The sequence below is a fragment of the Muricoccus nepalensis genome (assembly GCF_006438825.1).
GTDB lineage: Bacteria > Pseudomonadota > Alphaproteobacteria > Acetobacterales > Acetobacteraceae > Roseomonas > Roseomonas nepalensis.
In genome coordinates, this window is the sequence record NZ_RCZP01000017.1 from 1 (window position 1) to 54,498 (window position 54,498).

55 protein-coding genes and 1 pseudogene (1 of these 56 only partly in view) are annotated in these 54,498 nt (G+C 74.1%); 32 read left to right on the forward strand and 24 right to left on the reverse strand.

Annotation, left to right across the window (positions count from 1 at the left end; translation table 11 throughout):
* Nucleotides 1-360, forward strand: a pseudogene (locus EAH89_RS31320) (globin-coupled sensor protein); the annotation flags it as partial.
* 4 nt (nt 361-364) lie between these two features.
* Here EAH89_RS31320 and EAH89_RS16575 read toward each other — a convergent pair.
* Entirely contained in the window at nt 365-1,210 is an 846-nt protein-coding gene (locus EAH89_RS16575; RefSeq protein ID WP_140884832.1) for an NUDIX hydrolase, read from the reverse strand.
* Between the two features lie 233 nt (nt 1,211-1,443).
* On the opposite strand from EAH89_RS16575, the gene EAH89_RS16580 reads away from it, so the two are divergent.
* The 5 genes from EAH89_RS16580 to EAH89_RS16600 all read left to right on the forward strand — a co-directional run bounded on the left by EAH89_RS16580 (nt 1,444) and on the right by EAH89_RS16600 (nt 5,856).
* Complete coding sequence (locus EAH89_RS16580; RefSeq protein WP_408906302.1) at nt 1,444-3,408, forward strand: ABCB family ABC transporter ATP-binding protein/permease; 1,965 nt, start codon at nt 1,444-1,446, stop codon at nt 3,406-3,408.
* Between the two features lie 43 nt (nt 3,409-3,451).
* A complete protein-coding gene (locus tag EAH89_RS16585; protein WP_140884833.1) occupies nt 3,452-3,721 on the forward strand; it encodes a hypothetical protein in 270 nt (89 codons plus the stop codon).
* A 79-nt stretch (nt 3,722-3,800) separates the two neighbouring features.
* The gene (locus EAH89_RS16590; RefSeq protein WP_140884834.1) at nt 3,801-4,538 is read left to right on the forward strand and encodes a class I SAM-dependent methyltransferase; all 738 of its coding nucleotides are present in this window, start codon (nt 3,801-3,803) and stop codon (nt 4,536-4,538) included.
* A 109-nt stretch (nt 4,539-4,647) separates the two neighbouring features.
* Entirely contained in the window at nt 4,648-4,944 is a 297-nt protein-coding gene (gene rpmB / locus EAH89_RS16595) for a 50S ribosomal protein L28 (protein WP_140884835.1), read from the forward strand.
* A 144-nt stretch (nt 4,945-5,088) separates the two neighbouring features.
* Entirely contained in the window at nt 5,089-5,856 is a 768-nt protein-coding gene (locus EAH89_RS16600) for a sensor histidine kinase (RefSeq protein ID WP_140884836.1), read from the forward strand.
* Here EAH89_RS16600 and EAH89_RS31325 read toward each other — a convergent pair.
* Genes EAH89_RS31325 through EAH89_RS16625 form a run of 5 tightly spaced genes read right to left on the reverse strand, consistent with a single transcriptional unit; the run spans nt 5,841 to nt 11,037 of the window.
* Nucleotides 5,841-6,863 carry an esterase-like activity of phytase family protein gene (locus EAH89_RS31325; protein WP_161993634.1) on the reverse strand — a complete coding sequence of 341 codons (1,023 nt, stop codon included), beginning with the start codon at nt 6,861-6,863 and terminating at the stop codon, nt 5,841-5,843. The two genes, EAH89_RS16600 and EAH89_RS31325, sit on opposite strands and share 16 nt — an antisense overlap.
* Nucleotides 6,860-8,737: a cobaltochelatase subunit CobT gene (gene cobT, locus EAH89_RS16610; RefSeq protein ID WP_140884838.1), complete on the reverse strand. Its 1,878-nt coding sequence runs from the start codon at nt 8,735-8,737 to the stop codon at nt 6,860-6,862. The genes EAH89_RS31325 and cobT overlap by 4 nt, the downstream gene beginning before the upstream one ends.
* On the reverse strand, nt 8,734-9,372 hold the full coding sequence (locus EAH89_RS16615) for a glutathione S-transferase family protein (RefSeq protein ID WP_161993635.1): 639 nt from the start codon (nt 9,370-9,372) through the stop codon (nt 8,734-8,736). Before EAH89_RS16615 ends, cobT begins: the two co-directional genes overlap by 4 nt.
* A gap of 8 nt (nt 9,373-9,380) precedes the next feature.
* Nucleotides 9,381-10,397: a cobaltochelatase subunit CobS gene (gene cobS, locus EAH89_RS16620; RefSeq protein WP_140884840.1), complete on the reverse strand. Its 1,017-nt coding sequence runs from the start codon at nt 10,395-10,397 to the stop codon at nt 9,381-9,383.
* 49 nt (nt 10,398-10,446) lie between these two features.
* Complete coding sequence (locus EAH89_RS16625; protein WP_140884841.1) at nt 10,447-11,037, reverse strand: J domain-containing protein; 591 nt, start codon at nt 11,035-11,037, stop codon at nt 10,447-10,449.
* A gap of 109 nt (nt 11,038-11,146) precedes the next feature.
* On the opposite strand from EAH89_RS16625, the gene EAH89_RS16630 reads away from it, so the two are divergent.
* The gene (locus EAH89_RS16630; protein WP_140884842.1) at nt 11,147-11,434 is read left to right on the forward strand and encodes a BolA family protein; all 288 of its coding nucleotides are present in this window, start codon (nt 11,147-11,149) and stop codon (nt 11,432-11,434) included.
* 37 nt (nt 11,435-11,471) lie between these two features.
* On the opposite strand, the gene EAH89_RS16635 is transcribed toward EAH89_RS16630, so the two are convergent.
* Both EAH89_RS16635 and aroB read right to left on the reverse strand, forming a co-directional pair.
* Entirely contained in the window at nt 11,472-12,026 is a 555-nt protein-coding gene (locus tag EAH89_RS16635; protein WP_140884843.1) for a DUF2889 domain-containing protein, read from the reverse strand.
* A 45-nt stretch (nt 12,027-12,071) separates the two neighbouring features.
* Complete coding sequence (aroB, locus tag EAH89_RS16640) at nt 12,072-13,802, reverse strand: 3-dehydroquinate synthase (RefSeq protein WP_277753844.1); 1,731 nt, start codon at nt 13,800-13,802, stop codon at nt 12,072-12,074.
* Nucleotides 13,803-13,898: 96 nt separating this feature from the next.
* Between aroB and EAH89_RS31775 the strand changes: the two genes are divergently transcribed.
* Together EAH89_RS31775 and EAH89_RS16650 are read left to right on the forward strand one after the other, a co-directional pair.
* Nucleotides 13,899-14,084, forward strand: a complete 186-nt coding sequence (locus EAH89_RS31775; RefSeq protein WP_140884845.1) for a hypothetical protein — start codon at nt 13,899-13,901, stop codon at nt 14,082-14,084.
* A gap of 21 nt (nt 14,085-14,105) precedes the next feature.
* Nucleotides 14,106-14,996, forward strand: coding sequence for a tyrosine recombinase (locus tag EAH89_RS16650; protein WP_140884846.1), 891 nt, complete (start codon nt 14,106-14,108; stop codon nt 14,994-14,996).
* On the opposite strand, the gene EAH89_RS16655 is transcribed toward EAH89_RS16650, so the two are convergent.
* Together EAH89_RS16655 and EAH89_RS16660 are read right to left on the reverse strand one after the other, a co-directional pair.
* Nucleotides 14,993-15,736 (reverse strand): SDR family oxidoreductase, encoded by a 744-nt coding sequence (locus EAH89_RS16655; RefSeq protein WP_140884847.1) that lies wholly within the window; start codon nt 15,734-15,736, stop codon nt 14,993-14,995. The genes EAH89_RS16650 and EAH89_RS16655 overlap by 4 nt on opposite strands.
* 4 nt (nt 15,737-15,740) lie before the next feature.
* On the reverse strand, nt 15,741-16,742 hold the full coding sequence (locus EAH89_RS16660; protein WP_140884848.1) for a Bug family tripartite tricarboxylate transporter substrate binding protein: 1,002 nt from the start codon (nt 16,740-16,742) through the stop codon (nt 15,741-15,743).
* A 191-nt stretch (nt 16,743-16,933) separates the two neighbouring features.
* Here EAH89_RS16660 and EAH89_RS16665 point away from each other — a divergent pair, with 191 nt between their 5' ends.
* Nucleotides 16,934-17,890, forward strand: a complete 957-nt coding sequence (locus EAH89_RS16665) for an acetyl-CoA carboxylase carboxyltransferase subunit alpha (protein ID WP_140884849.1) — start codon at nt 16,934-16,936, stop codon at nt 17,888-17,890.
* Between the two features lie 30 nt (nt 17,891-17,920).
* On the opposite strand, the gene EAH89_RS16670 is transcribed toward EAH89_RS16665, so the two are convergent.
* The 6 genes from EAH89_RS16670 to EAH89_RS16695 form a co-directional block, all read right to left on the reverse strand.
* Nucleotides 17,921-18,301 (reverse strand): hypothetical protein, encoded by a 381-nt coding sequence (locus tag EAH89_RS16670; RefSeq protein WP_140884850.1) that lies wholly within the window; start codon nt 18,299-18,301, stop codon nt 17,921-17,923.
* Between the two features lie 101 nt (nt 18,302-18,402).
* Nucleotides 18,403-20,121 carry a hypothetical protein gene (locus EAH89_RS16675; RefSeq protein ID WP_140884851.1) on the reverse strand — a complete coding sequence of 573 codons (1,719 nt, stop codon included), beginning with the start codon at nt 20,119-20,121 and terminating at the stop codon, nt 18,403-18,405.
* A 30-nt stretch (nt 20,122-20,151) separates the two neighbouring features.
* Nucleotides 20,152-21,252: a CgeB family protein gene (locus EAH89_RS16680; RefSeq protein WP_140884852.1), complete on the reverse strand. Its 1,101-nt coding sequence runs from the start codon at nt 21,250-21,252 to the stop codon at nt 20,152-20,154.
* Complete coding sequence (locus EAH89_RS16685; RefSeq protein WP_140884853.1) at nt 21,249-22,346, reverse strand: CgeB family protein; 1,098 nt, start codon at nt 22,344-22,346, stop codon at nt 21,249-21,251. The genes EAH89_RS16680 and EAH89_RS16685 overlap by 4 nt, the downstream gene beginning before the upstream one ends.
* Nucleotides 22,343-22,942 carry a histidine phosphatase family protein gene (locus EAH89_RS16690; protein ID WP_140884854.1) on the reverse strand — a complete coding sequence of 200 codons (600 nt, stop codon included), beginning with the start codon at nt 22,940-22,942 and terminating at the stop codon, nt 22,343-22,345. Before EAH89_RS16690 ends, EAH89_RS16685 begins: the two co-directional genes overlap by 4 nt.
* A 6-nt stretch (nt 22,943-22,948) precedes the next feature.
* A complete protein-coding gene (locus EAH89_RS16695) occupies nt 22,949-24,022 on the reverse strand; it encodes an inositol-3-phosphate synthase (protein ID WP_140884855.1) in 1,074 nt (357 codons plus the stop codon).
* Between the two features lie 327 nt (nt 24,023-24,349).
* On the opposite strand from EAH89_RS16695, the gene EAH89_RS16700 reads away from it, so the two are divergent.
* The 8 genes from EAH89_RS16700 to EAH89_RS16735 are packed head-to-tail and all read left to right on the forward strand — an operon-like array spanning nt 24,350 to nt 32,483.
* A complete protein-coding gene (locus EAH89_RS16700) occupies nt 24,350-25,471 on the forward strand; it encodes an NAD-dependent epimerase/dehydratase family protein (RefSeq protein ID WP_241667059.1) in 1,122 nt (373 codons plus the stop codon).
* Complete coding sequence (locus tag EAH89_RS16705) at nt 25,468-26,571, forward strand: NAD-dependent epimerase/dehydratase family protein (protein WP_241667060.1); 1,104 nt, start codon at nt 25,468-25,470, stop codon at nt 26,569-26,571. Before EAH89_RS16700 ends, EAH89_RS16705 begins: the two co-directional genes overlap by 4 nt.
* Entirely contained in the window at nt 26,568-27,695 is a 1,128-nt protein-coding gene (locus EAH89_RS16710) for a glycosyltransferase (RefSeq protein ID WP_241667061.1), read from the forward strand. Before EAH89_RS16705 ends, EAH89_RS16710 begins: the two co-directional genes overlap by 4 nt.
* On the forward strand, nt 27,692-28,831 hold the full coding sequence (locus EAH89_RS16715; RefSeq protein ID WP_140884857.1) for a CgeB family protein: 1,140 nt from the start codon (nt 27,692-27,694) through the stop codon (nt 28,829-28,831). The genes EAH89_RS16710 and EAH89_RS16715 overlap by 4 nt, the downstream gene beginning before the upstream one ends.
* Nucleotides 28,828-29,613, forward strand: coding sequence for a TIGR04290 family methyltransferase (locus EAH89_RS16720; RefSeq protein ID WP_140884858.1), 786 nt, complete (start codon nt 28,828-28,830; stop codon nt 29,611-29,613). Before EAH89_RS16715 ends, EAH89_RS16720 begins: the two co-directional genes overlap by 4 nt.
* Nucleotides 29,610-30,518, forward strand: a complete 909-nt coding sequence (locus EAH89_RS16725; RefSeq protein WP_140884859.1) for a glycoside hydrolase 5 family protein — start codon at nt 29,610-29,612, stop codon at nt 30,516-30,518. Before EAH89_RS16720 ends, EAH89_RS16725 begins: the two co-directional genes overlap by 4 nt.
* Nucleotides 30,519-30,531: 13 nt before the next feature.
* On the forward strand, nt 30,532-31,500 hold the full coding sequence (locus EAH89_RS16730; RefSeq protein WP_241667062.1) for an MDR/zinc-dependent alcohol dehydrogenase-like family protein: 969 nt from the start codon (nt 30,532-30,534) through the stop codon (nt 31,498-31,500).
* Complete coding sequence (locus EAH89_RS16735) at nt 31,497-32,483, forward strand: Gfo/Idh/MocA family protein (protein WP_140884860.1); 987 nt, start codon at nt 31,497-31,499, stop codon at nt 32,481-32,483. The genes EAH89_RS16730 and EAH89_RS16735 overlap by 4 nt, the downstream gene beginning before the upstream one ends.
* Here the strand turns inward: EAH89_RS16735 and EAH89_RS16740 are convergent.
* Complete coding sequence (locus EAH89_RS16740; RefSeq protein ID WP_140884861.1) at nt 32,480-33,316, reverse strand: IclR family transcriptional regulator; 837 nt, start codon at nt 33,314-33,316, stop codon at nt 32,480-32,482. The two genes, EAH89_RS16735 and EAH89_RS16740, sit on opposite strands and share 4 nt — an antisense overlap.
* Before the next feature lie 159 nt (nt 33,317-33,475).
* Here EAH89_RS16740 and EAH89_RS16745 point away from each other — a divergent pair, with 159 nt between their 5' ends.
* The 5 genes from EAH89_RS16745 to EAH89_RS16765 are packed head-to-tail and all read left to right on the forward strand — an operon-like array spanning nt 33,476 to nt 39,736.
* Nucleotides 33,476-35,152, forward strand: coding sequence for an AMP-binding protein (locus EAH89_RS16745; RefSeq protein ID WP_140884862.1), 1,677 nt, complete (start codon nt 33,476-33,478; stop codon nt 35,150-35,152).
* The gene (locus EAH89_RS16750) at nt 35,149-36,327 is read left to right on the forward strand and encodes an acetyl-CoA C-acyltransferase (RefSeq protein ID WP_140884863.1); all 1,179 of its coding nucleotides are present in this window, start codon (nt 35,149-35,151) and stop codon (nt 36,325-36,327) included. Before EAH89_RS16745 ends, EAH89_RS16750 begins: the two co-directional genes overlap by 4 nt.
* 12 nt (nt 36,328-36,339) lie before the next feature.
* Nucleotides 36,340-37,542 (forward strand): acyl-CoA dehydrogenase family protein, encoded by a 1,203-nt coding sequence (locus EAH89_RS16755; RefSeq protein ID WP_140884864.1) that lies wholly within the window; start codon nt 36,340-36,342, stop codon nt 37,540-37,542.
* A gap of 27 nt (nt 37,543-37,569) precedes the next feature.
* Nucleotides 37,570-38,709 carry an acyl-CoA dehydrogenase family protein gene (locus EAH89_RS16760; RefSeq protein WP_140884865.1) on the forward strand — a complete coding sequence of 380 codons (1,140 nt, stop codon included), beginning with the start codon at nt 37,570-37,572 and terminating at the stop codon, nt 38,707-38,709.
* A gap of 31 nt (nt 38,710-38,740) precedes the next feature.
* The gene (locus EAH89_RS16765; RefSeq protein ID WP_140884866.1) at nt 38,741-39,736 is read left to right on the forward strand and encodes a tripartite tricarboxylate transporter substrate binding protein; all 996 of its coding nucleotides are present in this window, start codon (nt 38,741-38,743) and stop codon (nt 39,734-39,736) included.
* Here EAH89_RS16765 and EAH89_RS16770 read toward each other — a convergent pair.
* Nucleotides 39,733-41,319 (reverse strand): FAD-dependent monooxygenase, encoded by a 1,587-nt coding sequence (locus tag EAH89_RS16770; RefSeq protein ID WP_140884867.1) that lies wholly within the window; start codon nt 41,317-41,319, stop codon nt 39,733-39,735. The genes EAH89_RS16765 and EAH89_RS16770 overlap by 4 nt on opposite strands.
* 138 nt (nt 41,320-41,457) lie before the next feature.
* Here EAH89_RS16770 and EAH89_RS16775 point away from each other — a divergent pair, with 138 nt between their 5' ends.
* The gene (locus EAH89_RS16775) at nt 41,458-41,988 is read left to right on the forward strand and encodes a MarR family winged helix-turn-helix transcriptional regulator (protein ID WP_161993636.1); all 531 of its coding nucleotides are present in this window, start codon (nt 41,458-41,460) and stop codon (nt 41,986-41,988) included.
* Here the strand turns inward: EAH89_RS16775 and EAH89_RS16780 are convergent.
* Nucleotides 41,969-42,859 (reverse strand): LysR family transcriptional regulator, encoded by an 891-nt coding sequence (locus EAH89_RS16780; RefSeq protein WP_140884869.1) that lies wholly within the window; start codon nt 42,857-42,859, stop codon nt 41,969-41,971. The two genes, EAH89_RS16775 and EAH89_RS16780, sit on opposite strands and share 20 nt — an antisense overlap.
* 74 nt (nt 42,860-42,933) lie before the next feature.
* Nucleotides 42,934-43,374 (reverse strand): DoxX family protein, encoded by a 441-nt coding sequence (locus EAH89_RS16785; RefSeq protein WP_140884870.1) that lies wholly within the window; start codon nt 43,372-43,374, stop codon nt 42,934-42,936.
* Nucleotides 43,375-43,568: 194 nt separating this feature from the next.
* Here EAH89_RS16785 and EAH89_RS16790 point away from each other — a divergent pair, with 194 nt between their 5' ends.
* From EAH89_RS16790 to EAH89_RS16800, 3 genes are read left to right on the forward strand one after another with little or no spacing between them, the layout of a single operon-like run.
* Nucleotides 43,569-44,504, forward strand: coding sequence for a ring-cleaving dioxygenase (locus EAH89_RS16790; protein WP_140884871.1), 936 nt, complete (start codon nt 43,569-43,571; stop codon nt 44,502-44,504).
* A gap of 59 nt (nt 44,505-44,563) precedes the next feature.
* Complete coding sequence (locus EAH89_RS16795; RefSeq protein ID WP_140884872.1) at nt 44,564-45,196, forward strand: alpha/beta hydrolase; 633 nt, start codon at nt 44,564-44,566, stop codon at nt 45,194-45,196.
* Complete coding sequence (locus tag EAH89_RS16800; protein WP_140884873.1) at nt 45,193-46,167, forward strand: pirin family protein; 975 nt, start codon at nt 45,193-45,195, stop codon at nt 46,165-46,167. Before EAH89_RS16795 ends, EAH89_RS16800 begins: the two co-directional genes overlap by 4 nt.
* A 21-nt stretch (nt 46,168-46,188) precedes the next feature.
* Here EAH89_RS16800 and EAH89_RS16805 read toward each other — a convergent pair whose 3' ends face one another.
* On the reverse strand, nt 46,189-47,175 hold the full coding sequence (locus EAH89_RS16805; protein ID WP_140884874.1) for a Bug family tripartite tricarboxylate transporter substrate binding protein: 987 nt from the start codon (nt 47,173-47,175) through the stop codon (nt 46,189-46,191).
* Nucleotides 47,176-47,200: 25 nt separating this feature from the next.
* Complete coding sequence (locus tag EAH89_RS16810; RefSeq protein WP_206667584.1) at nt 47,201-47,950, reverse strand: aspartate/glutamate racemase family protein; 750 nt, start codon at nt 47,948-47,950, stop codon at nt 47,201-47,203.
* Between the two features lie 210 nt (nt 47,951-48,160).
* Here EAH89_RS16810 and EAH89_RS16815 point away from each other — a divergent pair, with 210 nt between their 5' ends.
* From EAH89_RS16815 to EAH89_RS16835, 5 genes are all read left to right on the forward strand, one after another.
* Entirely contained in the window at nt 48,161-48,661 is a 501-nt protein-coding gene (locus EAH89_RS16815; protein WP_140884875.1) for a VOC family protein, read from the forward strand.
* 7 nt (nt 48,662-48,668) lie between these two features.
* A complete protein-coding gene (locus tag EAH89_RS16820) occupies nt 48,669-49,643 on the forward strand; it encodes an ABC transporter substrate-binding protein (protein WP_140884876.1) in 975 nt (324 codons plus the stop codon).
* Complete coding sequence (locus EAH89_RS16825; RefSeq protein WP_140884877.1) at nt 49,640-50,428, forward strand: ABC transporter ATP-binding protein; 789 nt, start codon at nt 49,640-49,642, stop codon at nt 50,426-50,428. Before EAH89_RS16820 ends, EAH89_RS16825 begins: the two co-directional genes overlap by 4 nt.
* Nucleotides 50,428-51,177, forward strand: coding sequence for an ABC transporter permease (locus EAH89_RS16830; protein WP_140884878.1), 750 nt, complete (start codon nt 50,428-50,430; stop codon nt 51,175-51,177). The genes EAH89_RS16825 and EAH89_RS16830 overlap by 1 nt, the downstream gene beginning before the upstream one ends.
* Before the next feature lie 106 nt (nt 51,178-51,283).
* Nucleotides 51,284-51,847 (forward strand): type 1 glutamine amidotransferase domain-containing protein, encoded by a 564-nt coding sequence (locus EAH89_RS16835; protein ID WP_140884879.1) that lies wholly within the window; start codon nt 51,284-51,286, stop codon nt 51,845-51,847.
* Between the two features lie 13 nt (nt 51,848-51,860).
* On the opposite strand, the gene EAH89_RS33110 is transcribed toward EAH89_RS16835, so the two are convergent.
* Together EAH89_RS33110 and secA are read right to left on the reverse strand one after the other, a co-directional pair.
* Nucleotides 51,861-51,989 carry a hypothetical protein gene (locus EAH89_RS33110; RefSeq protein WP_277753848.1) on the reverse strand — a complete coding sequence of 43 codons (129 nt, stop codon included), beginning with the start codon at nt 51,987-51,989 and terminating at the stop codon, nt 51,861-51,863.
* 116 nt (nt 51,990-52,105) lie between these two features.
* On the reverse strand, nt 52,106-54,498 hold the 3' portion of the coding sequence (gene secA, locus EAH89_RS16840; RefSeq protein ID WP_140884880.1) for a preprotein translocase subunit SecA. Its footprint extends 340 nt past the window's final position; only the last 2,393 of its 2,733 coding nucleotides appear in the window; its start codon lies off the right edge, out of view; it ends in the stop codon at nt 52,106-52,108.

The following is a 54,498-nucleotide window of genomic DNA, read 5'->3' on the forward strand; positions in this document are numbered from 1 at the left end:
GCGAAGGCGACGGAGGAGATCGGCGCGCAGATCGCGGCCATGCAGGGCGAGACGGGTCGGGCGGTGGAGGCGATCGGGGGCATCGTGCGCACGATCGAGGAGATGGGCGGGATCACCGCGCAGGTGGCGGCGGCGGCCGAGCAGCAGAGCGCGGCGACGCAGGAGATCGGGCGCGCGGTGGCCGAGGCCGCGCACGGCACGCGGGACGTGACCCGCCACACGGCGGGGGTCACCGAGGGCGCCGAGCGCACCGGCGCCGCCGCCGCCCAGGTCCGCGCCGCCTCCGGACAGCTCGCCCGACAATCCGACCTCCTGCGGGAGCGCGTGAACGGCTTCCTCGAGGGAATCCGGTCGGCGTGAGGGGCTAGGCGAGCTGGTCGAGGCCGGCCCGCAGGGCGCCGCCGGGATCGGGCAGCAGCCCCTCGCGCAGGAAGAGATCGATCAGCACGAGGTTCACGTTGAACTTCACGCTCTCGGTCTCGCGCACCGCCTCGACGACGCGCCCGATGGGCCAGAGCTCGAAGCGCTCCACCTCGTCGTCGTTGGGGCGCGGCTCTACCCCCTCGGGGATGTCGAGGTCGAAAACGTGCAGGAGGTCGCGCCGCATGCCCTCCTCCGTGCGCATGATGTAGGAGACGCGCCCGGCCGGCCGCGCCCGGGCGGCGAGCTCGGCGGGGAGGGAGGCCTCCTCCTCCGCCTCCTTCACCAGGCAGCGCTCCGGCGTCAGCCCGGCCGGGATGCCGCCGGCCACGACGTTGTCGAGCTTCCCCGGGGCCACCGCCTTGTCCTTCGCCCGCCAGCCCAGCCAGAGGTGCAGCCCGTCCGCCCGGCGGACGAGGCCGTTCAGGTGGACGCCCTGGCTGATGATGCCCAGCGCCGGCAGCACGCCGCGGTCCACCGTGGCCAGCACCGGGCCTTCCGGGGTGGCCCGCACGTCGAACTCCTCCCCCCGGATGCGGCCGAAGCCGGCGCGGGCGAGGGTGCGGGCGACCTCGGCCAGCGCCGCGCTGCGGGCGCCGGGGCCGCGGAGGCCGGCCGCGAGGGAGACGCCGTCGGGGCCGAAATGCACGCGGCTGGGAAGGAAGGTCAGCGCCTTCGCGGCGTCCGGCTCCAGCCAGCCGACCTGGGCCTCGCCGAGGCGGAAGGGCAGGTAGCCGGCCGGGGAGGGCAGGTTGTTGCAGGCGGCGATGTGTCGGGCGAAGGGGTCCATGCCTCCATCCTGCCCCGCCCGGTGCCGCCGGGCATCCCCGCCATGCGGCCGCCCCGGCTGGCGCCGGGCGGCGGGAGGCCCCATCTGTAGGACCTCGCCGCTCCCATCCTCGTGAGGTCATCCTCGCGAGGGGGACCGGCACCCTCGTCGGACCCGCCCCGCGCGGCGCCGGCCGCCTTCCCGCAAGGCGGTCCGCCGCTTTCCGGGGCCGCGGCCCGTATCGGAGTTCGCGCGTGTCCGCCGCCACTGCCCCGCCGCCCAGCCCCGTGACCGACAAGCCCGCGCCCCGCGGCACCTTCGCCACCCTCCGCAGCCTCGCCCCCTATCTCTGGCCGAAGGGGGAGCCGGGCCTGCGGGCGCGGGTGGTGGGGGCGCTGGTGCTGCTCGCGCTTGCCAAGGTGGCGAACGTCCTCGTTCCCATCGCCTACTCGCGGGCGGTGAACGCGCTCACGCCGCACCTGGGCGAGGGGGCGGCGGCCGGCACCGCCGCCGTGCTCACGGTGCCGGTGGCGCTGGTGGTCGGCTACGGGCTGCTCCGCGTCGCCTCCTCCGCCTTCGGGGAGCTGCGCGACGCGGTCTTCACCAAGGTGCAGGGGCGGGCCGCGCGGCGGATCGCGCTGCAGGTCTTCACCCACATGCACGCGCTCTCGCTCCGCTTCCACCTGGACCGGCAGACGGGCGGGCTGTCCAGGGTGATCGAGCGCGGGACGCGGGGGATCAACTTCGTCCTCGACTTCATGATCTTCAACATCATCCCGACCATCCTCGAGATCCTGATGGTCGCGGTGATCCTCTGGAAGCTGTTCGACTTCACCTTCGCGGCCGTGACCCTCGGCACGATCGCCCTCTACGTCGCCTTCACCCTCGTCTTCACCAACTGGCGCCTCCGCTTCCGCCGGCAAATGAACGAGACCGACCAAGAGGCGAACACGCGGGCCATCGACAGCCTGCTGAACTACGAGACAGTGAAGTACTTCGGCAACGAGCGGCACGAGGAGCGGCGCTACGACGCCTCGCTCGCCCGCTACGAGCACGCCTACAACCGCTCCGAGGTCTCGCTGAACTTCCTCAACATGGGCCAGGCCGCGGTCATCGCGGTCGGGCTCACCGTCGTCATGCTGATGGCGGCGCGGGGCGTGGCGGCGGGCCGGATGACGGTCGGCGACTTCGTGCTGGTGAACACCTACCTCATCCAGCTCTACCTGCCGCTGAACTTCCTCGGCTTCGTCTACCGCGAGATGAAGCAGGGGCTGGTGGACATGGAGGCCATGTTCTCCCTCATGCGGGAGAGCCGGGAGATCGCCGACAAGCCCGGCGCGCCGCCGCTGCCGAGCGGCCGGGGCGCGGTGCGCTTCGACGGCGTGCGCTTCGGCTACAACGCCAACCGCGAGATCCTGCACGGGCTGGACTTCGAGGTGCCGCCCGGCCGGATGCTGGCCATCGTCGGCCCGACGGGCGCGGGCAAGTCCACGATCTCGCGCCTCATGTTCCGCTTCTACGACGTCTCCGGCGGCCGCATCACGATCGACGGGGCCGACCTGCGCGACGTGACGCAAGAGAGCGTGCGCGCCGCCATCGGCGTGGTGCCGCAGGACACGGTGCTGTTCAACGACACCATCTTCTACAACATCGCCTATGGCCGCCCCGAGGCGACCGAGGCGGAGGTGGTGGAGGCCGCGAAGCTCGCGCAGGTCCACGACTTCGTCCTTCGCCTGCCCGAGGGCTACAAGACCCGGGTGGGCGAGCGCGGGCTGAAGCTCTCGGGCGGCGAGAAGCAGCGGGTCGCCATCGCGCGCACCATCCTCAAGAACCCGCGCATCCTCATCCTCGACGAGGCCACCAGCGCGCTCGACACCCGCACGGAGCAGGAGATCCAGTCGGCGCTTCGCGGCGTCTCGCGCGGCCGCACGACGCTCATCATCGCCCACCGCCTCTCCACGGTGGTGGAGGCCGACGAGATCATCGTCCTCGCCGAGGGCCGCATCGCCGAGCGCGGCACCCACGCCGAGCTCGTGGCCGCCGAGGGGCTCTACGCCGCGATGTGGCGGCGCCAGGCCCAGGCGGTGGCCCTCGCCGAGGCCGCCGCGGCCGCGCGCGACGTGCTGCCCGCGCCCGCGGGACCCGCGCTGGAGGCCGCCGAGCCCGGCGAAACGGCCGTGCCCGTTCCCGCGGGGTCTTCCGCTCCCGCCCCGGCCTGACCATCTGGCCCCCACCACGACCAAGCATCAGGAGGCCCCGGGCATGACCCTGGACCCGCAAGGCAACGCCCCCGAGGATCTGAGCCACGCCGGCTCGGTGACCGACAAGGCGATCGAGTACATGATCGAGCAGGGGATCGCGCCCATCTCCGTCGCCTCCGCCCTGCTCGGCGGCGCGCTGGGCCTCATGGCCCGCACCATGGAGGACCGCGCCATCGCCCGCGTCCTCCAAAGCGCCCTCGCTTCCGTCGAGAGCGGGGAGCTGCACGAGATGCGCCGCTCCCAGGCCGAGGGCGCCGGTCCCGCTCAATAGGGCCCGCGCCACGGGCGCCCCGTAACGGGCCTCCTGCGACGGGCCTTGCGGCGGCCGGCGGGGCCTCCAAGTGCCGCCCATGCCGAATCGCCGACCGCTGGGCCTCGCCCTTGCCCTCGTCCTGCTCTCCTCCTGCGGGGAGGCGCAGGAGGCCGCGCCGGTCGCCCCCCTCGGCCCGGCCGGCCTCGCGGCGAGCCGCTTTCCCGCCCCCGTCCGGCCCGTGGCCCCCGTCGTCTCCGACCGCTGGGAGGCGGAGGACGCGCGCGAGCGGGTGGGGGAGGCGGAGCGGGTCCTCGGCTGGCTGGGCGTCGCGCCCGGGCAGTCCGTGGCCGATATCGGCGCGGGCTCGGGCTACTACACGGTGCGGCTCGCGCAGCGGGTGGGGCCAGGGGGGCGGGTCCTGGCCCAGGACGTGGTGCCGCGCTACCTCGCGCGGCTGCGGGAGCGCGTGGCGGGGCTGCCCAACGTCCTCGTCGGCCTCGGCGAGCCCGGCGACCCCCGCCTGCCGGCGGCCTCCACGGACGTCGCGATCCTCGTCCACATGTATCACGAGATTGAGCAGCCCTACGCGCTGCTGGCCAACCTCGTGCCGGCGCTGCGGCCGGGCGCGCGGGTCGGGATCGTCGACGTGGACGACGCGACGCCCCGCCACGGCACGCCGCGCGCCCTGCTGGCCTGCGAGCTGGCGGCGGTGGGCTACCGGGAGGTGGCCTTCCACTGGTTGCTGGAGCGCGCGCCGCGCTCGGAGTACCTGGCGGTCTTCGAGGCGCCAGCCGCCCCGCCCGTGCCGGAGAGCGTCCGGCCCTGCACGCCCTGAGGCACCTCCCGCCTTGACTCAACGGGGGGGCGCGGGCATTACGCGCCCCTCACGCCTTCTCAACGCCTGCCCGCGCGTCCCGCGCGCGCGTCAATCTGGGGTTTTCACCATGTCCCGCCGCTGCGGCATCACCGGCAAGGGCGTCCAGGCCGGCAACAATGTCAGCCACGCCAACAACAAGACCCGCCGGCGCTTCCTGCCCAACCTGCAGGAGGCCTCCTTCTTCTCCGACGTGCTGGGCACCTCGATCCAGATGCGCCTCTCCACCCGCGGCATCCGCACGGTGGAGCACAACGGTGGCCTCGACGCCTTCCTGCTCGGCACGCCCGACCGCTCGCTGCCGGCCGAGGCGATGGTGCTGAAGCGCCGCATCGCCCGCGCCCAGGCGAAGAAGACCGCCGCCTGAGGGCAGCCGCCCCTCGCTGACGAGCCGATCCACGGCGCGAGGGAACCTCCCTCGCGCCGTTGTCATGTCCGGAGCCCGTCGGAATTCCCCGCAGGCGGCGGTCGTTCACGATTCGGCAGCCCCCTTGCGGGCAGTCTCCCGCGCATGGAGACACAGTCACTCGCGCTCGTGGCCGCTTGCGCCGTCCTGGCCCTGGGCGCCGGGGCCATCCTGCTGGGCCGCCTCCGCGCCGCGGAGCGCCGCGCGGCGGAGGCCGCCCGACGCGCCCAGGCCCAGGGACGCTGCCTCGGCATGATCGCGCGGGAGCTGGAGGCGCCCGGCCTCTCGCTGCTCGGCCTCGCCGCCCGGCTGCCACCCGCCATGGCCCCGGACGTGGAGGCGGAGGCGCGGCGCCTGCTCGTCCTCTCCGAGGAGGTGGCGGACCACCTGCTGGCCCAGCCCGGCCCGCGCGGCCTGGCGGAGGCGCGGCTCGTCCTCGGCCCCCTCCTGCACGAGGCGGTGGACGAGGTCTCCCGGCTGATGGGGGAGGAGGCGCGCCATTGGCGCATCACGCCGGAGGCGGAGGAGCTGGTGCTGCTGGCGGACCGCCGCGCGCTGCGCCGCGCCCTCGCCCAGTCCCTCTCGCGCGCCGCCCGCGAGACGCGGAGCGGGGACCGCATCGTGCTGCGCGTGGTGCGGGCGGCCGAGACGGTGGCGCTGGTGATTGAGGACGAGGGCGCGGGGCTGCCGCGCGACGACCTCTCCGGCCTGAACGAGGGCACCCGCGGCCTCTCCCTCGGCCTCGCCGCCGCGCGGGAGCTGATGCGGGCGCATGGGGGCGAGCTGACGCTGGAGACGGCGCCCGGGATTGGGGCGCGCACCTGGCTGACCCTGCCGCGCGCCCGGGTGCTGGAGGATCAGGCCGCCGGCTGATCCGTCCAGGCGAGCACCATCAGCAGGGTGCGCTGGAAGAAGAGTTGGTTGTCGTCCGAGACGACGGCGACGAGGTCCCGCCCGCGGTGGCGGAAGGCGCTGACCCCCTCCCAGTTGTCGCTCGGCAGCGGGGGGGCGAGGCGCGCCACGAGCTCCCCCTCCAGCGTGCCGGGGCGGTCGGGCAGGGGCGGCAGGCGGGTGAGGCGGGCGGAGAAGCCTTCGGGGAAGGCGGCGTGGCGCTCCAGCACGAGGGCGCCGCCGTCGGGCAGGGGGCAGAGGTCGCTCGGGTCGTGGCCGGGGGCGGGGCGGTAGGCGAAGCGCCGCCAGGCCCGCGGGCCGCCGATCCAGGCCACGCGGGCGCCCTCGTCGCCGGGCGGGCGCTCGCTCTCGGCGATGGCGAGCCAGCGGCCGTCCGGCAGCACGCCCAGTGATTCCAGGGCGCCGTTCCCCGGCCATTGCGCGAGGCCCGGGGGGGATGGTGCCGGCTCGGCCGGGCCGTCGAGATGGCGGTAGCGCTGGATGCGGTGCAGCCGCTCGAAGCCGACCAGCCAGGAGCCGTCGGGGAGGGCGGCGAGGCACTCGGCGTCGCCGAGGAAGCCCTGGAAGGGACGGCCCGCGATGTCGCGAAGCGGGCCCGAGCGGGGCGCCTCCAGCCCGAGCGGCGCCCCCTCCGGGGAGAGGAGAAGCCGTGCCTGGCACCAGCGCCCCCGGTCGCTGATCGCGGTGAGGGTGAGGTCGGGCGCGACGTGGAGGCCCGACAGCCCGTCCGCGCCGAGCCGTTCCGTGTCGACGGCGACGACGCCGAGGGGGCGGAGGGGCAGCCCGGCGAGGGGGTCGGGGAAGCCCTCCGGAAGGCTCTCGGGGCGGGTGAGGGAGCCCGGCGGCAGGCCGCAGGCGGAGGCGCCGAGAAGCGCCGCCAGGGCCGCCCGGCGGCCGAGGCGGCGCCGGCGCAGCCCGGCCGGGGAGGTGCCGGGGAGCGGCCGCGGCGCCCCGGCGGGGGGCCTCACACCATGACCGGGGCGCGCTCCGCGGCCGCGCGGTGCCAGGCGGCGGCCGCGTCCTCGTCGAAGAGCTCGGTCAGCTTCTTCAGCATGGTGCCGCCGAGCTCCTCGGCGTCCACGATGGTGACCGCACGGCGGTAGTAGCGGGTGACGTCGTGGCCGATACCGATGGCGATCAGCTCCACGAGGTCGCGCCCCTCGATGTCGCCGATCACCTTGCGGAGGTGGCGCTCGAGGTAGTTGCCGGGGTTCACCGAGAGCGTGCTGTCGTCGACCGGCGCGCCGTCCGAGATCACCATGAGGATGCGCCGGCGCTCGGGGCGCTGGAGGAGGCGGCGATAGGCCCAGTCGAGCGCCTCGCCGTCGATGTTCTCCTTCAGCAGGCCTTCCCGCAGCATCAGGCCGAGGTTCTTGCGGGCGCGCCGCCAGGGCGCGTCGGCGGCCTTGTAGACGACGTGGCGGAGGTCGTTCAGGCGCCCGGGGTTGCGGGGCTTGCCGTCCTGCACCCAGCGCTCGCGCGACTGGCCGCCTTTCCAGGCGCGGGTGGTGAAGCCGAGGATCTCCACCTTCACCGCGCAGCGCTCGAGCGTGCGGGCGAGGATGTCGCAGCACATGGCGGCGACCGTGATGGGCCGCCCGCGCATGGAGCCGGAGTTGTCGATGAGGAGGGTGACGACGGTGTCGCGGAAATCCGCCTCCCGCTCCTGCTTGTAGGAGAGAGAGAGCATGGGGTTCACGATGATCCGCGCCAGCCGCGCGGCGTCGAGCATGCCCTCCTCGAGGTCGAACTCCCAGGCGCGCTGCTGCTGCGCCAGCAGCCGGCGCTGGAGGCGGTTGGCGAGCTTGGAGACCACGCCCTGAAGGTGGGAGAGCTGCTGGTCGAGCTGCTGGCGCAGGCGCGCCAGCTCCTCGGCGTCGCAGAGGTCGTCGGCCGAGATCTCCTCGTCGAACTGGCGGATGAAGGCGCGGTAGGTGGAGGCGTCGTCGGTGACGGGGACCTCCTTCCGCTGCTGCGGCCCGCCCGGGCGATCCTCGCCCTCGGCCGCGGCGCCGTCGTCCTCCTCCTGCTCGCCCGATTCCTCCTCGCCCGCCTGGCCCTCGGTCTGCTCGGGCTGGGCGCCGAGGGGGTTCTCGGCCTCCTGCGGCTTGCTCTCGCCCTCGCCGCTCTGGTCCTGGGCGCCGGAGCTCTCGCTGCCCTCGTCCTCCTGGTCCTGGGACTCCTCGCTCTCGGCCTCCACCTCGGCCTCCGCGAGGTCGAGGGCGGCGAGCAGCTTGCGGGCGGCGCGGCCGAAGGCCTCCTGGTCCTCGGCCTTGCTGGCCATCTCGGCCAGGGCGTCATCCGCGCGGTCGCCCAGCGTGTCGCGCCAGAGGTCCACCACGCGCCTCGCGGCCTCGGGCACGGGCTCGCCGGTCAGCTGCTCCCGCGCCAGCAGGGAGAGCGCCGCGGTCAGCGGCAGCTGGTCCTTGCGGGTCATGCGGTCGTAGCCCTCGGCCTCGGCCTGCTCGTTCAGGCGGGCGCGGAGGTTGGCGGCGACGCCGGACATGTGGCGGCCGCCGACCGCCTCCACGCGGGCCTGCTCCAGCGCGTCGAAGACCTCGCGGGCCTCGCGGCGGCCGGGGGTGCGGGCGGCGTGGGTGGCCTCGTCGTGGTGGCGGAGCTTCAGCGCCACGGAATCGGCAGCGCCGCGCAGCTTCGCCATCTCGGCCGGCGGCAGGGCGCGGGTGGGCAGCGGCAGGCGGGCGCGCTTGCCGGCCAGCCCCGAGGGGCCGGGCTGGAAGGCGACCTGCACGTCCGAGGAGCGCGCGATGGCGCGCAGCGTGCCGGCGGTGGCGCGCTTGAACTCCTCCTGCCGGGTGTTGTCCTTGTTGCTGCCGCTCATGATGCTGGCGCGGCTCCCTTGCGGATGGCGGCCTGCCGGGCGGGGCGGGCCTCGATGGCGGAGAGGTAGCGGGCGGTGTTCGGGCCGGGCTTCAGCAGGCCCCACTCCGTAACCCAGGCGAGCAGCCCGCCCACGAGGATGTCGGCCGCAGTGAAGGCGTCGCCCAGCAGCCAGGGGCCGGCGGCGAGGGCGGCCTCGACCCGGGCCGCGGCCTCGGGGAGCGGCGGCCAGCCGAGGGCGCGGGCCGGGGCGGCCGCCGCGCGCGGGAAGGCCGCGTCGGCCATGGCGGGCTCCAGCACGCCCCCCGCCAGCGCCATCCAGGTGGCGTAGGCGGCGCGGGCGGGGGTGTCGAGGGCGGGCGCGAGGCGGGCGGCGGGCAGGGTGTCCGCGACATAGGCCGCGATCGCCGCGGCCTCCGTCACCACCACGCCCCGCCAGTCGCCGGAGGGGCCGCGGTCCACCAGGGCCGGCAGCTTGCCCGCGGGGTTGATCGCGAGGAAGTCGGCGGCCTTGTGGGTCGCGTCCTCCATGCGGTGCCACTCGAGGGCGTAGTCGGCCCCCGCCTCTTCCAGCAGCCAGAGGCTGCCGGCGGAGCGGGTCTTCGGCGCGTGGTGCAGCAGGAAGCGCGGCGCCACGGTGCGGGCTACCGCTTGACGTAGAGACCCGTCGGGATCTCCTCGTTGAAGCAGCGCTGGTAGTACTCGGCGACCGTGGAGCGCTCCGCCTCGTCGCACTTGTTGAGGAAGGTGAGGCGGAAGGCGAAGCCGACGTCGCCGAAGATCTTCGCGTTCTCGGCCCAGGTGATGACCGTGCGGGGCGACATGACCGTCGAGATGTCGCCGGCGATGAAGCCCGCGCGGGTGAGGTCGGCCAGCGCCACCATGGCCTCGATCTGCTTGCGGCCCTTCGTGTCGTTGTCCGCGACGCCGAGCTTGGCCATGACGATCCCCGTCTCCTGCGCGTGGGGCAGGTAGTTGAGGGTCGCCACGATGTTCCAGCGGTCCATCTGGCCCTGATTGATCTGCTGGGTGCCGTGGTAGAGGCCGGTCGTGTCGCCCAGGCCCACCGTGTTGGCGGTGGCGAAGAGGCGGAAGGCCGGGTGCGGGCGGATCACGCGGTTCTGGTCGAGGAGGGTCAGCTTCCCCTCGACCTCCAGCACGCGCTGGATGACGAACATCACGTCCGGGCGGCCGGCGTCGTACTCGTCGAAGACCATGGCGCAGGGGTGCTGCAGCGCCCAGGGAAGGATGCCCTCCTTGAACTCCGTCACCTGCTTGCCGTCCTTCAGCACGATCGCGTCCTTGCCGACGAGGTCAATGCGGGAGATGTGGCTGTCGAGGTTCACGCGCAGGCAGGGCCAGTTCAGGCGCGCCGCCACCTGCTCGATATGGGTGGACTTGCCGGTGCCGTGGTAGCCCTGGACCATGACGCGGCGGTTGAAGGCGAAGCCCGCCAGGATGGCCAGCGTCGTGTCGCGGTCGAAGCGGTAGGTCTCGTCCACCTCCGGCACGTGGTCCATGCGCACCGAGAAACCCGGCACCATCATGTCGCTCTCGATGCCGAAGGCGTCGCGGACGGAGACCTGCACGTCCGGCTGGTCGACCGTCCCGGTGGGCGAGACGGCGTTGCGGTTCTCGGCGATGCTGGCGACCTTGTTCATGGGCGGGTTCGATTCCGTGAGAAGGTGGTGGCCGGCTTGCCTGCCGAAGTCAGGCCGCCTGGCTCGGCTGGGCAGCAAGCGTCGCAAGGCGCTTGCGGATGAGACTGTAGGCGCGGTTGATGTCCTTCAGCCGCTCCTCGGATGACTTGTCGCCGCCATTGGCGTCCGGATGGTAACGCTTGGCGAGCTCCTTGTACCGCGCGCGAAGGCCGCTTTCGTCCACGGGCCAGCCGAGGCCGAGCACGTCGAGGGCGGCGCGAAGCTCGGGCGGGGCTTCCCGCGCGGTCTTCTTCGGCGTCGGCTTCGTATCGGCGAAGAGGCCGAGCGGGTCGCGCATCGCTTCCGGCCCGAGATGGGCCTGGGCCCCGAGCCGGCCAAGGGGCCAGGTGGGGCGCTGCCAGCCGGAATCGTCGCGCAGGTTCTGCTCGATCTCCTCGGGGCTCATCCCGCGGTAGAAGTCCCAGGCCTGGTTGTAGGCGCGGACGTGCTCAAGGCAGAAATGGTAATAATCGCGCAGGCGTGACCGGTCCCGCGGGGCGCGGAACTCGCCTACTGCCTCACAGCCCGGCGCGTCGCAGTTGCGCGCCGAGGTGCCTGGAGGAACGGTGGATCGGGGGGGTGCTGCGCCGCGTCGGGCCATGATGGGGAGCCTTATGATCGCAGCCGCCCGCGTCGGCAAGGAGGGAAACGCTCGCTCACCCGTGCTGCCAAAGCATGGAAATCCCTCTTGATATGGGCGATACCGACCCATGGACACGACCGAACCCGCCTCGCGCGCCGACCGCCTCCGCGCCACCCTGCTGCACGCCTTCCCCGGCGCGGAGGTGACGGTGCGCGACGACAGCGCGCTCCACGCCGGGCACGCCGGGGCGCGGCCGGGCGGCGAAACTCATTACGCGGTGCGCGTGGTGGCGCCGGGCTTCGCGGGCCTGACGCGTCTCGCCCGCTCGCGCGCCGTCCACGCGGCGCTGGACGCGGAGTTCGGCGCCGGGATGCACGCGCTGGCGCTGGAGCTGCGCGCGCCCGGCGAGGAATGACGCGCCTACCGGGTTGATCGGAAAGGCGGATCCGTCTCTAGCCCGGCTCCGCCTTGCCCCAGCGCTCCGTCACGATCGGGCTGTCGGGCGCGTAGGCGAGGCAGGTGCCGATCATCCGGTTGCGCGAGGCCTGCGCCGCCGCGGGGTCCTCGAGCTCGCGCTTGCGGCGAACGGGGTAGACAGTCTGGAAGGCAACCGTGGCCATCTGCGCCAGCATCTCGCGCAGATGCGTGCAGCCGAGCGATCCCCCCACCTTCTCCTTCACCGCGCGGGTGAAGCCGGGGCCGATCTTCACCCCGGCGAGCGCCGCAAAGTTCGGCGCGGCGAGGGGGCAGATCGCGTAGGGCGAGAAGTCGGTGGAGGCCTCGCAGGCCGTGATCACGAGATCGTCGTCGATCGTCAGGCGCAGCCACATGCCGTGCAGCGCCTCGCCGGGCTCGATCGTGCCACGGTCGAGGTTGCCGAAGGCGTAGGTCTTCGTGTCCACGAGGTGCCCCTCGATGTCGAAGAGCCCGTCGGCGCGGCGGTAGCCGTGCATGGAGATCTCGCGCCGGTGGAGGGGTTCACGCGCGGCGGGGGCTGAAAGGGGCATGGTGCGGCGCAAGGTAGGGCCGCGGGGGGCGGAGAACCAGGGGCGTCAGGCCGCGCCCTCGTCTCGCAGCAGCGCCTCCACCCGCGCGGGCGGCACCTCGGCCGTGGTGAAGGCCGCGCCGGCGCCGCGCAGGAGGACGAAGCGCATGGCGCCGTCCCGCGCCTTCTTGTCCTTCCTCATGCGCCTCATCAGCGCCTCCGTCGAGAAGCCGCGGGGAAGGTCGCGCAGCCGCGCGGGAAGGCCGACGGAGGCAAGGTGCTCCATCACCCGCCCCGGCCATTCCTGGGAGAGGTGGCCGAGCCGGGCGGAGAGGCTGGCGGCGAGGCCGAGGCCGACGGCCACCGCCTCGCCGTGCAGCAGGGTGCCGTCGTAGCCGCACTCGGCCTCCAGCGCGTGGGCGAAGGTGTGGCCGAGGTTGAGCAGGGCGCGGCCGCCCTCCGGCGCCTCCTCCCGCTCGTCGGCGACCACCACCCCGGCCTTCAGGCGGCAGGACTCGAGCACGGCGTGGCGCAGCGCCTCGGCGTCGCCGGCCATGGCGGCGGGGCCGCGGGCCTCGCACCATTCCCAGAGCGGGCCCTGCAACAGCCCGTGCTTGGCAACCTCCCCCCAGCCCGCGCGCAATTCCCGCGGCGGCAGGGTGAGGAGGGTGTCGGTGTCGGCGAGGACGATGCGCGGCTGGTGGAAGGCACCCGCGAGGTTCTTGCCCGCCCGCAGGTTCACGCCGGTCTTGCCGCCGACGGAACTGTCGACCTGGGCGAGGAGCGTCGTCGGCACCTGCACGAAGGGCAGGCCGCGCAGCGCGACGGCGGCCGCGAAGCCCGCGAGGTCCCCCACCACGCCGCCGCCGAGGGCGATGACCGTGGTGCCGCGGTCGGCGCCCCCAGCCAGCAGCGCCTCCAGCACCTCCTCGAGCATGGACATCCGCTTGGAGCCCTCGCCCGGCGGCACCAGCACCTCGGCGCGGAGGTCGAAGCCGCCCTCGGCCAGGCCGTCCCGCAGGGTGGGCAGGTGCAGGGCCGCGACAGCGGCGTCCGACACGACGGCCACGCGGCGGGAGGGGAGGTGGGGCGCGAGCAGCCCGCCGGCGCGGGCGAGCAGGCCGCTGCCCACCACCACCTCGTAGGCGCCGGTCGAGAGGGCGACGGGCAGCCGCGCCGGGCGCTGCCAGCCGAGGATGGCCCGCTCCACCCGCAGCGTCGTCGTCTCCGGCGTGTCGTCGCCGCAGTCGAGCGCGAGGTCGGCCTCGGCGTAGAAGGGGTAGCGCGCGGCCATCAGGCCCCGCAGCACTTCCTCCGGGTCGCGCCCGATGAAGAGGGGGCGGTTGCTGCGCCCGACGATGCGGCGCTTGAGCACGGGGATGTCGGCGCGGAGCCAGAGGGTGACGGCGCCGGCCTCGCGGAGCGCGCGGCGGGTGCGGGCGTCGGCGTAGGCGCCGCCGCCGGTGGCGAGCACGACCGGCGGGCCGGCGGCGATGCGGCTGATCACCCGGCGCTCGCCGTCACGGAAATGGGCCTCGCCGTAGCGAGCGAAGATCTCGGCCACCGTCATGCCGGCGGCGTTCTCGATCTCGGTGTCGGCGTCGAGGAAGGGCAGGCCGAGTCGCGCGGCGAGGCGCTTGCCGATGGCCGATTTCCCGGCGCCCGGCATGCCCACGAGCACGATGCTGCGCGACGGCCGCGCCTCCCCGGGCGGGGGGGCGGGGAGGGGGGAGGGTGGCCCTTCCGCCGCATCGGCGAGCGGCGTGAGGGAAGGGGGATGTACAAGGTTGCGTGACACGGCGCGCGACGCTAGCACAACCGTGAGGCCGCGTCGTCCGCGCGCCGACGCCACAGCACCAGGGCCGCAATGCCAGAGCCGCACCGTCAGGGCCGCATGCCCGCGACGCGCATCCCGGGGAAGTCGACCCCCCGCCTGTTCCGACGCCCCCTCCTGCTGGCGGTCCTGCTCCTGGTCGGCCTCCTCCTCGCGGGGCTGCTGGCGGTCGGCGCCTTCCCGCCCGCCGTGAAGCAGCAGCCGGTCGAGCGCGTGCTGCCGAACGACCGCTTCGTCCCGCGCTGATCCCCGCCTGACCCGGCCGGCGTGAACCGCCACCTCGAGGCCTTCCTGGAGATGCTGGCCGCCGAGCGCGGCGCGGCGCGCAACACCCTCGCCGCCTACCGGGCGGACATTGAGGATGCGATCGGCCACGCCGCGCGCCGGGCCGGGGAGGCACCGGAGGCGATGACCGCGGCGACGCTGGCCGGCTACGTCGCGGGGCTGACCGATTCCGGCCTCTCCCCCCGCACCGCGGCCCGCCGCCTCTCGGCGCTCCGCCAGTTCCACCGCTTCCTGGCGCGGGAGGGCGTCCGCGCCGATGACCCGACGGAGGCGCTGGACAGCCCCGCCAGGCCCGCCCTGCTGCCCCGCCCGCTCAGGGAGGTGGAGGTGGAGCGCCTGATCGCGGCGGCCGGGCGCCTGCCCGCGCGGCGGGCGCCGCTGGCGGTCGCGGTCTGCGAGCTTCTCTACTGCTCGGGCCTGCGGGCGAGCGAGCTGGTGGAGCTGCCCGCGACGGCGCTGCGGGCGGATTCACCCCTCGTCGTCGTGCGCGGCAAGGGGAGCAAGGAGCGGCTGGTGCCGATCAGCGCCCGGGCGCGCGAGGCGGTCGGGGCCGCGCGGGCGGGGGCGAAGGGGGCGGAGACCTCGCGCTGGCTCTTTCCCTCCCGCGGCGCCTCGGGGCACCTCACGCGGCAGACGCTGAACAACCTCCTGGAGGAGGCGGCGCTGGCCGCCGGGATCGAGCCGGAGCGGGTCTCGCCCCACGTCCTCCGCCACTCCTTCGCCTCCCACCTCCTCGGGCGGGGGGCGGACCTGCGGACGCTGCAGGTACTGCTCGGCCACGCCGACATCGCGACCACCCAGGTCTACACCCAGGTGCTGGAGGAGCGGCTGCGCGCCCTGGTGGAGGCGCACCATCCGCTGGCGCGCGCCTAGCGCCCGCCCGCGACGGGGATGAGAGCGCCGGTGAGGTAGGGCGCCTCGCCCGAGAGAAGCCAGAGGACCGCCTCGGCGCATTCCTCGGCCGTGCCGATCCGCCCGGCCGGCACGCTCGGCGCGAGCTGCGCCAGCCGGTCGCCCAGGCCGGCGGCGGCGTGGATCTCGGTGTCGATCAGGCCGGGGAGGAGGGCGTTCACCCGGATCCCCTCCGGCGCGAGTTCCCGCGACAGGCCGATGGTGAGGCTGTTCACGGCGCCCTTGGCCGCCGCGTAGGCCGTCCACTGCCCCGCGCCGCCGAGGGTGGCGGCGACGGAGGAGAGGTTCACGACCGAGCCCCCCGCGCCGCCCCGCTTCGTCGACATCCGCCGCGCCGCCTGCTGCGTGCAGAGCATGGTGCCGAGGACGCTGACGTCGAGCACGCGGCGGATGGTCGCGGCGTCGTAGCCCTCCAGCCGCGTCGCGGGGCCGGTGATGCCGGCGTTGTTCACCAGGCCGGTGACGGGGCCGAGCTCGCGGTCGATGGCCGCGAACATCGCCTCCACCTCCTCCTCCCGCGCCACGTCCGCGCGGCCGAGGGCGGCGCGGCCGCCGGCGGCGCGGATCTCCTCCACCACGGCGCGGGCGCGGTCCTCGCGCTCGGCGTAGTTCACGAAGACGGCGTGGCCGCGCCGCGCGGCCAGCCGCGCGGTCGCGGCGCCGATGCCCCGCCCCGAACCCGTCACCAGGATCACGCCCATCCGACTACTCCACCTGCAGCCGCAACTCTGCCACCAGGGGGCGCACCTGGGCCACCTGCTGGGACACGGCGTCCCGCAGCTCGGCGGGGGAGGAGCCGACGGGCTCGGCGCCGACCTCCTCCAGGCGGCGGCGGACCTCCGGGTGGGCGGCGGCGGCGGCGATCTCGCGGTGCAGGCGGGCGATCACCGCCTCGGGCGTGCGGGCGGGGGCGAAGAAGCCGTTCCAGCCGCGCAGCTCCATGTTGGGGAAGCCCTGCTCCCGCACCGTCGGCACCTCGGGCAGGGCCGCCGCTCGCTGGGCGGCGAGCGTCGCCATCGGCCGGAGGGTGCCCGCCCGCACATGGCCGAGGGCGGTGGAGAGCTGGTCGCCGCCGAACTGGATGCGCCCGGCCACCATCTCCTGCACGAGGGGGGCGGCGCCGCGGAAGGGGACGTGCTCCATGGCGATGCCGGCGTCGCGCTTCAGCACCTCGCCGGCGAGGTTCATGATGCTGCCGGGGCCGGTCGAGCCGTAGAAGACGCCGGAGGCGCCCCGGTCCTTCGCGAAGGCCACGAATTCCTGCAGGTCCTTCGCCGGGACGGTCGCGGAGGCCACCAGCAGCATCGGCACGTTGGCCGCGAGCGAGACGGGGGCGAAGTCGCGCTCGATGTCGTGCGGCGCGCGGCCGGCGAGCTGGAGGGCGACGGTGGTCGAGCTGAAGGTGAGGTTGTGGAAGAGCAGCGTGTGCCCGTCCGGCGCCGCCTTGGCCACCACGTCGGCGCCGAGCGAGCCGCCCGCGCCGCCGCGATTCTCCACCACCACGGGCTGGCCGAGCGATTCCGTCATCCGCTGCGCGAAGAGCCGCGCGAGCATGTCCGTGGTGCCGCCGGCGGGGAAGGGGACGACGACCCGGATCGGGCGGTCGGGGTAGGCGGCCTGGGCGCGCGCCGGGCGAGGGGCGGCCAGGGCCGCGGCGGAGAGGGTGGCGCCGAGCAGCAGGCCGCGGCGCCGGGTGGTGCTGGTCATGGGGTTCCTCCGTGCCCTCCCCGTGTCTCCGGGGATGGGAGGAGGGAGCCTAGCGGGCCGGTGCGGGTCGCGCACCCCGGTCGCTGCCGGTCGCCGCCCCAGGGGCCGCGCACCCCTTGGCGTCTGGCGTCCGGCCCGCCCCTGCGCTAAGCCCGCCGCGCCCCCGAAGGCCCCCTCTTGCCGGACCAACGATGCGTCACTTCCTCGACTTCGAGAAACCGATTGCCGAGCTGGAAGGCCAGATCGAGGAGCTGCGCCGCACGACCGACGCGGGCGGCATCGACGTGGCGGACGAGATCGGCAAGCTCCGGGACAAGGCGGAGAAGCTGCTCGCCGCTACCTACGCGAAGCTCTCGCCCTGGCAGAAGGCCCAGGTGGCGCGCCACCCCGACCGGCCGAAGTGCCTCGCCTACATCGCGGGGCTGATCGAGGACTTCACGCCGCTGGCCGGCGACCGCGCCTTCGCGGACGACCAGGCGGTGGTCGGCGGGCTCGGACGCTTCCGGGGCGGGTCCGTCATGGTGCTCGGCATCGAGAAGGGCACGGACACCGACAGCCGCATCCTGCACAACTTCGGCAGCCCGCGGCCCGAGGGCTACCGCAAGGCGCGGCGCCTGATCGAGCTGGCCGGGCGCTTCAACCTTCCCATCCTCTCCTTCGTGGACACGGCCGGGGCCTTCCCGGGCGTGGAGGCCGAGGCGCGCGGCCAGGCCGAGGCCATCGCCCGCTCGATCGAGGCCTGCCTCGAGGCGCCCGTGCCCTTCGTCGCCACCATCATCGGCGAGGGCGGGTCGGGCGGGGCCATCGCGCTGGCCGCGGCCGACCGCGTGCTGATGCTGGAGCATTCCATCTACAGCGTGATCAGCCCCGAGGGCGGCGCGAGCATCCTCTGGCGCGACGCCGCCCAGGCCCCCGCCGCCGCCGAGGCCTTCCGGCTGACCGCCGAGGACCTCCGGCGCCTGAACCTCGTGGACGGGGTCATCCCGGAGCCGATGGGCGGCGCCCATCGCGAGGCCGCGACGACGGTCGCTGCCGTGGGGGCCCAGATCGAGGCCTGCCTGACGCCGCTGCTCGCGCTCGACGGGGCGACGCTGCGGGCCCGCCGGCGGGAGAAGTTCCTCGAGATGGGCCGCACCGGCGTCGCCTGAGGGCCGCGCCCGGCGCGGCGAGGGCGAGGCTCAGTAGCGGTGGTAGCCGCCGCGGTAGTAGCCGCGGCGCGGGCCGTAGTAGCCGCGGTCGCGGTAGTGCGACCGTCGCCCGCTGCTGGCGATGGCGGCCCCGGCCACGGCGCCGAGGAGGCCCGCCGCGACGGCGGTTCCCACCTGGGCGTTCTGCTGCTCCTGGTAGACCTCCGCGTTCGCGGCCGGTGCGTAGGCCTGGTAGTCGTAGCAGGCCTGCTGGATGCCCTGCTGGCAGGCATAGGCCGCGCCGCTGGCCTGCTGCTGGTAGGGGCCCTGGGCGTAGTATCCGGGGCCGACCGGCGCGCAGGCCGCGGCCGTGCTGAGCGCGGTGATCAGGGAGACGAGACGGAAGCCCTTCCGGGCGGGCGAAAGGGGCATGGGGGGGCCTTCCGGCGGTTCCTGGTGCTAACGCCGCAGGGTCGGCGGGGTTCCCGACCATTCTCGCTCAACGAAACGGTTTCGGGAAGGCGGGCCCGGCCCTAGCCCGGCGGGGAGGGCGGCCGCAGCCCTTCCGCGTAGCGCGCCACCGCCCGCCGCGCCCGCTCCGCCTCCTCGCCGCCGCCCCAGGCATCGGCGGCCATGGCGTGGTAGCCGAGCTGGAAGGCGCGGTAGAGCGGGAGAAAGAGCTCGGTAAGGCCCGCCTCCGCCCCGGCCAGCGCGCGGAGCCGCTCGCGCTCCTCCATCGAGAGGTCCAGCTCCACGGCGGCGCCGGCCACGTCCCAGGCGATGTCCTGGCAGCCCACCAGGTCGTGCGCGGCGGCGTGGTCCACCGCGTCGGCCTTCAGCAGCCGCCCGCCGGGGAGAACGAGCCATTCCCAGGCGTGGAGCCGGTTGTCGGTCCGCACGCGTCGCCCCCGCGCGGCCAGCGCCGGGAGCCGGGGCTTCCAGGCGTCGAGCCCGGCCGCCGCGTCCTCGCCGAGCGCCTCCGCGGTGTTGTGCCGGGCCATCTCCCAGAGCGCGGCGAGCGGGGCGCCCTCCGCCTCCCCGGCCGGCAGGTGGTGGGCGCGGAAGGTGAGGTAGCGGCCGAGATGCGCGACCAGCGCCGGCCGGTCGGCGGCGGCGGGGTCGAGCGGCCGCGCCCCCTCCTCCCAGCGCTCGGCGAGGAAGCCGTGCAGGAGGCCCGCGACGGGCGGGGTGAAGCCGGCCCCGTGCAGGCGCCGGGCGAGGGCCGCCGCCTCCTCCCCGTGCCGGCCGAGGCCCACGAACTTGAGGAGCCAGGTGGCGCCCCCGGACCGGTGGAGGAACTTGCGGCGCTCGAGATAGGGGTGCACCGGCGGCCAGGCGGCCGGGTCCGGAAAGCGGCGGCGGCGCCAGCCGCCGCCCGAGACCTCCTCCAGCGGCGCCTCGGCCGGTCCCAGCCGCGCGGCGGCCCAGGCCGGGAGGCCGGCGGCGGGGTCGAGCAGGAAGCGGTCGACGGGCGCCGGGTGCCGCGCGAGGCGCCCCCAGCGGGCGCGCGCGGCCTCCCCGGCCTGCGGCCCCGGGGCGCCGCCATGGCTGGGCAGGAGATGGATCCGCCGCTCCTCGACCCCCCGCGCGCCGAGGGCGTCGAGCACCGCGCCGAAGCTGCTGCCCGAGAGGCCCGGCCCCTCGTCCACGACGGCCAGGCGCGCGGCGGGGTCGGCCAGGAGGTTGGCGGCCAGGTTGGCGGACAGCCGCACCTCCCGGTGGAAGGGGTGGCCCACGGGGCGCAGCGTGACCGCGGGCGCGGCGCCGAGGGCGGCGGCAACCACCGCGCCCAGCGCCGTGCCGATCGAGCGGAGGCCGATCACCCGCCAGGAGCCCGACGGGAGGGCTGATGCCGCGAGGGCGTAGGCCTCGGGGTAGAGGGCGTAGTGGGCGAAGCCCTCCGCCCGCTTGCGGAGGATGCGGGCGGGCAGGAGGAGGCCCGACGGGGCGGCGGGAAGCGGGCCGGTGCGGGCGAAGCCGGAGCGCTGCGAGGCGAGGACCGCGGCGGCGATGCCCCCGAGGAAGGCCATGGACGCCCGCTCGACCGGCCCCTCCCGGTCCTCGCCGCGCTCGGCGAAAGCCGCGTCGGCCAGACCCTGGGCGAGCTCCCCGGCCTCGATCAGCGCGGCGACGAGGGCGGCGTGGCGCGCGAGGCCGGGCGGCGCGGCGGCGACTTCCCGCAAGGACGCGGCAACGGCGTCGAGAAGGCGGCGCGGGTCGTCGGGGCGCGGCGCGTCGCCGTAGACGATCAAGGGGGCGGCCTCAGCCGGGGGCGCCGGTCCTCACGGGCCGGCGGCGGCGGGCTGGGCGGCGCGCGCCATGGCCTCGCGCAGGTGCCCCTCCAGCTCCGCCGCGCGGTGGGCGGCGGTGTGCTCGCCGAGGACGCGGGCGCGGAGGGCGCGCGCCATGGCCTGCCGGTCCGCCTCGGGCGTTCCCCGGAGGACGCGGAGGACGTCCTCCGGCCCGTCCGCGAGGATGATCTCCTCGTCCGGGCGGAGCAGCGTCTCGATCCCGTCCCAGCGGTCGGAGAGGATGGGCACGCCGCAGGCCCCGGCCTCGAAGAGCCGCACGCTCGGGCTGTGGCCGGCGCGGACCATGTCGGCCCGGGTGACGTTCAGGGTGAAGCGGCCGGCGGCGTAGAAGGCGGGGTGGTCGGCGGGCGGGACGTGGTCGATGCGCTCCACGTTCGCGGGCCAGTCGATGCCGTCGGGGTATTGCGGCCCGGCGACGGCGAAGCGGAGCTCCGGCGCGCGGCGGGCGGGCTCCAGCAGCAGGCGCTCCAGCACCGGCTGGCGGTCCGGGCTGTAGGTGCCGAGGTAGCTGAGGTCCCAGCGCCGCGGCACCTCCATCGGGCGATAGGCGTCGGGGTCGACCGAGCAGTAGAGCTGGCGCGCGGCGGGGGAGCCGTAGTCCCGCTCCAGCCGGCCGAGCGTCGGGCCGCCGGTGAAGGAGAGGTAGACGCCGTAGCCGGGGATGAGGGCGGGGGAGAGGTACTCCTCGTCGCCGCGCTCGAGCTTGGCGAGGGTCACGGGGGTGTCGATGTCGTAGAAGGCGGTGGCGCCGCGCGCGACGGACTGCACCAGGCGCCCCACCGCCACGCCCTTCGGCACGTAGGAGCCGACGACCACCGCGTCCGCCCCCGCGATCTCCCCGCGCCAGGCGTCGAGCGCCGCGAGGTCGGGGTAGAGGGCCAGGCGGCAGAAGTCCGGCGCGGGAAGGTCGCGGTGCGCGGCGTACCAGGGCACGTCGCGCTCCAGGAACAGCACCTCGTGGCCGCGGGCGGCGAAGGCGCGGAGCAGGGCGCGGAAGGTCGTCGCGTGGCCGTTGCCCCAGGAGGAGGAGAGGCTGAGGCCGAGGACGACGACGCGGAGCGGCGCGCTCATGCCCGCGCGCCCTGCGCCGCGATCGCCGCGGCCTCGCGCCGGAGCAGCGCGTCAACCTCGGCGCCGCGGCGGGCGTAGGTGTGGCCCTCCAGCACCCGGCGCCTCGCCGCCTCGCCGATCGCCCGGGCGCGCGCGGGGGTGAGCGCGCGGAGATGCTCGGCCACCTCCGCGCCGTCGCGGGCCACGAGCGCCTCCTCGCCGTCGCGCAGGAAGAGGTCGAGGCCGACCCAGGCGTCGGTGATGAGGCAGGCGCCGGCGCCGGCGGCCTCGAAGACGCGGGTCGCCGGCGAGTAGCCGACGCTCGCCATGCTGTCCCGCGCGACGTTCAGCACCGCGAGCGACGAGGTGTTGAAGGCGTTGTGGTCGCGCGTGCCCACATGGCCGATGCGGCGCACGTTGGGCGACATCGGCTTGCCGTCCCAGCCGTTGCCGCCGAGGAGGAAGGAGCGCTCCGGCAGGCGGGCTGCGGCGTCGAGGAAGAAGGCCTCCACCCGCGCCTCGCGGTCCGGCAGGCGGTTGGCGAGGAAGGAGAGGTCGGCGGCGAAGCGCGGATCGGGCGGCACCGGGTGGTGCGTCTCGGGGTCGAGCGCGTTGTAGATGGGGATGCAGCGCCGGGCGCCGAGCGCCTCGTAGGCCGCGACGACCGGCGGGCCGCCGCCATAGGTGAGCACGAAGTCGAGCGAGGGCAGGGCGCGGCGGAGCGCGTGGTCGGGCGCGGGCTGGATCTCGGCCAGCGTCGCCGGCGCGTCCACGTCCCAGAAGATGCGGATCGCCTCCGGCCGCGCGGCCGCCATCACGCCCGCGATCAGCTCGTCGTCGAAGACGCCGACGCCGCTCGCCTTCACCACCACGTCGGCGCGCGCGGCCTCGGCCATGACCGCGCGCAACGCGCCCTCGGTCGCGTCGTAGACGCGCACCTCGGCCCAGGGTGGCGGCTCGATGTCGCGGTGCTGCTGGCGGCCGAAGGCGTCGGGTTCGTAGAAGACGATCGAGTGGCCCCGCGCGGCGAGGTCGCGCAGCATGCCCCGGTAGTAGGTGGCCGCCCCGTTCCAGTAGGAGGAGAGGAGGCTCGACCCGTAGAAGGCGATCCTCATGCGCGAAGGGTCTCGTTCATGCTCAGAACCTTTCCGCCGCCGGGCCAGAGGGCCAGGGCGCTGATGGAGGCCGGCAGGATCTCGAAGCGGTGAATCCCGTCCAGCGTGACGCCGAGGACCGCCGCCAGCACGGCCTTGATGACGTCGCAGTGGCTGACGGCCGCGACGCGGCCGTCCGGGTGGCGCGCCCGCAGCCGCTCGACGCCCGCGAGCGCGCGCGCCTGCGCCTCGGCCATGCTCTCGCCGCCGGGCGGGCGGGCGCTGGCGCGCGCCGCGTTCCAGCGGTCCCAGGCGGGATCGCCGTCGAGATCGGCGAAGTCGCGGCCCGTCCAGTCGCCGAAGTCGATCTCGGCCAGGCCGTCCTCGGTTTCGGTGGAGAGGCCGAGGCGTGCCGCGATGGGGGCCGCGGTTTCCCGGGCGCGCTCGATCGGGCTCGCGTAGACCGCGTCGACCGCCTCGGGCGCGAGGCGCTCCGCGAGGGCGCGCGCCTGCCGGCGGCCCTCCTCGCCGAGGCTCACGCCGGGCATCCGCCCGCAGAGCGTGCTGCCCACCCGCGCGTGGGCGGCGTGGCGCAGGAGGAACAGCGTGGCCGCCACCCCCGTTCAGCCCTCGCCGGCGACGAAGCGCAGCGTGCGGTCCCTGGCCTCGCCGTCGTCGAACTGCTGCGGCGGCGACTTCATGAAGTAGCTCGACGGTCCGGTGAGCGCGCCGCTGATGCGGCGGTCGAGGGCGAGCTTGGCGCAGCGCACGGCGTCGATCACCACGCCGGCCGAGTTGGGGGAGTCCCAAACCTCCAGCTTCAGCTCGACGTTCAGCGGCATGCCGCCGAAGCCGGTGCCCTCCAGCCGGATCTGCGCCCATTTGCGGTCGGTCAGCCAGGGGACGTGGTCGCTGGGGCCGACATGCACGTTCTCGGCCGCGAGGGGGACGTCGAACTGGCTCGTCACCGCCCGCGTCTTGGAGAGCTTCTTCGATTCCAGCCGCTCGCGCTCGAGCATGTTCAGGAAGTCGGCGTTGCCGCCGAAGTTGAGCTGGTAGGTGCGGTCGAGGCGAACGCCGCGCTCGCGGAAGAGGTTGGCGAGGACGCGGTGGACGATGGTGGCGCCGACCTGGCTCTTGATGTCGTCGCCGATGATCGGCAGGCCCCGCGCCTCGAAGCGCCGCCGCCACTCCGGGTCGGAGGCGATGAAGACGGGGATGCAGTTCACGAAGGCGCAGCCCGCCCGCAGCGCCTGCTCGGCGTACCACTCCGTCGCCCGCTGCGATCCCACCGGCAGGTAAGAGACGAGGACGTCGGTGCCGGATTCCTCGAGGATGCCCGCGACGTCGGCGACGGGCGCCGCTGATTCCTCGATCTCGGCGGTGAGGTAGCGGCCGATGCCATCGAGCGTCGGGCCGCGCCGCACCGTGATGCCGGAGGGCGGCACATGCGCAAAGACCTGCGTGTTGTTCGGGGGCGCGAGGATGGCGTCGGACAGGTCCCGCCCGACCTTCGCCGCGTTCACGTCGAAGGCGGCGGAGACGGCGATGTCCCGGACGTGGTACCCGCCGAGGTCCACGTTCATCAGCCCCGGCACCGGCTCGTTCGCCCGCGCCTCCCGGTAGTAGGTCAGGCCCTGCACGAAGGAGGACGCGCAGTTGCCAACGCCGACGATCGCGACGCGCAACGCGCTCACGCCGTCGCCCCGCTCGCGCGCGGCACGGAAGTCATCAAGGGATCGCGTCTCCTCTCCTCGGCGCTCGGCCTCGGATCAACTTAGCTATCACGGAGAGAAGCGATCAACGCCGCGCCGGGATGCGGACGGTTGTGCATTGCTCGATACAAGAAAATGTGATGAGCCATCGAGCCTTCTTCAATGTCCCTCATCCGGTTAAAGGCTTGCGTGCTTCTCCGCGGAACGCGATTCGACGGTGGCACCGATGCCTCGGCGGCGCCGTTCGCTTCGAGGATCGCGGCGGGCCCTTCCGGCCTGGCGAGCGGCAGAGGTTTGGGACGGGAGGGCGTGCGTTTGGCTGAATCGGTCCTGATCACCGGGGGCGCGGGCTTCATCGGGCGCTACGTGTCGCGCGCGTTGCTCGACCGCGGCGACCACGTGCGCGTGCTCGACAGCTTCATCGAGCAGGTCCACGCGGACCGCGGCGCCGACGGCCTCGATTCCGAGGTCGAGGTGGTGAAGGGGGACGTGCGCGACGCCGACGCGGTGAAGCGCGCGCTGCGCGGCGTCGACAAGGTCGTCCACCTCGCGGCCGAGGTCGGCGTCGGGCAGAGCATGTACGCGATCGACCGCTACGTCTCGGTGAACGACGGCGGCACGGCGATGCTCTTCCAGCAGCTCATCGACAACCCCGTGAAGCGCGTCGTCGTCGCCTCCTCCATGAGCGTCTACGGCGAGGGCCTCTACCGCGACGCCGAGGGCGGGCTGGTGGAGGACGCGGTGCGCCAGCCGCGCCTCTCGCCGGACGCCCCCTGGGACCCGGTGGACACGAAGGGCCGCCCGCTGGTGCCGGTGCCGACGCCGGAGTGGAAGCGGACGAACCTCGCCTCCGTCTACGCCATCACGAAGTTCGTGCAGGAGCGCCTGACGCTCACCCTCGCGCCCGCCTACGGGATGGAGGGGGTCGCGCTGCGGCTCTGGAACGTCTACGGCGCGGGCCAGGCGCTCTCGAACCCCTACACGGGCGTGCTCGCGATCTTCGCGGCCCGGTTGCAGAACAACCAGCCGCCGATGATCTTCGAGGACGGGCTGCAGCGCCGCGACTTCGTGCACGTGGAGGACGTGGCGCGCGCCTTCCTCCTCGCGCTCGACCATCCGCGGGCCGCGGGCGGCGTCTACAACATCGCCAGCGGCGTGGACCGCACGGTGCAGGACGTGGCGGCCGACCTCGCGCGCGCCATGGGGCGCACGGGGCTGCTGCCGGAGATCGCGGGCAAGACGCGCGCGGGCGACATCCGCCACAACATCCCCGACATCACCAAGGCGCGGGAGGAGCTGGGCTACGCGACGCGGCACCTCGACTTCACGGCCGACCTTGCGGAGCTCGCGGAATGGGTGGCGCGCCAGCAGTCGCGCGACCGGGTGAGCCAGGCGCGGAACGAGCTGGAGCTGCGGGGGCTCGTCGCGTGACGGACGCGATGCCGAAGGCGCCGGCAATCGCGGGGGCGCGGCCGGTTCTCATCACCGGCGGCGCCGGCTTCATCGGCTCCAACCTCGCGGACCGGCTGGCGGGGGAGGGGCACGACGTCCACGTCTACGACGCCCTGTCGCGGCCGGGGGTCGCGAGCAACCTCGAATGGCTCCGGCGCCGCCATCCGCGCCGCATCTCAGCAACGATCGCCGACGTGCGCGACGCCGCCGGGCTCGCCGCGGCGGCGGGCGAGGCGGAGGCGGTCTTCCATCTCGCGGCGCAGGTCGCGGTGACGACCAGCCTCGTGGACCCGCGCGAGGACTTCGACATCAACCTCGCCGCCAGCTTCAACCTGCTCGACGCGCTGCGGCGCCGCGGCGGGGGCGTGCCGCTCGTCTTTGCGAGCACGAACAAGGTCTATGGCGACCTCGGCGACGTCACGCTGGACCTGCTCGGCGACGCCTATGTCCCGCGCGATCCCGCGGTCCGCGCGCGCGGCGTGGGCGAGGACCGGCCGCTCGACTTCCACACGCCCTACGGCTGCTCCAAGGGGGCGGCGGACCAGTACGTGCTCGACTTCGGCCGCTCCTTCGGGGTGCCGACGGCAGTCCTGCGCATGAGCTGCATCTACGGGCAGCGGCAGATGGGCACCGAGGACCAGGGCTGGGTCGCGCACTTCATCCTCCGCGCGCTCCGCGGCGAGCCGATCAGCATCTACGGCGACGGATGCCAGGTGCGCGACGTGCTCGACGTCGGCGACGCCGTCGAGGCCTATGTCGCCGCCTGGCGGCGCATCGGCGCCGTCTCGGGCCGTGCCTTCAACCTGGGTGGCGGGCCGGCGAACGCGATCAGCCTCCGCCAGCTCCTCGCCCATGTCGGCGACATCACGGGGCGTCCGGTCGAGACCCGCTACGCCGACTGGCGCGCGGGCGACCAGCGCTACTACGTCTCCGACACCGGCCGCGCGTCGCGGGAGCTCGGCCTCGGCCCGGCGCGGCCCTGGCGGGAGGGCGTGGCCGCCCTGGCCGACTGGCTGCGGCAGGAGCGCGCGTCGGGCGGGCGCGTGGCGGCGCCGGCGCCGGAGCAGGCCAGCGCGTGACGCGGCGCGGGGCGGAGGAGCGCGGCGCGCGGCTGCTGATCACGGCCGACGCCGCGGGCGGCGTCTGGACCTACGCCCTCGACCTCGCGGCGGGGCTCGCGGCGCAGGGCGCCACCCCGGTGCTGGCCGTGCTCGGTCCCGCCCCGCGCGGCGACCAACTCGTGCGCGCGGCCGCGATCCCGGGCCTCGAGCTGCTGCCGACCGGCCTGCCGCTGGACTGGCTCGCCGACGGGCCAGCGGAGCTGCGCGCCTCCGGCGAGGCGCTTGCGGCGCTGGCGGAGAGCGCGCGGGTGGACGCCGTGCAGCTGAACAGCCCGGCCCACGCGGCCGGCGTCGCCTTTCCCGTGCCCGTCGTGGCCGTGTCGCATTCCTGCGTCGTCACCTGGTGGGACGCGGTCGTTGGCGGCGCGCTGCCGCCGGAATTCACCTGGCACGCGGAGCTGATGCGGCGCGGCTGCCTCGCCGCCTCGAGGCTCGTGGCGCCCAGCCGCGCCTTCGCCGAGGCCACGGCGCGCCGCTACGCGCTGCCGCGCCGGCCGGTGGTGGTACATAACGGGCGCCGGCCCATGGCCGCGGCGGGCGCGCTGCCGGCCGGGGTCTCGTCGCCCTTCGTGCTCACCGCCGGGCGGCTCTGGGACAAGGGGAAGAACCTGCGCGCGCTCGACCTCGCGGCGGCGCGGCTGGACCTGCCCGTGCTGGCGGCGGGGCCGCTGGAGGGGCCGAACGGGGACCGGGCGGAGCCGCGCAACCTGCGCGCCCTCGGCAGCCTCGGCGAGCCCGCGCTGGCGGCGCTGCTGGCGCAGCGGCCGATCTACGCCTCGCTCGCCCTCTACGAGCCCTTCGGCCTCGCGGTGCTCGAGGCGGCGCAGGCGGGCTGCCCGCTCGTCCTCTCGGACATCCCCACCTTCCGCGAGATCTGGGGCGCCGCCGCCGTCTACGTTCCGGCGCGCGACGAGGCCGCGGCCGCCGCGGCGATCGCGCGCCTCGCGGCCGACCCGGCCGAGCGCGCGCGCCTCGGCGGCGCCGCCCGTCGCCGCGCGGCGCGCTACACGGTGGAGGCCATGGCCGGCGCCATGCTCGACGTCTACCGGCCGCTCCTGCTGCCGGGGAGCGTCGCGGCGTGAGGATCGTCTACCTCACCCACTCGCTCGCCTCCTGCTGGAACCACGGCAACGCGCATTTCCTCCGCGGCGTGCTGCGGGAGCTGGTGCATCGCGGGCACGCGGTGCGCGCGCTGGAGCCGGAGGGCGCCTGGAGCCTCGAGAACCTGCTGCGCGACCACGGCGAGGCCGGGCTCGACGCCTACCGCGCGCACTACCCCGAGCTCCGCTCCGATCGCTTCGCCGGGCTGGAGGAGGTGGAGGCGGCGCTGTCGGGCGCGGACGTGGTCATCGTGCACGAGTGGAACGAGCCCGCGCTGGTCGCGGCCGTCGGCCGCCTGCGCCGGCAGGGGGCACCCTTCACCCTGCTGTTCCACGACACGCATCACCGCGCGGTCAGCGACCCCGGGGCGATCCGCACCTTCGACCTCGACGGCTACGACGCCGTGCTCGCCTTCGGCGCGACCCTCTCCGAGGTGTACCGCCGCTGGGGCTGGGGCGACCGCGTCTTCACCTGGCACGAGGCGGCCGACACGCGGCTCTTCCACCCGCCGGCGGAGGAGGGCGCGCGCGAGGGGCTGGTCTGGATCGGCAACTGGGGCGACGGCGAGCGCACGGCGGAGCTGGAGAGCTTCCTGTTCCGCCCCGCGCAGGAGGCGGCGCTGCCGCTCGACGTCTACGGCGTCCGCTACCCGGAGGAGGCCCGCGCCATGCTTGCGCGGCACGGCGCGCGCTACCGCGGCTGGCTGCCCAACGCGCGGGCGCCCGAGGTCTTCGCGCGCCACCTCGCGACCGTGCACGTCCCGCGCCGCTTCTACGTGGACCTCCTGCCGGGCATCCCGACCATCCGCGTCTTCGAGGCGCTGGCCTGCGGCATCCCCCTCGTCTCGGCGCCCTGGCGGGACGCGGAGGGGCTCTTCCGCCCGGGGCAGGACTACCTGACGGCGCGCGACGGCGCGGAGATGGCGCGCCACCTCGCCGCGCTCCGCGACGACCCGGCGCGGCGGGCGGCGCTGGTGCGCAGCGGCCTCGAGACCATTCGCGCCCGCCACAGCTGCGCGCACCGCGTGGACGAGCTGATGGCGGTCCTCGCCCGGCTGGACGCGGCGCCCGCCCGCCGGCTTGGGCCCACGCATCCGGAAAGGGCGCCCGCGCCATGAGCACCGCCGCGACGCTGTCGCCCGACGAGATCCGCGCCCGCGTGGAGGCGCTCGGCGACTGGTTCCACAACCTCGACCTCGGCGGCGTGCAGACCGCGCCGAACCACTTCCTCTACGACTACCCCGCGAACAAGTTCCGGCACTTCGCCCACGCGATCCCAGCGGACCTCACGGGCATGTCCGTGCTCGACATCGGCTGCAACGCTGGCTTCTACTCCATGGAGATGAAGCGGCGCGGCGCGGCGCGCGTGCTCGGCATCGACAGCGACGACCGCTACCTCGCCCAGGCGCGGCTCGCGGCCGAGGTGACGGGGCTGGAGGCGGAGTTCCGCAACCTCTCGGTCTACGACGTGGGCGCGCTGGGCGAGCGCTTCGACCTCGTGATCTTCATGGGCGTGCTCTACCACCTCCGCCACCCGCTGCTCGCGCTCGACCTCATCCACGAGCACGTCGCCGGCGACCTGCTGCTGTTCCAGTCGATGCAGCGCGGCGCGAAGGAGGCGATGGCGCCGGCGCCGGACTACCCCTTCGCGGAGACGGCGGTCTTCGACGCGCCCGGCTGGCCGAAGCTGCACTTCGTCGAGCGGCGCTACTGCAACGACCCGTCCAACTGGTGGGTGCCGAACGCCGCGGCCTCGGAGGCGATGCTCCGCTCGGCCGGCTTCGCGATCCTCGAGCATCCCGAGGAGGAGGTCTATCTTTGCCGGCGCGCGGAAGCCCCCTGGGGCGCCGGCGCCGTCTATCCCGCGCCCGGGCCGGAGAAAGAGGAGAGCCGCGCGTGATCGAGGCCGCGATGATCTGGAACGAGCCGAACAACAAGTCCCACTGGGACCCCGAGCTCGATCCCGGCTGGGCGATCTTCGCCGAGACCGCGCGCCTCGCCGGCCGCGCCATCCGCGAGGCGAATCCCGGCCTGCCGCGCGTCCTCGGCGGCATCTCGCCGATCGATCCCGCCTTCATCCTGAACATGGCCGAGCGCGGGGCGATGGAGGAGATCGACGTCGTCGCCGTACACGGCTTCCCGCTCGACTGGAACCTCTGGAAGATCGACGAGTGGCCGGCCAAGATCAACGAGATCCGGGCGGTGACGAGCAAGCCGGTCTGGGTCAGCGAGGTCGGCATCTCCACCTTCGGCGCGGAGGAGGTGCAGGTCTGGGGGCTGAACCGCACGGCGGAGCTGCTGATCGGCAAGGCGCCGCGGATCCACTGGTACTCGCTCTATGACCTGCCGCAGGCCTGGGGCGCCACCACGCGGCACCGCGAGGCCGAGGGCTCCTCCTACTACCGCCACTTCTACATGGGCCTGCTGCGCGAGGACGGGTCGCCCAAGCCCGCGATCGACCACTTCGCCCAGCACGCCCCCCAGATGGGCCTATGCCAGTGGTTCCACTTCGAGGACCACCGGCTGGACGACGCGGTGGCCTGGATGAGGCGGCTGGGCGTGCGTCACCTGCGCACCGGCCTCTCCTGGGCCGACAGCTTCCGCCCGAACGCGCTCGACTGGTTCGACCGCCAGATGGAGGCGCTGGCGGAGTTCGACGTGACCGTCACCTTCTGCTTCACGCCCGAGCACCGCGGTCTCGCGCCGCACCACAGCAGCCCGCCGCAGGTGCCGGCCGAGTTCGCGGAGTTCTGCGGGTCGATGGTGCACCGCTACGCCCCCGCCCGCGCGACGGTGGCGGCGTGAGCGGGCGACCCTCTTGACCCTTCCGATGCGCGCCGCCGTCCTCGAGGCGCCCGGCCAGGTCTCCGTTCGGGAGGTCCCCCGGCCCGAGCCCGGCCCCGGGCAGGTGCGGCTGCGACTGGAGGGCTGCGGCGTCTGCGCCTCCAATCTCACGCCCTGGTCGGGCCCCGACTGGATGCGCTTTCCGACCGAGCCCGGCGACCTCGGCCACGAGGCCTGGGGCGTGGTGGACGCGGTGGGGGAGGGGGTGGAGAGCCCGCGCGTGGGCGAGCGCGTGGCCGCGCTCACCTACCGCGGCTACGCGGAGTACGACCTCGCCGAGGCCGCCAACACCGTGTCGCTGCCGAGGTCCCTCGACGGGCAGCCCTTCCCGGGCGAGCCGCTGGGCTGCGCGATGAACATCTTCCGCCGCAGCGGCATCGCGGCGGGAGACACGGTCGCCATCATCGGCATCGGCTTCCTCGGCGCCATCCTGACGCGGCTGGCGACCGACGCCGGCGCGCGGGTCATCGCCGTCTCCCGCCGCCCCTTCTCGCTCGACCTCGCGCGCCGCATGGGCGCGGCGGAGACGGTGCCGATGGAGGACCACCACGCCATCATCGCGCGCGTGAAGGAGCTGACGGGCGGCCGCTTCTGCGACGTCGTCGTCGAGGCCGTGGGCAAGCAGTGGCCGCTCGACCTCGCGGGGGAGCTGACGCGGGGGCGGGGGCGCCTGGTCGTGGCCGGCTACCACCAGGACGGGCCGCGCACGGTGAACATGTGGCTCTGGAACTGGCGCGGCATCGACGTGATCAACGCGCACGAGCGCGATCCCAAGGTTTACATGCAGGGCATCCGCGAGGCGGTGGAGGCCGTCGCCGCCGGCCGCCTCGATCCTGCGCCGCTCTTCACGCACGGCTACCCGCTGGAGGCGCTGGGGGAGGCGCTCGACGCCACGCGGGACCGGCCGGACGGCTTCCTGAAGGCCCTGGTGCGCTTCCCGTGAGCCGCCCGCGCCTGGGCTTCCTCGGCACCGGCTGGATCGGGCGCCACCGCCTGGCCGCGATCCTCGCCGAGGGGCGCGCGGAGGCCGTCGGCATCGCTGATCCCTCGCCCGAGATGGCGGCCGAGGCCGCGCGGCTCGCGCCCGGCGCGCGGGTGGTGGGCGGGCTGGAGGAGCTCCTTGCCCTGCGCCCGGACGGCATCGTGATCGCGACGCCGAGCGCGCTGCACGCCGCCCAGTCCATCCGGGCGCTCGAGGCGGGCGCCGCCGTTTTCTGTCAGAAGCCGCTCGGCCGCACCGCGGCGGAGTCGGGGGCGGTGGTGGAGGCCGCGCGGCGCGCCGGCCGCCTCCTCGCGGTGGACCTCTCCTACCGCCACACGGAGGCGATGCAGCGCATCCGGGAGGTGGTGCGGGAGGGCGGGCTCGGCCGGCCCTACGCGGTGGACCTGACCTTCCACAACGCCTACGGCCCCGACAAGCCGTGGTTCCGCGACCCCGCGCTCTCGGGCGGCGGCTGCGTGATGGACCTCGGCGTGCACCTCGTGGACCTCGCCCTCTGGGTCCTCGGCTTTCCCGCGGTCACGGGGGTCACCAGCGCCCTTTTCGCCGCCGGCGAGCCGCTGGGCGGGCGGACGGACCGGGTGGAGGACTACGCCGCCGCGACGCTCACCCTTGAGACCGGCGCGGTGGTGCGCCTCGCCTGCTCCTGGAACCTCCACGCCGGGCGGGACGCGGTGATCGCCGCCGAGTTCCAGGGCACGGCCGGGGGTGCCGCGCTGCGCAACGAGGCGGGCTCCTTCTACGACTTCACCGCGGAGCGCTTCCAGGGCACCGCGCGCGAGACCCTGGCCGCGCCGCCGGACGACTGGGGCGGCCGCGCCGCCGCGGCCTGGGCGGCGCGCCTGGCGGATGGCGAGGGCTTCGACCCCGCGGCCGGGGAGCTGGTGGCGGTGGCCGGGGTGCTGGACCGGATCTACGGCCGCTAGGCTCCCCCGGATCCCCCGCCGGGGCCGCGCGCCATGGACTCGATCCGCCGGGCGACGGCCGCGAGCCGGGGGCCGATCTCCTCCAGCACCCGCTCGCGCCCGAGCATGAAGGCCGGCGCCCCGCAGTTCAGTGCCACGATTTCCCCCCCGGGCAGCGACAGGGCGGCGCCGGCCGCGTGCACCGTCGGGTTCCAGTCGCCGAGCGAGGCGGTGAAGCCCAGCCGCTCCTGCATCGCCACGGCCTCCCGCAGGCCGTCCCGGATCACCGGCCACTCGGCGGGCTGGCGGGCCGCGATCTCGAGGTCGATCGCCGCGCGCTCCTCCTCCGGCGCACGGGCGTAGTAGGCGCGACCCATGGCGGTGAGCGCGAGCGGCAGGCGGGACCCGATGTCGAGCTGCAGGGCGACGGCGGTGCGGGGGGAGACGTGCTCGACGTAGAGCATCGCCAGCCCGTCGCGCTTGCCGAGCGAGGTGGAGGCGTTCGTCTCCTCCGACAGCGCCCGCATGAGCGGCGCCGCGACGCGCCGGATGCTCATGTTGGCGAGGGCGAGCTGTCCCAGCGGCACGGCGCCGAGGCCGAGCTGGTACTTCGCGAAGCGCGGCAGGTAGGTGAGGTAGCCCAGCCGGGTGAGGGTGTGGGTGAGGCGCGAGACGGTGGCCCGCGGCAGGCCCGTCCGCTCCGCCAGCTCCTGGTTGCCCAGCATCGGGTCCTCGGCCCGGAAGGCGTGGAGGATGTCGAAGCCGCGGGCGATGGCGGCGACGAACTGCCGGTCCCCCGCCGCGTTATCCTCCCCAGGGCCTGCCCCGCCCGCCGCCACCGCGCGCTTGCGCATCCGCCGCACCCTCCGCGCTTGACCGCGCCCCTCGCCCTCCGATACCAAGAGGGTAACGGCAGAACATATTTCCGCAATGCGGAATATGCGACAAGACCGGCAAGGAGAGAACGAGCATGCGGCCTGCGAGGGCAGCCCTGGCAAAACGCGCGGGACGACATGGCTGAGCCGGCGCCCGGCGCCGCGCCCCGGCCCTGGCTCGCCGCCTATCCGCCGGGCTGCCGCTGGGACGCACCGATTGCCGTGACCACCCTCGGCGAGCTGCTGGACCGCGCCGTGGCCCGCTGGGCGGACCGCCCGGCGCTGGAGTACCGCGGCCGCCGGGTGAGCTACCGCGACCTCGGCCTTGCCGTGGACCGGCTCGCGGGGGGGCTGCGGCGCCTCGGCGTCGCGCCGGGCCTGCCCGTTGGGCTCCTGCTGCCGAACACGCCCTGGCACCCCGTCTGCTTCCTGGCGCTCGCCAAGCTGGGCGCGCGGGTGGTGCATCTCAGCCCGCTCGACGCCCGCCGCGTGCTGCACCACAAGCTGTCGGACAGCGGCGCCCGCCTGGTCGTCACCACCGACCTGCCGGGGCTGCTGCCGACCGCGCTCGACCTCGTCGAGGCCGGGGTCGCGGACCGCGTTCTGCTCGGCGAGGACGCGGCCTGGGGCGGGGAGGCGGGGGAGGCGGACCCGCGCGCAACGTCCCTCTCGTCCCTGGAAGCGGAGCCGCCGGCGGAATGGCCCTCTGTCTCGCCGTCGGACGTCGCCCTGCTGCAGTACACCGGCGGCACCACGGGCCTGCCCAAGGCCGCCATGCTCACCCACGCCAACCTGACGGCGACCGTGGACATCTACCGCCACTGGCAGGACGGCAGCGTGCTGGCGGAGGGCGAGCAGCGCGTGATGGGCGTGCTGCCGCTGTTCCACATCTACGCGCTGTCGAGCGTGCTGCTCCGCCACCTCGCCTGCGGCAACGAGATCCTGCTCCGCCCGCGCTTCGACGCCGGGACGGCGCTGCACGACATCGAGGCGCGGCGCGTGACGATCATGCCGGGCGTGCCGACCATGTGGATCGCCCTGCTCAAGCACCCGGACGCGCCGCGCACGGACGTCTCCTCGCTCCGGGCCTGCATCTCGGGCGGCGCCCCGCTGCCCTTTGAGGTCGGCGCGAAGGTCGAGGCGCTGCTCGGCCAGCGCCTGCACATCGGCTGGGGCATGACCGAGACCTCGCCAGCCGGCACGCGCGTGCCCATGGCCGCCCGGCTGCGGCCGGGCATCATCGGCGTGCCGCTGCCGGGCGTGGACCTGCGCGTCGTGGCGCTGGACGATCCCTCCCGCGCGCTGGCGCCCGGGGAGGCCGGGGAGATCGCGATCCGTGGCCCCAACGTTTTCGCCGGCTACCTCAACCAGCCCGCCGAGACCGCGGCGGCCTTCCGCGACGGCTGGTTCCTCACCGGCGACATCGGCCGGATGGAGGCGGACGGCACCTTCTTCCTCATGGACCGCCGGAAGAACATGATCATCTCCGGCGGGTTCAACGTGTACCCGGCGGCGATTGAGGGCGCGATCTACGAGCACCCCGACGTGAACGAGGTGGTGGTGATCGGCATCCCCGACGCCTATCGCGGCCAGTCCGCCAAGGCCTTCGTGACGCTGCGCGACGGCGCGCCGCCGCTCACGCTCGACGTGCTGAAGAGTTTTCTCCGCGACCGCCTCGGCCGCCACGAGATGCCGGCTGCCCTCGAGCTGCGCAACGAACTTCCCCGCTCCCCCGCCGGCAAGCTGCTGGCCAGCGCCCTGGTCGCCGAGGAAATGGCCCGGAGCGTCCCCACCCAGGAAAGTCCCCCCGCATGACCGACGCCGTCATCGTCTCCACCGCCCGCACCCCGATCGGGCGCGCCCATCGGGGCGCGCTGAACGCCACCCACGGCGCCGACATGGCCGCCCACGCGATCGGCGCGGCCCTTTCCCGCGCGAAGCTGGAGCCGGAGGCGGTGGAGGAGGTCATCATGGGCTGCGGCTACCCGGAGGGCGCGACGGGCGGCAACGTCGCGCGCCACGGGGCGCTGCGGGCCGGCATCCCCGTCACCTCGGCCGGCGTCACCGTCAGCCGCTTCTGCGCCTCCGGGCTGGAGGCGATCGGCGCCGCGGCCAAGCGCATCCTCGTCGACAAGGTGCCCGTCGCCATCGCCGGCGGCGTGGAATCGATCTCGCTCGTGCAGCCGACCGTCAACCGCAACCACTACCGCAACGCCTGGCTGGAGGCGAACAAGCCCTCCATCTACGACGCGATGATCGACACGGCGGACCTCGTCGCCGAGCGCTACGGCGTCTCCCGCCAGGCGCAAGACGAGTTCGCGCTGGAGAGCCAGCGCCGCACCGCCAGCGCCCAGCAGGCTCGCCGCTTCGACGACGAGATCGTGCCGATCACCGCCACCATGAACGTGACGGACAAGGCGACCGGCGAGGTGCGGCAGCAGGAGGTCACCCTCGACAAGGACGAGGGCAACCGCCCCGACACCTCGATCGAGGGCCTGTCCAAGCTGAAGCCGGTGAAGGAGGGCAAGTACGTCACCGCGGGGAACGCGAGCCAGCTTTCGGATGGCGCCAGCGCCAGCGTGCTGATGTCCTCCGACGAGGCGGCGCGGCGCGGGCTCCAGCCGCTCGGCATCTTCCGCGGCCTCGCCGTCGCGGGCTGCGAGCCCGAGGAGATGGGCATCGGCCCCGTCTTCGCCGTGCCCCGCCTGCTGTCCCGCCACGGGCTGAAGGTCGAGGACATCGGGCTGTGGGAGCTGAACGAGGCCTTCGCCTCCCAGTCGATCTACTGCCGCGACAAGCTCGGGATCGACCCGGAACTGGTCAACGTGAACGGCGGCGCCATCTCCATCGGGCATCCCTTCGGCATGAGCGGCGCGCGGCTGGTCGGCCACGCGCTCATCGAGGGCCGCCGCCGCGGCGTGCGCTACGCCGTCGTCACGATGTGCGTCGCCGGCGGCCAGGGCGCGGCCGGGCTGATCGAGATCGCGTAAGGAGCAAGCACCATGGACCTGCGCTTCACGCCCGAGGAGATCGCCTTCCGCGACGACCTCCGCCGCACCTTCCGCGAGAAGGTTCCCGCCGAGATCCGCCGCAAGGTGGCCGAGGGCCGGCATCTCGACCGCGACGACATCGTCACCTCCCACCGCGCCCTCAACGCGGTGGGGCTGGCGACGCCCAACTGGCCGCTGGCCTGGGGCGGCAAGGACTGGACCCCCGTCCAGCGCTACATCTACACCGAGGAGATGCAGCGCGCCGCCGTGCCGCTGCCGCTGCAGTTCAACGTCTTCATGGTCGGCCCCGTCATCGCGGCCTTCGGCAACGAGGAGCAGAAGCGCAAGTTCCTGCCGGCCACCGCCAACCTCGACATCTGGTGGTGCCAGGGCTTCTCGGAGCCGGGCGCGGGCTCGGACCTCGCCTCGCTGCGCACCTCCGCCGAGAAGCGGGACGGCAAGTACGTCGTCTCCGGCCAGAAGGCCTGGACGACGCTCGGCCAGCACGCGGACTGGATCTTCTGCCTCGTCCGCACGGACAAGGAGGCCAAGAAGCAGCGCGGCATCTCCTTCCTGCTGATCGACATGAAGTCGCCGGGCATCACGGTGCGGCCCGTCATCACCATCGACGGCGCGCACGAGGTGAACGAGGTCTTCTTCGACGAGGTGGAGGTGCCCGCCGAGAACCTTGTCGGCGAGGAGAACAAGGGCTGGGACTACGCGAAGTTCCTGCTGGCCAACGAGCGCACGGGCATCGCGCGCATCGGGCTCTCCAAGCAGCGCCTGGCGCGTGCCAAGCGCCTCGCGCGGGAGACCGAGGCGGGCGGCGCGACGCTGTGGGACGACACCGACTTCCGCCGCCGCGTGGCCGAGGTCGAGGTCGGGCTGAAGGCGCTCGAGATCACGCAGATGCGGGTCGTCGCCAACCAGCGCCACCGCGACGCCGACAAGCCCGACCCCGCCTCCTCGATCCTCAAGATCAAGGGCTCGGAGCTGCAGCAGGCGACGACGGAGCTGCTGCTGGAGGTCGCCGGCCCCTACGCCATGCCCGCGCCCGAGCACGACCGGCCGGAGGGCTGGAACGAGCCCGCGGTCTCGCCGGACTGGGCCGACGCCGCGGCGCCGCTCTACTTCAACTACCGCAAGGTCTCGATCTACGGCGGCTCGAACGAGATCCAGCGAAACATCATCGCCAAGGCCTTCCTGGGTCTCTGAAGCCTGGGTCTCTAGAGGGAAACGCGCGTGGACTTCGACCTGACGGAGGAGCAGCGGCTCCTCAAGGAAAGCATCGACCGCTTCGCGGCGGACAACGCGCGCGACCCCGCGCAGCACGGCGCCGCCGGCGACGGCGCCGCGCTCTGGGGAGGCTTCGCGGAGCTCGGCCTGCTGGCGCTGCCCTTCTCCGAGGAGGATGGCGGCATCGGCGGCGGCCCCGTCGAGACGATGATCGTCATGGAGGCGATCGGGCGCGCGCTCATCACCGCGCCCTATCTCTCCACGGTAGTCCTCGGCGGCGGCTTCCTGCGGCTGGGCGGGACGGAGGCGCAGCGCGCGGAGTTCATCCCGGGGATCGCCGAGGGCTCGCTGAAGGTCGCCTTCGCGCAGCTCGAGCGGCAGTCCCGCTACGACCTCCACGACGTCTCCACCACCGCGCGCCGGGACGGCGGCGACTACGTGCTCGACGGCCGCAAGGGCGTCGTGCTGGGCGGCGACGAGGCGGGGCTCCTCGTCGTCACCGCGCGCACCGCCGGCGGCCGGCGCGACCACGAGGGCGTCACGCTCTTCCTGGTGGACGCGAACGCGGAGGGCGTCTCCCGCCGCGGCATGCCCGCGCAGGACGGGACCCGCGTCGCCGAGATCGCGCTCGACGGCGTGCGCGTGCCGGCAGAGCGCGTGCTCGGCGAGGTCGATGGTGGCCTCCCGCTCGCCGGCCGCGTGGTGGACGTCGCGCTCGCGGCCGTCTGCGCGGACAGCCTCGGCGCCATGGAGGAGCTGCACCGCGTCACCGTCGACTACCTCAAGCAGCGCCAGCAGTTCGGCGTGCCCATCGCCTCCTTCCAGGCGCTCCAGCACCGCGCGGCGGACATGCTGGTGGCGGTGGAGCAGGCGCGCTCCATGGCGCTCTACGCCGCGATGATGGCGGAGGAGCCCGACGTCCGGGAGCGCCGGCCCGCCATCGCCGCGGCCAAGGCCCAGGTGAACCGCTCCTCGCGCCTGGTGGGGCAGGAGGCGGTGCAGCTCCACGGCGGCATCGCCGTGACCTGGGAGTACAAGGCCGGGCACTACTTCAAGCGCCTGACGATGGCCGAATCCCTCTTCGGCGACACCGACCACCACCTGCGCGAGGTCGCCGAGGCCGGCGGCCTGGTCGAAGAGATCTGAGCAGGCCCCTGCGGCGACGAAGGAACCATCCATGACCATTCACGCCATGGGGCGCCGCGGCGCCCTCGGGCTCGGCGCGGGCCTCGCCGCGCTGTCTCGCCCGGGCCTGATCGCGCCGGCCCAGGCGCAGGGCCGCTTCCCCGACCGGCCGGTCCGCCTCATCGTGCCCTGGGGGCCGGGCGGCTCGACCGACATCCTCATGCGCGCCCTCGCCGACGCGGCCTCGCGACGCCTGGGCCAGCCCGTGGTGGTGGAGAACCGCGCGGGCGCCGGCGGCATCCTCGGCGCGCAGTTCCTCGCGGGGAACACGCGGCCGGATGGCTACACGCTGTCGCAGATCCCGATCTCGGTGTTCCGCTACCCGCAGATGGTGCCGCGCGCGCCCTTCGACCCGATGAAGGACTTCACCTACATCGCCCAGATCACCGGCTACCTCTTCGGGGTGGTGGTGAAGGCGGACGCGCCCTGGGGGAGCTTCCGGGAGCTTCTCGCCTACGCGAAGGCGAACCCGGGCAAGATCAACTACGGCACGCCGGGCTCGGGCACCTCGCTGCACATCACCATGGAGCAGGTGGCGGCGAAGGAGGGGATCGAGTGGGTGCAGGTGCCCTATCGCGGCGCCGCCGAGAACCTGCAGTCCACCCTCTCCGGCAACACCCAGGTCTCCGCGGAGACGAGCGGCTGGTCCGAGCTCGTCGCGGCCGGGCAGCTCCGCCTTCTCTGCACCTGGGGGCCGGAGCGCGCGAAGCGCTTCCCCGACGCGCCGACGCTAAAGGAGCTCGGCATCGACATCGTCTCCACCTCCCCCTACGGCATCGGAGGCCCGGCGGGCATGGACCCCGCGGTGGTGCGCGTGCTGGAGGAGGCCTTCCGCGAGGCCGCGCAGGACCCCGCGCACGTCGCGGTGCTCGAGCGCTACGACATGGCGCCCGCCTTCCTCGGCAGCGCCGACTACGCCGCGGCGGCGAAGGCGCAGTACGAGGAGGACGGGGTGATGATCCGGCGCCTCGGCCTCAAGGCCGGCTAGGCGCCCCCGCCGAGCGCCCGCTCCAGCACCGGGGCGGCCTCGGCCTCCTCGCCGGCCCAGGCGACGAACTGGTCGGGGCGCACGAGCACGTTCGGCGCGCCGTAGCCCCGCTGCGCCTCCTCGCCGATCGGGATCACGTCGAGCGGCACGCCCCGCCGCTCCGCCGCCGCGCGGAAGGCGGAGGCCGCCGCGCCGTCGGGCGCGGTGGAGAGGAGCGCGAAGCCGAGGCCGAGCGCCTCGTAGACGTCGCGCCCGTTTGCGGCGGGCTGGGGCGCGAGGTGATGGCCCGGCCGGGCCTCCAGCCGGTGCGATCCCACCGCGCCCGGGCACCCCGCGGGGCCGCAGACGATGGGCGACCCCTCGTAGTTCGGCTCGAAGGAGGCGACCTCGGAGGCCGCGCCGGAGCTGCGCGCGGCCCAGCCCGCCTCGAAGGCCGCGCGGTCGCGCGCGGGGTCGTGGGCGGCGAGGAAGTCGCGGTCGACGTGGATGGAGCGCTCGATGAAGTCCCCGGCGGTCGAGGCGAAGACCGGCCGCCGCTCCGCGTCGTAGGAATCGAGCAGCCCCTCGGGCGCCCATCCCCCGAGGGTCGCGGCGAGCTTCCAACCGAGGTTCACCGCGTCCTCCAGCCCCGTGTTGATGCCGTAGCCGCCGTAGGGCGGGTGGCTGTGCGCGGCGTCGCCGGCCACGAAGAGGCGGCCCTGGCGGTAGGTGTCGGCGATGGCGAAGCGCAGGTCCCAGAAGCCGATATGCTCGAAGGCGACGTCGAACGAGGCGCCGGCCGCGCGGTGCAGCAGCGCCGTGAAGTCTGTGTTGTCCTTCGTCGTGCCCATCGGCACCGGCGCGTGGAAGAACCAGGTGGTGCCGAGGTCCACGCGCCCGAAGAACTGCCAGTAGCCCGCGAGGTCCGGGTGCAGCACGTTGTAGAAGGACTTGCCGGGGTAGCGCTTGAGCAGCTCGTGCAGCCCCTCGGAGCGGAACACGAGCAGGACCATCAGCCGGTCGTGGTCCGAGCGGGTCTGGGGGATGCCGGCGGCCTCGCGCACGGTGGACTTGCTGCCGTCGCAGCCGACCGCGTAGGCGGCGCGAAGCCGGCGGCGGCCCTCGCCCTTGCGCTCGGCGACGGTGACGGTCACGCCCTCCGCGTCCTGCGCCACGCCCTCGGCCGTCCAGCCGTAGAGGGTGGTGATCTCCGGCAATTCGGCCGCGCGGGCGCGCAGCACGGCCTCGGTCGCGTATTGCGGCAGGCGCTCGTTGCCCGTGAAGTAGAAGGGGCGGACCAGCTCGCGCTGCAGCCAGTCGTGCTGGTACTCGCCGAGCAGGGTGCCGTAGGCGGTCAGCCCGCCCATGCCGTACTCGGCGGGGATGGTGCGCGCGGCCCGCAGCGCGGCCTCGGCGCCCCAGAAGTGGAAGTGCTCCATCGTCCGCTGCGTCAGGTTCTGGCCCTTCGGGATGGGCTGGGGCGTCGCGTAGCGCTCGACGAGGATGGAGCGGACGCCGCGGAGCGCGAGCTCGATCGCGAGCCCCGTGCCCACCGGCCCCCCGCCCACGATGACGACCTGCGTGCTGTCCCGCTCTTCCGGCATGGCGCTCCCCGTGCTTCCATCGTTCTCTCAGGCAGAAATTTCCACAGGCTCCCGGTCCTCGTCAAGATGATAAGACGACTGACGAGTTGCGCCAAAGCCACTCTTCCGTCGGGCCGCGTTTCCTGCGAACCCCTCCCGGTGACCGCTTCTTCCCCGTTCCCGCCCGCCCCCCACCCGGCCGACCCGGAGCCCCGGGTTCCCCCGGCCACCCTCGCCTCGCTCTACGCGCGGCCGGGGTTCAAGCTCCGCCGCGCCCACCAGATCGCGCTGTCGGTCTTCGCGGACGAGTGCCGCGCCTTCGAGATTACCTCCACCCAGTACGGCATCCTCGTCGCGCTGCGGGAGAGGCCGGGGCTGGACCAGGTGGGGGTGGCCCAGGCGCTCGGCCTCGACCGCTCCACCACCGGCATGGTGGTCGGGCTGCTGGAGGGGCGCGGCTTCCTGCGGCGCGACCAGCACGCGACGGACCGCCGCCGCCGCGTCCTGACCCTGACCGAGGAGGGCGCCCGGCTGGTGGAGGCCATCGCCCCGGCCGCCGAGCGCGCGCGCCGCCGGCTGCTCGCCCCCCTCTCGCCCGAGGAGGCGGAGGCGCTCGCCGCCCTGCTGGACCGGCTTCTCGGCCACCACGACGCCCTCGTGCGCGTGCCCCTCATGCGGCCCGGGGACTGAGGCCCTCGATCAGCGGCCGCCTCTCCGCGATCGCCTCCGCCAGGACGTCGAGCAGCGCCCGCACGCGCGGCGTGTGGCGAAGGTCCGGGTGGGTGAGCAGCCAGAGGCTGGAGGCGTATTCCGGCTGCGGCGGCGCGAGGCGGACGAGGCCCGGCCAGGCGTCGCCGATGAAGCAGGGCAGGTGGCCCACCCCGATCCCCGCCTCCACCGCCTGGGCAAGGCCCAGCACCGTGTCGAAGCGCCCCGCCAGCCGCGCGGCCGGCACCGCCTCGCGCGCCGCGCGCACCACCCGCATCCCCGCGAGGTTGTCGCCGAGGCAGACCCAGTCGCCCTCCGCCGTCCGGCCATCCGCGCCGTAGAGCGCCCAGGCGATGCCCGCCACGCGCCGGCCGACGAGCGTGTCCGGCGGGTCGTCGGTGGCGCGCACGGCGACGTCCGCGTCCCGGCGCGAGAGGTTTAGCGCGGCGTTGCCGGTCACGACGTCCAGCCGGATGGCCGGGTGCGCCCGCCGGAAGCGCGCCAGCATCGGCATCAGCAGGTCCGAGAGCAGGCTGTCGCTCGTCGCCAGCCGCAGCTCGCCCGAGGGGGCGGGCGCCTGCCCCGCCAGGCGGCGCGTCACGGCGGTGATGTCCTCGTCCACCCGCGCCGCCAGCGCCGCCACCTCCTCCCCGGCCGGGGTCAGGGCGTAGCCGGCGCGGTGGCGCTCGAACAGCGGGGTGCCGAGCAGCGCCTCCACCGCGCGCAGGCGGCGGAACACGGTGGAGTGGTCGATGCCCAGGCGGGCCGCCGCCGCCGGCAGGTTGCGCGCCTCCGCCACCGCGTTGATGAGGCGGAAGTCGTCCCAGGCGAGGGTTCTGGCGGCGTCCTTCACGGCGTGGTCCCGACGGCGAAGGCCGGCGGCACGGGGGAGCCGTGCCGCCGGCCGGTCGCCGGATGCTAGGGGCTTCACGCCGCGGCGGCGAGGTCCCGCCGCGGCGCCCGTGCCTTGCGGACCGGCGTCTCGCGGAGCGCCAGCGCGCCGTCGCCGGCCAGGGCCTGCACCAGCGCGGCCACCGCGAGGAAGGCCGGGTATTCCCAGCCGCCGTTGGGCGCGTTGAAGACCCAGCCGTTGCCGGCGTGCACGGCGAGCGCGCCCAGCAGCACCGGCAGCAGCGCGACCGACACCGCCCGGGCGTAGACGCCGAGCAGGAGGGCCGCGCCGCCGATCGCCTCGGCCAGCACGATGGGCCAAGCGAGGCCGGCCGGCAGGCCCACCTGCCCGAGGAAGCCGGCGAAGCCGGGTAGGGTGAACACGGAGACCTTCAGCCAGGCGTGGGCGAGGAACATCACCCCCAGCGAGACGCGCAGGAGAAGAAGGCCGTAGGGAGCGAGACGGGTGTCGATCACGAGGGGAAACCTCATCGGGGTTGCGGAACTGGGCCGGAGAATGGCCACCCAGTCTCCGCAACGCCATGACCGATCCGGCAAGGTTGGGATTGCATGGGTGCAATCACTTCGGGCTGGCGCCGGGCCGCTGAAAGGCCATTTGCTGCCACCAGACGAGGCGCCCCCCGGTGCCTCCCCCAGCGGAGTTCACCCCCATGGCCCATACCAGCAGCCCCCGCGGCATCCACCACGTCACCGCCATCGCCGGCAGCGCGAGGGGCAACCTCGACTTCTACACCCGCGTCCTCGGGCTGCGGCTGGTGAAGAAGACCGTCAACTTCGACGATCCCGGCGCCTACCACTTCTACTACGGCGACGCGGCGGGCAGCCCCGGCACCATCCTCACCTTCTTCCCCTGGGAGAACGCCGCCCCCGGCCGCGCCGGCGCCGGGGAGCTGCAGGAGACCGCCTTCCGCATCCCCCAGTCCGCCATCGGCTACTGGACGCAGCGCCTGGTGAACCACGGGCTGGAGCGCGCCACCCGCTTCGGCGAGACGGTGCTCACCTTCCGCGACCCGGACGGCATGCGGCTCGCGCTCGTCGGCCTTCCCGGCCTTGAGGCCGAGCCCGCCTGGGAGGGCGGCGAGGTCCCAGTGGAGAGCGCGATCCGCGGCTTTCACGGCGTGACCCTCATGCTCGACCGCACGGAGGCGACGGGCGCCATCCTCACGGACGTCTTCGGCTTCGCCGAGGCCGGGCGCGAGGGCGACGCCACCCGCTACCGCGCGGAGGGCACGGCGCTCGGCGGCATCGTGGACCTGCGGGCGGTCGGCGGCTTCCTGGCGGCGCGGATGGGCCGCGGCTCCGTCCACCACCTCGCCTTCCGCGCCGCCGACGACGCGGACCAGGCGGAGATGGTGCGCAAGCTGGCCGCGACCCACGGCCTGCGCACGACGGAGCAGAAGGACCGCGACTACTTCCGCTCCGTCTACTTCCGCGAGCCCGGCCACGTGCTCTTCGAGATCGCGACCGACATCCCCGGCTTCGCCGTGGACGAGCCGGCGGCGAGCCTCGGCACCGCGCTGAAGCTGCCGCGCTTCCTCGAGGGCCATCGCGCCGCGATCGAGGCCGCGCTCCCCGTCCTCGCCTGAACCCGTCTCCGGACACATGGCCGGCCGCGTCCCCGGACGCGGCCGCGAAGGGATCCCCCATGACCGTCACTGCCCCCGCCTTCGTCCACGCCTTCGAGCCCGCGACCGACGCCGCCCGCCCGCCGCTCCTGCTGCTGCACGGCACGGGCGGGGACGAGCGCGACCTGCTCCCCCTCGGCCGCCTCGTCGCGCCCGGCGCGGCCCTTCTCTCGCCGCGCGGGACGGTGCTGGAGAACGGGATGCCCCGCTTCTTCCGCCGCCTCGCGGAGGGCGTCTTCGACGAGGACGACCTGCGCGCCCGCACGGATGACCTCGCGGCCTTCCTCCGCGCGGCGATGGCGGAGCACGGGCTCGCCGCGCCGGTCGCGCTCGGCTTCTCCAACGGCGCCAACATCGCGGCGAGCCTCCTGCTGCGCCATCCCGGCCTGCTCGGCGGCGCGGCGCTGCTGCGCGCCATGGTGCCCTTCCGCGACCCCCCGGCCGCGCGGCTGGAGGGCACGCCCGTGCTGCTGCTCTCCGGCGCCTCGGACCCGATCGTGCCCGCGGCGAACAGCGCGCGCCTCGCCGCCCTCCTGCAAGGGGCCGGCGCCAGGGTCGCGCATCGTGAGTTGCCGGTGGGGCACGGCCTGTCCCAGATGGACGTCGCGCTCGCGCGCGACTGGCTCGCCACCCTCCAGGAGAACGCCCGATGAGCGTCGACAGCGATCCCACGGGCGTCATGCCCGAGTGCCCGGACGCCGGCCCGGTCGGCCAGGTCATCCTGCCGCGCATGCACGACATCGGCGGCTTCACGGTGCGCCGCGCGCTGCCCGCGCAGGGGCGGCAGATGGTCGGCCCCTTCATCTTCTTCGACCAGATGGGGCCGGGCGAGTTCCTGACGGGCAAGGGGCTCGACGTGCGGCCGCACCCGCATATCGGCCTCTCCACCGTCACCTACCTGTTCGAGGGGGAGATCCAGCACCGCGACACGCTCGGCTCCGACCTCTCGATCCGCCCGGGCGACGTGAACTGGATGACGGCGGGCCGCGGCATCGCCCATTCCGAGCGGACGGGGGCGGCGCTGCGCGCCCACGCCAACCCGCTCTACGGCATCCAGTCCTGGGTCGCGCTCCCGCGCGCGCAGGAGGAGGCGGCGCCCGCCTTCGTCCACCACCCCGCCGCCACCCTGCCGGTGATCGAGGACGGCGGCGCGCGGCTGCGCCTCATCGCCGGGCACGGCTGGGGCGCGCGCTCCCCGGTCGAGACGCCGTCGGACCTCTTCTACGCCGACGCGATGCTCGCGCCCTGCGCTTCCCTGCCGCTGCCCGACCACGAGGAGCGCGGGGCCTATGTCGTGGAGGGCGAGGTGACGGTCTCGGGCGACCGCTTCGAGGCCGGGCGCATGCTCGTCTTCCGCGCGGGCGAGGGGCTGGCGATCACGGCGGGGCCGAAGGGCGCGCGGCTGCTGATGCTCGGCGGCGCCGCCATGGACGGGCCGCGCCACCTGTTCTGGAACTTCGTCTCCTCCTCGCGCGAGCGGATCGAGCAGGCGAAGGCGGACTGGAAGGCCGGGCGCTTCGGCACGGTGCCAGGCGACGACAAGGAGTTCATCCCCTTGCCGGAGGAGCGCGTCTCGGTGCGCGCGGCGACGCAGGCGCCCTCCGCCGGGTCGCCGACGAGCTGAGGCCGGATCCGAGGCGCGGGTTCAGTCCACCTGCGCCCCGGAGCGCCGCACGATCTCCGCCCAGCGCGCGACGTCGGCCTCGTGGATGCGGCGGAAGGAGGCCGGCCCGGGATCGGCCGGCGGCGTGATGCCCTGGCTGTCGGTCAGCCAGGCGACGAAGTCCGGTTCCGCGATGATGCGCGCCACCTCCTGCGTCATGCGGGCCTGGATGGGCGCGGGCAGGCCGGGCGGGGCGACCAGCCCGTACCAGGTGCTGCTCTCGAAGCCGGGCAGCCCACAGGCCTCCTCGATCGTCGGCACGTCGGGCAGGGGCGCGAGGCGCGCGCGGGTGGTCACGCCGAGCGCGCGGAGCTGGCCCTGCTGCACGGGGCCGATGCTCGGGCCGCTCTGGTTGAAGAAGAAGGCGGTTTCCCCGCCCAGCAGGGACACCATCGCCGGGCCCTGGCCTCGGTAGGGCACGTGCAGCACGTCGATCCCCGCGGCGGCGGCGAACTGCACGGCCGAGAGATGCGTCGACGCCCCGTTGCCCGTGGAGGCGTAGGCGAGGGCGCCCGGCCGCGCCTTCGCCGCCGCGACCAGGTCCCGGCAGGTGCGGAGGCCCGGCGAGTGCTGCGGGTTCACGAGCAGCACGTTCGGCACGTCGCCGAGGATGGCGATGTGCGTCACGTCGCGCAGGGGGTCGAAGGGAAGCGACTTGTAGAGCGTCGCGTTGATCGCGTGCGTGCCGGCGGTCGCCAGCAGGAAGGTGTAGCCGTCCGGCCGCGCGCGGGCGACGTATTCGGAGGCGATGTTCCCGCCGGCGCCGGTGCGGTTGTCCACCACCACCGGCACGCCGAGGGACCGCGACAGCGGCTCGGCCAGCTTGCGCGCGTAGATGTCCACGCCCGAGCCGTTGGGGAAGCCGCCCATGATGGTGATGGGGCGGTTCGGCCAGGGCGCCTCCTGCGCCGCCGCCGGCAGGGCGAGGGGGGCGAGCGCGGCGAGGGCGAGCGCGGTTCGGCGGAGCATGGGCGTCCTTTCGCGAGGGGAGGGGTCAGGCGAAGTCGCGCGGGCGCAGGCCCGCGTGGAAGTAGGTGATCATCGCGTAGATGTCGAAGACGGGCCGCCCGGTCGCCCGCCGCACGGCGGCGGCGTAGGGCGGCATGTTCGTGCACTCGAGGACGATGGCGCCGACCTCCGGGTGGCGGGCCACGAGCCGTTCCGCGGCCTCGACCACGTCGCGCTCGGCGAGGTCCACGTCCATGTCGTCCTTCTCGGCGCGGATGAGGACGCGGAAGAACTCCCGCCCGCTCTCCGTGCCCTCCACGGGGATGTCGAGGGGAACGCCAGCGGCCTCGAGATGCGCGGGGCTGAGGCTGCCGCCCGAGACGGTGACGAGGCCGACCCGCTGCCCCGGCGGCAGCATCGCCTGCACCCAGGGCACCTGCAGGAGGCTGCTGGTGGCAACCGGCACGCCCACCTCCCGTGCGATCTCGCGCTGGAAGAGCGAGAGGAAGCCGCAATTGGTGGTGATGGCCTCCGCCCCCTGCGCCACGAGCTCGCGCGCGGCCTCCAGGAAGTCCGGCAGCAGCCCGCGGGCACCCTCCAGCACCACCTTCTCCGGGCTCGCGCCCCGCACCACGCGGTAGAGCACGGGGAAGGGCCAGGTGCCGCCGTTGCCCATGTCCCCGTGGATGCGGGGGAAGCGGGCCTCGAGCATCAGGATGCCCAGCGGCGCGCCGTAGAGGGCCTTGCCGCCGCGGGCGACGCCGCGGCGCGAGGAGGGAAGGGAGGTCATGGTCATGGTCGGGCCCCGAAGGCGGCAAGGGCCCGAAGCATAGGGCGGGCCAGGGCGGCGGGAACCACCCCCGTCCCCCGTGGCGCCGCCCCTGCCCAGGATCGCGCCAGTCCGGCCGGGCGGTGACCGCGAAGCGGGCGCGCCGGTCCCGCGGGGCCGGCTTTGCGGTGGCACGTCGATTGCCCTCAGGATGCCGCTTTCAAGGATCGACCCTGAATGCCTGACACGCCCCTCGTCGCCGGCCTCTTCCACGTGGCCGTCAAGACGGCCGACCTCGCGGCCACCCTCGCCTTCTACAAGGGCGTCCTCGGGCTCGCGGATGCGCACCGCCCGGACTTCGGCTACCCCGGCGCCTGGCTCGCGGTGCCGCTGCCGGGCGGGCAGGCGCTCCTGCACGTCTACGCCGGCGGCCCGGCCCTCGGGCCCGAGGGCCGGGCGCCGCTCGGCACGGCCGCCATTGACCACGTCTCGCTCGCCTGCCGCGGCTACCACGCCTTCGTCGCCCGCTTCCGCGAGGCGGGGCTCGACTGGCGCGAGTTCCTCGTCCCCGGCACCACGCTCTGGCAGCTCTTCGTCTACGACCCCTCGGGCGTGCAGCTCGAGCTGACCTTCGACGGTGCCTCCGAGGCCGGCACCCCGCCCGACCTGTCGGAGGGGCGGCGCTACGTCGCGGGCGCCTCCTTCTTCGATCCCCGCACCTACCCCAAGCTCTCCTGAGGACCGCATGACCCCTTCGATGCGCCGGCGCGGCCTGCTCGCCGCCGCGGCCGCGGCCCCCTTCCTCGCGCGCGGCGCCCTCGCGGCGGACGCGGTGAGGATCGGCGTCTTCAACGTCTCCTCCGCGCTGCCCTTCTACGTCGCGCGGGAACGCGGCTTCTTCACGGAGGCGGGCCTCGCGGTGGAGGCCGTGCCGCTGCAGGCCGCGCCCCTCATCGTGCAGGCGATGGTGTCGGGCGACCTCGACGGCGCGTCGAACCTCGTCACGCTGGAGGGCGCGAACATCAACGCCCGCCGCGCGAACACCGCCCTCTACTTCGCCCTCAACGGCCAGAGCGACCGCTACCGGATGGAGCAGTTCGTCGTCCGCCCCGGCTGGAACGCGGCCACCCTGCGCGACCTCAAGGGCGCGAGGATCCTCTCCGCCCCCGGCCCCGCCAACCTGTCCGCCGCCCGCGCCGTGCTCGCCGCCGCCGGGCTGCAGGAGGGGCGCGACTACACGCTGTCCGAGCAGCCGATGGGCGTGCATGTCGGCGCGCTGGCCGCCGGCACCTTCGACGCCGCCTACACGCTGGAGCCGCAGGCGAGCATCGCCGAGCGCCAGGGCGCCGCGCGCCGGCTGGAGGCGGGGGTGATCGCGACCCACCTCATCGGCCGCCCTGGCGCCCAGGCCTGGGCCGCCGGCGCCGCCTTCACCGGCAAGTTCCTGGAGGCGAAGCCCGAGGTCGCCGCCCGCTTCGCCGGCGCCTGGGCCAAGGCCTGCGCCGCCATCCGGACCGACGCCGGCGTGCGCGACCTGCTGGTGCCCTTCATGCAGACCCCGGCCGAGCTGGCGCCGACCGTCCCGCTGGTGAACTTCGCGATGGTGAAGGACATGACCCCGCCGGAGGTCGCGGACTTCCAGAAGTTCGTGGACCTCGCCGTGGCGCAGGGCGTGGTGCGGGGCGCGATCGACGTGAAGTCCTTCCTGCGGCCCCTGTGACGGCCATCACCCCCCGGGAGGCCGCGGTCACCGTCCGCGGCCTCTCCAAGGCCTTCCGCGGGCAGCCCGTGCACGCCGGGCTGGACCTGGACCTCAGGCGCGGGGACATCCTCGCGGTCTTCGGCCCCAACGGCTGCGGCAAGTCCACGCTGATCAACATGATGGCGGGTCTGCTGGAGCCCGACGCCGGCAGCGTGCTCTTCGACGGCCGCACGGTGCGCGAGGCCCGCATCGGCTACGTCTTCCAGAACTACCGCGAGGCCCTGCTGCCCTGGAAGCGCGCGGCGGACAACATCCGCTACCCCCTTCGCCTGATGCGCCAGCCCCGCGCCCTGGTGGAGCGGCGGCTGGAGGCGCTCGTCGCCGCCTTCGACGTGCGCTTCGACCTCCACCGCTACCCCTACGAGCTCTCGGGCGGCCAGCAGCAGCTCGTCTCCGTCATGCGGGCGCTGGCGGTGGAACCGGAGGTGCTGTTCCTCGACGAGCCCTTCTCGGCGCTCGACTACGAGACGACGCTCTCGCTCCGCGAGCTCCTCGGCCGGGTGCTGAAGGAGAACCGCATCACCGCCATGCTCGTCTCCCACGACCTCGAAGAGTCGATCGCGCTCGCCGACCGGGTGCTGATGCTGACGCGCCGCCCGTCGCGCATCGTGGACGACGTGCCGGTGCCGCTCGCCTGGCCGCGCGACGCGATGACCCTGTCCTCCCCGGACTTCGTCGCCATCAAGCGCCGCTGCCTCGACGTCTTCACCGCTTCCGTCCGCGCCCGGCCGGAGGCGGCGTGATGCGCGCGCTGGTTCCCCCTCTCCTCGGCGCCCTCGGCTTCGTCGCCCTCTGGCAGGCGGCGGTGCTGCTCGGGGTTGCGGACCCCGTGCTGCTGCCCTCGCCGGCCGAGACCGCGCGCGACACCTGGGCGGCGTTGGCCACGGGCACGCTGGCGCACGACCTCGGCCGCACCGTCACGCGCACCCTTCTCTCCTTCGCCATCGCCTCGGCCATCGGCGTGCCGCTCGGCGTCGCGCTCGGCGCCCGCGAACGCCTCTACCGCGCGGTGGAGTTCGTGGTGGACTTCTTCCGCTCCACCCCCGCCTCCGCCCTCTTCCCGCTCTTCCTCGTGCTCTTCGGCACGGGGGAGGCGACGAAGATCGCGGTGGCCGCCTTCGGCGCGGCGCTGGTCATCCTGTTCAACGCCGCCTACGGCGTCATGAACGCCCGCCGCACCCGCGTGCTGGCGGCGCGCGTGATGGGCGCGGGGTCCGCCCGCATCCTGGTCGACGTGCTCGTCTGGGAGGCGCTGCCGCAGATCCTCGTGGGCATGAGGCAGGGCGTCTCGCTGGCGCTGGTCATCGTGGTGGTGGCGGAGATGTTCATCGGCTCCACCGACGGGCTCGGCCAGCGCGTGATCAACGCGCAGATGCTGTTCGAGAGCGGGCTGATGTACGGCGCCATCTTCGTGGCCGGCGCGCTCGGCTACGCGCTGAACCTTCTCTTCCTCCTCCTCGAGAAGCGCTTCGTCCACTGGTCCGGGCGCTAGGCGCGACCGTTTCGCGCCAAACTCCGCGGCCCGCCGGCCGTTGCTTCAGACAGAATGGATCGCGCCGCGCGCCGTCCCTCTTCTGCTTTTGAGCAAGGAAATCGACATGACCGATGCAGCGCACCGCCGGGTGGCCATCCTGGCGACGGATGGCGTCGAGCGGGTGGAACTGACCGAGCCGCTGAACGCCCTCAAGAAGGCCGGGATGGACGTGGCCGTGGTGTCGCTGACGCTCGGCGAGATCCAGTCCATGGACGACGACGTGAACCCCGCGGAAAGGATCGCGGTGGACCTGGAGGTGGCCGACGCCCACGCCGAGGCCTTCGACGCCCTCGTCCTGCCGGGCGGCACCACCAACCCGGACAAGCTGCGCCTGAACGAGGCGGCCGTCGCCTTCGTCCGCGCCTTCGCCGAGGCCGGCAAGCCGATCGCGGCCATCTGCCACGGCCCGTGGATGCTGATCGAGGCCGGCACGGTGAAGGGGCGGCGCATGACCTCCTACCCCTCGCTCAAGACCGACCTCCGCAACGCCGGCGCCACCTGGGTGGACGAGACCTGCGTGGTGGACGGCAACCTCGTGACCTCGCGGAACCCGAAGGATCTTCCCGCCTTCTGCGAGAAGATGGTCGAGGCCGTCTCGCGCAGCGCGCCCCGGGCGAAGGCGGCCTGACGGCCCGCGTCCCCTAGGGCTCCGGGGGCGGGCCCCGGCGGCGGCGCGAGAAGACGCTCAGGAACTCGAGCCGCTGCAGGATGACCAGCACCACGACGATGACGGCGAGGGCGGCGAGCCCGATGAGGGGGGATTCGAGCATGCGGCTCCGGCCCTTTTCCGGGCCAGCGGGCCCGCGCGGTTGAGGCGCCGCGCCGCCCGTCGGGGCGGCGCGTCCTCAATCAACGCGTGCAGGGGCCGAAGTTGCGGGGCGGGCGCTCACCCCCGCCCGTGGCAGTGCTTGTACTTCTTGCCGGAGCCGCAGGGGCAGGGCGCGTTGCGCGGCGTGCGGTCCCAGGTGGCGGGGTCGTTCGGGTCCACGCCCTCGGCCACGCGCGGGGCGGCGACGGGCGCGGCCGCGCCGTACTCGCCCACCGCCGCGTCGTAGCCGAGCAGCGGGTCGCCCGAATCCGGCGCCGGGTGGCGCGCGTCCATGACGCTGATCGGCTCCGGGCTCGGCAGCGGGGCGTTGGCGGGGATGTCCACCTGCATCAGCCAGCGCGTCGTCTCCTCCCGCATCTCCGCCAGCATGGCGTTGAAGAGGTTGAAGGCCTCGGACTTGTACTCGTTCAGCGGGTCCCGCTGGCCGTAGGCGCGGAGCCCGATGCCCTGGCGCAGGTGATCGAGCGAGAGGAGGTGGTCCTTCCAGACCTTGTCGAAGACCATCAGCAGGATGGACTTCTCCACCTCGCGCATGCGGTCGATGCCGATGTTGGCGGCGCGGGCGGCGTAGGTGGTGTCGGCGGCCTCGTGCAGGCGCTCGCGGATCTGGGTCTCGTCGATCCCTTCCTCGCGGCCCCAGTCGACGATCGGCAGGTCGAGGCCGAGGATCTCCAGCGCGCGGGACTGGAGGACGTCCATCTTCCACTGCTCGGGATAGGCGTTCTCGGGGATGGCGGCGGCGACCAGGTCGTCGATCACCTCGCGCCGCATCTCCGCGACGGTCTCGGCCACGTCGGCCGCCTGCATGAAGGACTTGCGCTGGGCGTAGACCTCCTTGCGCTGGTCGTTCATGACATCGTCGTACTTGAGCAGGTTCTTGCGCGTGTCGAAGTTCCGCGCCTCGACCTTCTTCTGCGCCTTCTCCAGCGCCTTGTTGATCCAGGGGTGGACGATCGCCTCCCCCTCCTTCAGCCCGAGCTTCTGCAGCATCCCGCCCATGCGGTCGGAGCCGAAGATGCGCATCAGGTCGTCTTCCAGGCTCAGGAAGAAGCGCGACGCGCCGGGGTCGCCCTGGCGGCCGGAGCGGCCGCGGAGCTGGTTGTCGATGCGGCGGCTCTCATGCCGCTCGGTGCCAATGACGAAGAGGCCGCCGGCGGCCTTCACCTTGGCCGCGCTCCCCTCCACCTCGCGACGGATCTCGGCCAGGCGCGCCTCGAACTCGGGGCCCGCGGGCTCGCCGGCGAAGCTCGCCCGCGCCAGCATCTCGGCGTTGCCGCCGAGCTTGATGTCGGTGCCGCGCCCGGCCATGTTCGTCGCGATGGTCACCGCGCCGGGCCGGCCGGCCTGGGAGATGATGGCCGCCTCCTGCTCGTGGTAGCGGGCGTTCAGCACCTGGTGCGGCACGTTCTTCTTGCGCAGCAGGTCGGAGATGAGCTCCGACTTCTCAATGCTGGTGGTGCCGACGAGGCAGGGCTGCCCGCGCTCGCGCGCCTCGGCGATGAGCCCGGCCACCGCCTCGTACTTCTCGCCGGCGGTACGGTAGACCTCGTCATCGGAATCGGCGCGCGCCACCGGCAGGTTGGTGGGGATCTCCACCACCTCGAGCTTGTAGATCTCCGCGAACTCGTCGGCCTCGGTGGCCGCCGTGCCCGTCATGCCCGCCAGCTTGGGGTAGAGGCGGAAGTAGTTCTGGAAGGTGATGGAGGCCAGCGTCTGGTTCTCGGGCTGGACCGTCACGCCTTCCTTCGCCTCGAGCGCCTGGTGCAGCCCGTCGGAGTAGCGGCGACCCTCCATCATGCGGCCGGTGAACTCGTCGATGATGATGATCTTGTCGTTGCGCTCGATGTAGTCGACGTCCCGCGCGAAGAGGGTGTGCGCGCGCAGCGACTGGTTGACGTGGTGGACGACCGTGACGTTCTGGAAGTCGTAGAGGTCGCCCTCCTCCAGCAGCCCGGCCTCGGCCAGCGCCGCGGTCACCGTCTCGTTCCCCGCCTCGGTCAGGGAGACGGTCTTGTTCTTCTCGTCCTTGTCGTAGTTCGCGGGGTCCTTCGCGATCTCCGCCACCACCACGTTGACGCGGTTGTAGAGGTCCGAGGTGTCGTCGGTCGGGCCCGAGATGATCAGCGGCGTCCGCGCCTCGTCCACCAGGATGCTGTCGACCTCGTCCACGATCGCGTAGGCGAAGGGGCGCTGGACCATCTCGCCGAGCGAGTACTTCATGTTGTCGCGGAGGTAGTCGAAGCCGAACTCGTTGTTCGTGCCGTAGGTGATGTCGCAGGCATAGGCCTCGCGCCGCTGCGGGTCGGTCTTGCCGTAGACGATGGTGTCGGTGGTCAGGCCCAGCCAGTTGTAGAGCCGCCCCATCTCCTCCGCGTCGCGGGCCGCGAGGTAGTCGTTCACGGTGACGACGTGGACGCCCTTGCCGGTCAGGCCGTTGAGGTAGCAGGGCA

Excerpts from the sequence above, each read along its gene's own strand:
- EAH89_RS16790 (WP_140884871.1), top strand. The coding sequence starts at position 43,569 with ATGGCCCATACCAGCAGCCCCCGCGGCATCCACCACGTCACCGCCATC.
- EAH89_RS16750 (WP_140884863.1), top strand. The coding sequence starts at position 35,149 with ATGACCGACGCCGTCATCGTCTCCACCGCCCGCACCCCGATCGGGCGC.
- EAH89_RS16770 (WP_140884867.1), bottom strand. The coding sequence starts at position 41,319 with ATGCCGGAAGAGCGGGACAGCACGCAGGTCGTCATCGTGGGCGGGGGG.
- EAH89_RS16820 (WP_140884876.1), top strand. The coding sequence starts at position 48,669 with ATGACCCCTTCGATGCGCCGGCGCGGCCTGCTCGCCGCCGCGGCCGCG.
- EAH89_RS16800 (WP_140884873.1), top strand. The coding sequence starts at position 45,193 with ATGAGCGTCGACAGCGATCCCACGGGCGTCATGCCCGAGTGCCCGGAC.
- EAH89_RS16600 (WP_140884836.1), top strand. The coding sequence starts at position 5,089 with ATGGAGACACAGTCACTCGCGCTCGTGGCCGCTTGCGCCGTCCTGGCC.
- EAH89_RS16835 (WP_140884879.1), top strand. The coding sequence starts at position 51,284 with ATGACCGATGCAGCGCACCGCCGGGTGGCCATCCTGGCGACGGATGGC.
- EAH89_RS16585 (WP_140884833.1), top strand. The coding sequence starts at position 3,452 with ATGACCCTGGACCCGCAAGGCAACGCCCCCGAGGATCTGAGCCACGCC.
- rpmB (WP_140884835.1), top strand. The coding sequence starts at position 4,648 with ATGTCCCGCCGCTGCGGCATCACCGGCAAGGGCGTCCAGGCCGGCAAC.
- EAH89_RS16795 (WP_140884872.1), top strand. The coding sequence starts at position 44,564 with ATGACCGTCACTGCCCCCGCCTTCGTCCACGCCTTCGAGCCCGCGACC.
- EAH89_RS33110 (WP_277753848.1), bottom strand. The coding sequence starts at position 51,989 with ATGCTCGAATCCCCCCTCATCGGGCTCGCCGCCCTCGCCGTCATCGTC.
- EAH89_RS16630 (WP_140884842.1), top strand. The coding sequence starts at position 11,147 with ATGGACACGACCGAACCCGCCTCGCGCGCCGACCGCCTCCGCGCCACC.
- EAH89_RS16655 (WP_140884847.1), bottom strand. The coding sequence starts at position 15,736 with ATGGGCGTGATCCTGGTGACGGGTTCGGGGCGGGGCATCGGCGCCGCG.
- cobS (WP_140884840.1), bottom strand. The coding sequence starts at position 10,397 with ATGAACAAGGTCGCCAGCATCGCCGAGAACCGCAACGCCGTCTCGCCC.
- EAH89_RS16670 (WP_140884850.1), bottom strand. The coding sequence starts at position 18,301 with ATGCCCCTTTCGCCCGCCCGGAAGGGCTTCCGTCTCGTCTCCCTGATC.
- EAH89_RS16720 (WP_140884858.1), top strand. The coding sequence starts at position 28,828 with ATGAGCACCGCCGCGACGCTGTCGCCCGACGAGATCCGCGCCCGCGTG.
- EAH89_RS16815 (WP_140884875.1), top strand. The coding sequence starts at position 48,161 with ATGCCTGACACGCCCCTCGTCGCCGGCCTCTTCCACGTGGCCGTCAAG.
- EAH89_RS16745 (WP_140884862.1), top strand. The coding sequence starts at position 33,476 with ATGGCTGAGCCGGCGCCCGGCGCCGCGCCCCGGCCCTGGCTCGCCGCC.
- EAH89_RS16765 (WP_140884866.1), top strand. The coding sequence starts at position 38,741 with ATGACCATTCACGCCATGGGGCGCCGCGGCGCCCTCGGGCTCGGCGCG.
- EAH89_RS16575 (WP_140884832.1), bottom strand. The coding sequence starts at position 1,210 with ATGGACCCCTTCGCCCGACACATCGCCGCCTGCAACAACCTGCCCTCC.
- EAH89_RS16810 (WP_206667584.1), bottom strand. The coding sequence starts at position 47,950 with ATGACCATGACCTCCCTTCCCTCCTCGCGCCGCGGCGTCGCCCGCGGC.
- EAH89_RS31775 (WP_140884845.1), top strand. The coding sequence starts at position 13,899 with ATGCCCGCGACGCGCATCCCGGGGAAGTCGACCCCCCGCCTGTTCCGA.
- EAH89_RS16660 (WP_140884848.1), bottom strand. The coding sequence starts at position 16,742 with ATGACCAGCACCACCCGGCGCCGCGGCCTGCTGCTCGGCGCCACCCTC.
- EAH89_RS16665 (WP_140884849.1), top strand. The coding sequence starts at position 16,934 with ATGCGTCACTTCCTCGACTTCGAGAAACCGATTGCCGAGCTGGAAGGC.
- EAH89_RS16635 (WP_140884843.1), bottom strand. The coding sequence starts at position 12,026 with ATGCCCCTTTCAGCCCCCGCCGCGCGTGAACCCCTCCACCGGCGCGAG.
- EAH89_RS16805 (WP_140884874.1), bottom strand. The coding sequence starts at position 47,175 with ATGCTCCGCCGAACCGCGCTCGCCCTCGCCGCGCTCGCCCCCCTCGCC.
- EAH89_RS16685 (WP_140884853.1), bottom strand. The coding sequence starts at position 22,346 with ATGAGGATCGCCTTCTACGGGTCGAGCCTCCTCTCCTCCTACTGGAAC.
- EAH89_RS16830 (WP_140884878.1), top strand. The coding sequence starts at position 50,428 with ATGCGCGCGCTGGTTCCCCCTCTCCTCGGCGCCCTCGGCTTCGTCGCC.
- EAH89_RS16680 (WP_140884852.1), bottom strand. The coding sequence starts at position 21,252 with ATGAGCGCGCCGCTCCGCGTCGTCGTCCTCGGCCTCAGCCTCTCCTCC.
- EAH89_RS16755 (WP_140884864.1), top strand. The coding sequence starts at position 36,340 with ATGGACCTGCGCTTCACGCCCGAGGAGATCGCCTTCCGCGACGACCTC.
- EAH89_RS16625 (WP_140884841.1), bottom strand. The coding sequence starts at position 11,037 with ATGGCCCGACGCGGCGCAGCACCCCCCCGATCCACCGTTCCTCCAGGC.
- EAH89_RS16590 (WP_140884834.1), top strand. The coding sequence starts at position 3,801 with ATGCCGAATCGCCGACCGCTGGGCCTCGCCCTTGCCCTCGTCCTGCTC.
- EAH89_RS16740 (WP_140884861.1), bottom strand. The coding sequence starts at position 33,316 with ATGCGCAAGCGCGCGGTGGCGGCGGGCGGGGCAGGCCCTGGGGAGGAT.
- cobT (WP_140884838.1), bottom strand. The coding sequence starts at position 8,737 with ATGAGCGGCAGCAACAAGGACAACACCCGGCAGGAGGAGTTCAAGCGC.